Here is a 56964-nt window from a genome sequence, read left to right as displayed (position 1 = left end):
CCTTCCTGCTCGCCGCGACGCCCGACGTCCAGGCCCCCGGCCCCGAGTGCCACCTCGAAGAGGTCTTCCTCCCCGGCCTGGACCGCGCCCACGCGGTCGAACTCCTGGAGACGGTCGTCGAACGCCGGCTCACCGAGGAGGAGAAGAACTGGGCCGGCGACCTCTGGTTCGAGTCCGAGGGCCTGCCGCTGCGCTTCGTCCAGGCCGGCGCCCTGCTCCGCCAGCGCGATCTGCTGAGCCCCGACCCCACCGCGTACGACGAGTTCGGCTACCGCGACGGCGCTCCGGCCGAGGCACCCGCACCGGAGGCGGGCGCGGAGGAGGCCGCCGACGTACCGCTGCCCAGCCTCGGCGAGGGCGCGGCGCCCGCCGCGCTGCTCGGCTCCCGGCTGAGCGAGGCGGCGCGCCAGACGCTGCGGTTCGCCGTGGCGCTCGGCGGCGAGGTGCCGCACCAGGCCCATCTTCCGGCGCTCGTGGGGGACACCCACGCCGACGCCGCCCTCGGCGAACTGGCCGGCTGCGGACTGCTGTCCCCGGCCGGTCCCCGCTACCGGCTGGCCGCCGGGGTGCTAGCCCAGCTGGAGGCCGCCGGATACGGCGACGGGGCAGGCGAGCACGCCCGCACCATGGCCCAGCACTACGCCTGGTGGACCGGCCACCCCTCCGTCACCCCGGTCCGGGTGGTGGCCGAGTCCGACGCGATCCTCGCCTCGATGGCACAGCTGGTGCCCGGCGACGGCGCGGGGCAGACCAGCGTGGCCGTCCTGCTGGCCCGCAGCGCCTCGCCCGCCTTCGCGGCAGGGCTGCACTGGAGCGCCTGGGAGCGTGCGCTGCGGATCGGCCAGGAGGCCGCCCGGATCGCCGGAGAGGTCGCCGAGGAGGCGTACTTCCACCACGAGCTGGGTGTGCTCGCGCTCTGCACCGGCAACCCCGACCGGGCCAGGACCGAGCTGGAGACCTCCGTCAGCATGCGCGGGGCGCTGGCCGACAAGCCCGGTGCGGTCGCCGGGCGGCGGGCCCTCGCCCTGGTCGCGGACCGGTCCCGGGCCACGGCGTCCGGCGGCCTTCCGGTCACCGACGCGCCGGTGCCGTCCGGTCCGGGGGAGCCGTCGCCGCCGCGCGGTCTGCCGGCCGTCATCCCCGTCTCCGTACCGAAGCCGCTGTCGGAGGAGACCGCCGTCATCGCCCGGCAGACCGCGCCGAAGGGCGGCGAGCAGGCTCCGGCCGGCCGCTTCCCGCTGCTCGGCGGCGCCCGGCGCAATCTGGTCGCGGCCGGAGCGGGCGTTCTGCTCGCCGGGGTGCTCGGCACCGTGGTGACCCTCGGACTCACCTCGAACAGCGACCCGGCGGGTGACCCCGGTGCCTCGACCGAGCAGTCGGTCACCGACGGAGGCGACACCGAGGACGATCTGCCCGCCGACGAGACCACGGACGGCACCACCCCGTCGGCCAGGACCTCGGGTTCGGCCTCGGCCTCCACGACCCCCGGACCCTCCGGGAGCGCGTCGGCGTCCGCCCCCGGGGCCGGACCCTCCGCCACCGGGACGGCGTCGGCGTCGTCGCCGTCCTCGCCGGGGGAAAGCCCCTCGTCGCCGGGGCCCACGCCGTCGCACACGAAGTCCATGAGCCCGAAGCCGACGCCCAGCGGTGTCACGCCGTCGAGCTCACCGACGGACGAGAGCCCCGATCCGTCACCGTCCACGTCCACGGACGACCCGGACCCGGAGGAGCCGACGGCTCCCGACTCCTCGGACACCGCGGCCATCGGCCCGACCGGCCCCACGCCCGCGAGCCCCTCGACGACCTGAGCCCGTGGGAGCGCCCGTCGGGCGCCCCCACGGCCCGTCAGAACAGCCGGAGCTTGTCGTCCTCGATGCCGCGCAGCGCGTCGTAGTCGAGGACCACGCAGCCGATGCCCCGGTCCGCCGCCAGCACCCGGGCCTGGGGCTTGATCTCCTGGGCGGCGAAGATGCCCTTCACGGGGGCCAGATGCGGATCGCGGTTCAGCAGCTCCAGATAGCGGGTCAGCTGCTCCACACCGTCGATGTCGCCGCGCCGCTTGAGCTCGACGGCCACGGTCCGGCCGTCGGCGTCCCGGCAGAGGATGTCGACGGGGCCGATGGCGGTGAAGTACTCGCGGCGGATGAGGGTGTAGCCCTCGCCGAGCGTCTCGATCCGGTCCGCCAGCAGTTCCTGGAGGTGCGCCTCCACGCCGTCCTTGATCAGCCCGGGGTCCACGCCCAGCTCGTGCGACGAGTCGTGGAGGATCTCCTCCATCGTGATGATCAATTTTTCGCCCGCCTTGTTCACGACGGTCCAGGTGCCCTCGGCGTCGCCCGTCCCCTCCTTCAGGGTGCAGGGCGGGGACATCCAGTTGAGCGGTTTGTAGGCCCGGTCGTCGGCGTGGATCGACACGCTCCCGTCCGCCTTCACCAGGATCAGACGGGGAGCGGAGGGCAGGTGGGCCGTGAGCCGGCCCGCGTAGTCCACGGAGCAGCGGGCGATGACGAGACGCATGGTCGGCAACGCTACTCGACGACGGGTGCCCGGCGCGATTCACCCGTCTGACCCGCCCCGCCTGTTCGCACGTGACGCTTTCTGGCTTGCCCGCCTTTGAACCCCTTCGTTATTGGCCGGTTGTGTTCCCAATCTCCTGGTGCGGCCCGGACTGCGCCCTTACCGTGGATGCAGGAGGTCGCCGCGCGTGCACGCTGCGTCGTCGTCGCCCTCCGTCCCTGCCCGTAAGACCTCGGCGCACGGTCGGGGTCGCGAGAGGAGAACCCATGTCGCTCGACGTCTCACCGGCTCTGTTGGAACAGGCCGAGCGAGGCGAGGTCGACGAAGCCGACTTCGTCGACTGCGTCCGGACCTCCCTGCCCTACGCGTGGGAGATGATCAGCTCATTGGTGGCTCAGCTGAAGGTCGACGGCGGGGAGTTCGCCGACAACCAGACGCCGCCCCCCAATGAGCAGGCACGTGGTCAGCTGCTGCGCGCGCTCGCGAGTGATGCCATTCGCGGTGCGCTGCAGCGGCACTTCGGGGTGCGTCTGGCATTCCAGAACTGCCACCGCGTCGCGGTGTTCCCGATGGACGCCTCGGTCGACGACCGACTGGCCAAATTCACCTCGGTGAGGGGTCAGTTGCTCAACCAGTCGCCCGAACTGCGGGACTGCTGACGGTCTGGCCGCCGCTCCGGGTCGCGGGAGGTGCGACTGGTCCGGGGCGGCGGCTCCCGTCGTCAAGGGGGAGCACCCGGTGCGGGTGGTTCATGCGAGGAGCGGCAGCACTTCGGTGCCCAGCCGCGCTACGTTCTCCTCCGTGGCCGCCAGATCCCCCGAACCCTCCACCAGGAGCGCGAAACGGGTGATGCCCGTGCGCTCCGCCGTGGCCGCCAGCCGGTCCGCCGCGAGCCGGGGCGGCCCCACCGGATGAAGACGGCAGAGCAGCTCCGTGTAGTCGACCGGATCGCGCATCACCCGGTGCCGGTGGTCGACCGTGACATGGGCGCCGAGCCCCTGCCGCAGCCAGCCCGGCATCGCCTTCACCAGGGTCTCGGTGGCGTCCTCGGCACGGTCCGCGATCTGCGCCACCCCCGCCGACACATGCCCCGCCGCCCGCACCCTCTCCGGGGAGTGCCCCGCCGCGAGCGCGCGGGACCGCCACAGCGCGACCATCTCCGCCTTCTCCTCGTCGCCGCAGTGCATCCCGAGGAGCATCGGCAGCCCCTGCTCGGCGGCGAGGCCCACGCTCCCGGGCGAGGTGCACGCGACGACCACCTCGGGCCCGCCCGCGCTCTCCCCGGTCTCCGGGTCCAGCAGCTCATCGGCCCGGGGGACGACCGCGACCTCGCGGAAGCCGTACCGCTCGCCGCGTCCGGCCACCCGCGTCCCGCGCAGCCAGTCGAGCAGCAGCCCCAGCGACTCCGGGAACTCCTTCTCGTACGCCGCCAGACCGCCGCCGAACACCTCCAGATCGACCCAGGGGCCGCCCCGGCCCACGCCCAGGGTGAAGCGGCCGCCGCTGGTGAGGTGGAGCAGCGCGGCCTGCTCGCCGAGCGCGACCGGATGGTGGTTGGGCAGCACGCTCACCGCCGTGCCCACCCGGATCCTGCGGGTGCGGCCCAGCAGGTGCGCCGCCAGCGTCACCGCGGACGGACAGACCCCGTACGGCACGAAGTGGTGCTCGGCCAGCCAGACCGAGTCGAGACCGGACTCCTCCGCGACCTCGGCGGACCGGATCGCGCGGTGCAGCGCTTCCCCCGGCCCCTGCCCGGGAAACTGGGCGGCCAGTACGAACGTTCCCACACGCATCGCCAATTACCTCCTTGCGGCCGACGCGGCTCTCCCCTACTGGCACCAACGCCTGACACGTGCCAAAGGCACGGTCCGCGGGGAAGTTGTTGCGATTTTCCGGTAACCGGCCCCGCCCGGGGCCGCCCGCCGGGCGGTGCGGGACGCCCGTCCCCACCGGATGGCCCTACGCTTGACGGGACCTGCCCAGCGCGATCTGTGAGGTGTTTTCCGTGTCCCCGCGCCGCAACCGCCCCCGAGGCGGCGAGAGTCCCAGCGACAGCTCCGGCGACGTGGGGGACCGGTACGGGGGCGGCGGACGCGCGGAGGAGTGGCAGGGCGAGCAGTGGTCGGTCCGCCCGGTCAGCGGGGCGAGCGCGATGGGCAAGCGCTACCGCTGCCCCGGCTGCGACCAGGAGATCCCCTCCGGCGTTCCGCATCTGGTGGCCTGGTCCGAGTACGGCGGCGTCGACGACCGCCGGCACTGGCACAAGGCCTGCTGGAACGCGAAGGACCGCCGCACCACACGGGTGCAGCGGTCCAGGAACGCCCCTCGGCACTGACCGGCCGGGCGGCCGCTCGGGTCAGACGTCGCGGTTGTTCATCGCCAGGAAGGCGCCGCCGAGCGCCACGGCCGTCACCCCGAGCATGATCCACAGCGGGTCCCAGCCGGACGGGCCGGAGGTGCTGACGGAGTTGTCGTAGAAGATGCTGAGCTGGTTGGGGATCGAGTACTCCAGCAGCCACTTCTGGAGCGAGGACAGCGACTCGGCGAACATGAAGATCGCCAGCACCAGCGGCAGCAGCACCACGCCGATCATGATCGTGATCGCCCCGGCCGAGTGCCGGATCAGTGCCCCGACGGCCAGCGAGAGCAGTCCCAGCGTCGCGATGTAGAGGCCGACGCCGACCGTGCTGCTCAGCCACTCCTTGCCGCTGGGCGCCCCTGCGTCCAGGATCGCGGTCTGGAGCAGTGCGACGATCGTCGTCATCACCGTCGTCAGCACGAAGGTGAGCAGGAAGAAGACGACCGCCTTCGCCGCGAGCACCCGGCCCCGGCTCGGGCACGCCGTCAGCGTCGTACGGATCATGCCCGTGCCGTACTCCGAGGCGATCGTCATCACGCCCAGCGTGATCACGCAGATGGAGCCCAGCAGCACCCCGAAGAAGCCCAGGCTGAGCACCGGGGTGCTGCCCATGTCCGAGTCGGAGGCGCTGACCGCGACGGCCGAGAGCACCCCGATGAGGAGCAGCAGCACGATCATCACGCCGAGCGTCCACATCGTGGACCGCACCGAGCGGATCTTGGTCCACTCGGAGGCGATCGCGTCGGCGAGGGTGGCCGGGCGCACCGGGATCGGCGAGGCGTAGAAACCGGTCTGCGGCCCCTGGGCGTACGGCTGCGGGGCGACGGGCTGCTGGGGCGCCTGCTGCGGGTACGCCGCCTGCGGCGTCGGCGGCGTGGACGGCGTGGTCATCGGGGGTCCTCGCTGGAGTCGCGCTTGGTCAGGTCTGCGGGGGCGGCGGCCGGGGGAGCCGCCGGCACCGGAGCGGCCGGCGCGGGCTGTGCCGGTGCCGCGGCGGGAGCGGGTGCCTGGGCCTGTACGGGGGCCGGGGCCGCCGGGGCCGCCGGGGCCTGGGCCGGGGGCTGTGCGGCGGGAGCGCCCGCGTACGGGTTCTGGCCGGGCGGCGGCGGGGCGTACCAGCCCTGCTGCGGCACGTCCGGAACGCTCGGCTGCGGCGGGGCGTACCCCGGGTGCTGCCCGTAGGCGCCCGGCGGCGGTGCCTGGAGGTGGGCCACCTGGTCCGCCGTCGAGCGGTAGTCCACGGCGCCCTGCGTCATCCGCATGTACGCCTCCTCCAGCGAGGCCTGGTGCGGCGAGAGCTCCCACAGCCGGACGTCCGCCTCATGGGCCAGATCGCTGATCCGGGGCAGCCGCAGACCGGTGACGCGCAGCGCCCCGTCCGGCTCCGGCATGACCTGGCCGCCCGCCTCCGTGAGGGTGGTGGTGAGCTTCTCCCGCTGCTCAGCGCCCTCGTCCGGGACCCGGACCCGGGCGAAGTCGGCCGAATTGGCCGAGATGAAGTCCTTGACGCTCATATCGGCCATGAGCTGGCCCCGGCCGATCACGATCAGATGGTCGGCCGTGAGGGCCATCTCGCTCATCAGATGGCTGGAGACGAAGACCGTGCGCCCCTCGGACGCCAGCATCTTCATCAGGTTCCTGACCCAGAGGATGCCCTCCGGGTCCAGACCGTTGACCGGCTCGTCGAAGAGCAGCACCTGCGGGTCGCCCAGCAGCGCCGCCGCGATGCCCAGACGCTGCCCCATGCCCAGCGAGAAGCCCTTGGACCGCTTCCGCGCGACCTGCTGGAGGCCGACGACCCCGAGCACCTCGTCGACCCGGGCGGCCGGGATGCCGGCCAGCTGGGCCAGCGAGAGGAGATGGTTGCGGGCGCTGCGGCCGCCGTGCACGGCCTTGGCGTCGAGCAGCGCGCCCACCTGGCGCGGCGCGTTCGGCAGATTGCGGAACTCGTGGCCGCCGATGGTCACCCGGCCCGCCGTCGGCCGGTCGAGGCCGAGGATCATCCGCATCGTCGTCGACTTGCCCGACCCGTTGGGACCGAGGAATCCGGTGACGGCGCCCGGCCGCACCTGGAAGGAAAGGTTGTACACGGCCGTCTTCGCGCCGTAGCGCTTGGTCAGGCCGACTGCCTCGATCATGCTCCAGCCCCATCGACTTATCTGTCGTCGGGGCACAGGCCGTCCGGCCGTACGCCCCCCGTATGAGTGAGGAGGATATCCACGCCTTTACGGTTCCGGCCAAGTCGGGCGCGCGGCGCGGCGGGGGCCGGGAACCGGTCCGCACCGGTCCCCGGCCCCGTCGTACCGCCTCTCAGGCGTCGCGCTTCTTCAGCACCAGATAGCCGCCGAGCACCGCGGCCACCACCCAGGCGACCATGATCAGCAGACCGGCCCACGGCCCGTACGGCGCCGGATCGCTGTCCATCGCGTCCGGAACCACCTGCATGATCTTGGAACCGGCCTGGTCGGGGAAGTACCGCGCGACCTCCTTCGCGCCCGGCACCGCCGACAGGATCTGCGAGACCAGGAAGAAGAACGGCATCAGGATGCCGAGCGACAGCATCGAGCTGCGCAGCATCGCCGCGACCCCCATGGAGAAGACCGCGATCAGCCCCATGTAGAGCCCGGCGCCGAAGACCGCCCGCAGGACGTTGTCCGCGCCGAGCGTCGTCTTGTGGTCGCCCAGCAGCGCCTGGCCCAGGAAGAACGAGACGAAGCTGGTCACCAGCCCCACCACCAGGGCCAGCACCCCGGCCACCAGGATCTTGCTGAAGAGGAAGGTCGCCCGCTGCGGCACGGCCGCCAGCGAGGTGCGGATCATGCCGGAGCTGTACTCGGTGCCGACGACCAGGACGCCGAACACCACCATCGCCAGCTGGCCGAGGATCATCCCCGAGAAGCTGACGAACGTGGGGTCGAACGTCGCCTTCTCCGCGTCGGAGAGGCCGTCGAACTGCGAGTTCATCACCGCGCACAGCGCCGCGCTCATCGCGACGGTGACGCCGAAGGCGCAGATCAGCGTCCAGGTCGTCGAGGAGACCGTACGGATCTTGGTCCATTCGGAGGTCAGGACCGCGGGAACCGAAGCCATCGCCGTCACACCCCCGTTCCGGTGCCGGGTCCGGACTGCCCCGGGGTCTCGCCCGGTGGCTGGTTCCAGGTGTCGCCCCAGTGCGGTCCGACGGGCGGCGGCTCGGCCCCCCGCTCGGAATGCGCGTGGTACTCCACCGAGTCCGCCGTCATCTGCATGAACGCCTCCTCCAGCGAGGCCCGCTGGGCGCTCAGCTCGTGCAGCACGATCTGGTGCCGGCCGGCCAGCTCACCCAGGGACTCCGTGGTGCCGCCGTCGATCTCCAGCGTGCCGTTCCCCGCCTCCACCGCGACGATGCCCTCCGCGTGCAGGACATCGCGCAACCGCTCCTGCTGGGGCGAGCGCAGGCGCACATAACTACGGGAGTTCTGATGGATGAAATCGGCCATCGAGGTGTCGGCGAGCAGCCGGCCCTGGCCGATCACGATCAGATGATCGGCGGTCAGCGCCATTTCGCTCATCAGATGGGAGGAGACGAAGATCGTCCGTCCTTCCGCGGCGAGCGCCTTCATCAGATTGCGGATCCAGTGAATTCCCTCGGGGTCCAGACCATTGACGGGTTCGTCGAACATCAGGATCTGGGGATCACCCAGCAATGCCGAGGCGATCCCCAGCCGCTGGCCCATACCGAGGGAGAAGCCCTTCGATTTGCGTTTCGCCACCGCCGTCAGCCCGACCGTGTCGAGGACTTCGGCCACCCGGCTCTCCGGGATCCGGTTGCTCTGGGCGAGGCAGAGCAGATTGTTGTACGCGCTGCGGCCGCCGTGCATCGACTTGGCGTCCAGCAGCGCGCCGATGTACTTGAGGGGTTCCGACAGCTCGTGGTAGTGCTTGCCGTCGATGCGGACCGATCCGCTGGTCGGGTTGTCGAGATCGAGCATCATCCGCATCGTGGTGGATTTGCCCGCCCCGTTGGGCCCCAGAAAGCCCGTCACCATCCCCGGTCTGATCCGGCACGTCAAGTGGTCGACGGCAACCTTGTTGCCGAAGCGCTTGGTAAGCCCATCGAGCTCGATCATGCGTTCACGCTAGAACGGCCGCGCGCCCGGCGCCACCACAAAGGCGGAACCGGGCGCGCGGACGAAACGGACCGATACGCTCCGGGCGTCAGCGGGTCTGCTGGGCCGGAACGCCGCGGGAGACGGGCTCCTCGTCGGCCGGGGTGCCGGCCGCGGCCACGGCCGCACCGGTCAGCGTCGCCAGCATCTCGCGGACGTTGGTCAGCTGCGCGTTGATCGAGTCGCGGCGGTTGGTGAGCGCCGCCAGCTCGCGCTCCGATTCGCTGCGGATCCGGTCGGCCTTCGCGTTGGCGTCGGCGACGATGTCCTCGGCCTGGCGCTGGGCGGTCTCCACCGTCTGACGGGCACGGCGCTCGGCGTCGGTCCGCAGCTTCTCGGCCTCCAGCCGCAGCTGCTCGGCGCGGTGCTCGATCTCGGCCAGCCGCTTCTCCGCCTTGGCCTGACGGGACGCGAGGTCGCGCTCCGACTGGTCGCGGCGCTTGGCCAGGTTGGTCTCGAAGTCCGCGGCGGCCTGGGCGGCCTTGGCGCGGGTCTCCTCGAAGAGGGCGTCCGCCTCCTCGCGCTTCTGCGCCGCGTCCTTCTGCGCGTCCGCACGCAGCGCGGAGGCCTCACCCTGGGCCTTCTCGACGATGCGGACACCGTCGTCCTCGGCCTTCGCCTTGCGCTCGGAGGCGAAGGTCTCGGCGTCGTTGCGCACCTGCTGAGCGGCCGACTCGGCCAGCTCGCGGTGCTGCTCGGCGGCGCGACGGGCCTCCTCGCGCAGGTCCTTGGCCTCCTCCTCGGCCAGCCGGAGGATCTTCTCCACACGCGCGCCGAGACCCGCGTACGACGGCTCCGCGTCGTTCACCTGGGCCTGGGCGTTCTGCGTTTCGAGGTGAAGCTCCTCGATGCGCTTTTCCAGAGACGTGATGCGGGAGAGAGCACTATCACGGTCGGCTACGAGCTTGGTAATGCGGTCATCCACCTGACCGCGGTCGTAACCACGCCGCACGAGTTCGAAGCCGAAGGGGGAGGAAGGGTCACTCATGGGGTTCCTGTCGAAGTGAGACCGGTGAGGTGATAGAGGGAATCCTAGGGGCCAGGACGGCGTGTCATCGAGCAGATGCCCTTTTGATCTGGAGAATGACACCCCTTTTGAGTGGCTGGCCCCCGTAACCCTTGCCACTCGGAGGGCTGAACGTCCTTGCCGCACCACGTAAGACCGTCGGGAGACTACCCTTCCGACGGCTTGCCACTCGAACGAGTGCCCGCCGCGGCCGCCGTCTTGACGCCGCCCGGCGGACCGGCACCGGCGCCCTTACCGCCGGCCCCGGGTGTCTCGAAAGACTCCAACGCCTCCAGGACGTCCTGGACACGGGAGATCTCGGTGTTGATGTCCTCGCGCCGGCGCACCAGCACATCCAGCTCGCGCCGGCCCTCGTCCACCGTCCGCTTGGCCTCCGCCTCGGCGTCGGCCCGCAGCTTCTCGGCCTCGCGCACCAGGGTGGCCTTCTTCTGCTCGGCCTCCTTCAGCAGCGACTCGGCCCGCTTCACGGCGGCGATCCGGACCTTGCTGGCCTCGGAATTGGCGTCCGCGAGCAGCTCCTTGGCCTTCGCCGCGGCCTCCTCGCGCTGCTCGGTGGCCGCCTTCATCAGGTTGTCCACCCGCTCGCCGACCGCCTTGACCTGCTCGGCCGTCTCCCGCCGCGCCCGGTCGTGCAGCTCCTGGACCTCGGCGTCCGCCCGGGTCCGCAGCTCCTCGGCCCGCTCCCGGATCTGGGTCGCGTCCCGCCGCGCCCCGACCAGCAGCTCGTCCGCGTCCGCACGGGCCCGCTCCACCAGGGAGTTGCCCTCGACGGTCGCCTCCGAGGTGATCCGCACGGCCTCCTTGCGGGCCGCGCCGACCATCGTGTCGGCCTGCTCCTCGGCCTCCGTGGCGGCGCGCAGCGCCTCCTCCTGGGCCTTGCCGACCAGCTGGTCCGCCTGCTCGGCCGCGTCCGCCCGCCGCTTCGCGGCCGCCTCGCGCGCCTCGTCCAGCAGCCGGTCCGCCTCCGCACGGGCCTCGGCCCGCATCTGCTCGGCCGCGGTCTCGGCGTCGGCGCGCAGCCGCTCCGCCTCCTCGCGGGTCCGGGCCGCGTGCTCCTGCGCGGACCCGACGGTCGCCGCCGCCTCCGCCCGCACCCGCTCGGCCTCGCCGGCCGCCTCGTCGCCGAGCCGGGCCGCCTGCTGGGCCGCCTCGGTACGGAGCCGCTCGGACTCCGCGGTCGCCTCGGAGACCAGCAGATCGGCCTGGGCCGCGGCCTCGGTCCGCATCCGGTTGGCGTCCTCCCGGGCCTCCGCCCGGGACCGCGCCGCGTCCTGCTCGGCCGAGGCCAGCGCGTCGGACGCCTCGGTCCGCATCCGCTGGCTGTACTCGGCGGTGTCGGCGCGCACCCGCTCCGACTCCGTGATCGCGTCGGAGACGGTCCGCTCGGCCATCGCCTTCGCGGCCTCGGTCTCCTCCTGCGCCACCCGCCGGATCCGGGCCGCGTCCTCGCCGGCCCGCTCCCGCTCCTCGTACGCGTCCGAGCGGACCCGGTCCGCCTCCTCCTGCGCCTCCGCCTTCGTCCGCTCCGCGACGTGCTCGGCTGCCGACCGCAGCCCGGCGATCTCCGCCTCGGCCTGCTCCTGGAGCCCGCTCACGGTATCGCGCACCTGCTGGGCGGTCTGCTCGGCGGCGGCGACCATCTCGGTGGCCCGCGCGTCCGCCTCCTCGACCAGGCGCTGCGCCTCGGCCTGGGCCTCCTCGACCCGCTTGCGGGCGGAGGCCAGCAGCTCCTCGCTCTGCTCCCGGGCCCGCTCGCGCTCCTGGCCGGCCTCGGTACGGGCCGCGTCCAGCGTCTCCTCGGCCTCCCGGCGGCGCCGGTTCGCCTCCTCCTGGGCGGCGGCCAGGGCCTCGGCGGCCTCCGTGCCCACCCGCTCGGCGGCGGCGGCCGCCTCCGACCGCACCCGGTCGGCGCTCTCCTGCGCCTCCGTCTTCAGCCGCTCCGCCTCGGTGGCGGCCTCGGTCCGCAGCCGTACGGCGACGGCCTCGCCCTCCGCACGCGACTGCGAGGCATCGGCGGCGGCCTCGTCGCGCAGCCGCTGGGCCTCGGCCTCCGCCTGCTCCTGGAGGGTGCGCAGCCGCTCGGCGGCCTCGGTGCGCAGCCGCTCGGCCTCCTCGGCGGTCTCCCGCCGGATCCGCTCCGCGTCGTCACGGGCCTCGCCCAGCGCCTGCTCGGCCGAGGCGACCCGGGTCTCGGCCTCGGTGTGCAGCCGGGTCAGCTCCTCGGCGGCCTCCGCCTGCCGGGCCGCGACCGTCCGCTCGGTCTCCTCGCGCAGCCGCTCCGCGGCCTCCTCGGCCGCGGCCGTCACCGACCCCGCCAGCTCCTCGGCCTCGCCGCGCAGCTGGTCCGCCTCGGCGCGGGCCCGCTCCAGGACCTCGTCCGCCTGCTTCTTCAGCGCCGCCGCGCGCTCGGCCGCCTCGCCCCGGAGCCGCTCACTGTCGGTGTTCGCGGTGGAGCGGACCTCCTCGGCGTCGGCCTTGGCCTTGGCCAGCAGCTCCTCGGCGGTCTTCGCGCCCTCCTCGATCTGCTGGAGGGCCTCGCGCCGGGCCTCGCCGCGGATCCGCTCGCCCTCGGCGACCGCCTCGGAACGCAGCTGCTCGGCCTCGCCGCGCAGCCGGCGGGCCTCCTCCTGGAGCTCGACCGTCTTGGCCCGGTACTCCTTGGTGTCGTCCTTGGCCGCGCCCTTGAGCTGGTCGGCCTGCTCGGCGGCCTCGCCGCGCAGCCGGTCCGCCTCGGCCTCCGCCTCGCGGCGGATCCGCTCGGCCTCCTCGCCCGCGGTCCGGGTGGTGGACCGGGCGTCCTCGGAGGCCTTGGACAGCACCTCCTCGGCGGCGCGGGCCGCCTTGGCGAGCTGGGCCGCCGCGTCCTCGGCCGCCGCGGTGCGCGCGGAGTCCGCCGCCTCGGAGCGGATCCGCTCCGACTCGGCGCGGGCGTCGGCGAGCGCCTGCTCGGCCTCCGACCTGAGGGTCTCGGCCTCCTTGGTGGCCTCGCCGACCAGCCGGGCGATCTCCGACTTGGCCGTACGGGTGCGCTGCTCGTTCTGCGACTCGGCGCCGGCCAGCCGCTTGACCGCGGCCTCCTTCGCCTCGTTCAGCACCTTCTCGGCCTCGACGCGCGCCTCGCGCAGCTGCGTCTCGGCCTCCTGCACCCGCTGCTCGGCGGCCCGGTTCAGCTCCGCGGTCCGCTGCCGGGTCTGCTCGGTCTCGGCCGTCGTCGAGGAGCGCAGCTGCTCGGCGTGGGTGGTGGCCTCCTGGGCCTGGGTCGACGCGGCGCCCAGCATCCGCTCGGCGTCCTTGCGGGCGCGGAGGAGGATCGCCTCGGCCTCGGTCCGGGCGGCCTCCGCCTCGGTGCCGACCCGCTGTCGCGTCTCCTCGGCCACCCGCGCGGCCTCGGCCCTGGCGGTGGCCAGCGCCTGTTCGGCCTCGGCGCGTGACTCCTCCAGGAGCCGGCGGGCCTGCGATTCGGTGCGGGCGCGCAACTGCTCGGCCCAGGCCACGTTCTCGTTGACGTGCGACTCGACGGTCCGGCGGCGCTCGGCCAGCTCCTGGTCGAGCTGCTGGCGCCGCTGCACGGCCTCGTTGTGCAGTTCGGCCTGGAGCCGCGCCTGGTGCTCGGCGTGCTCCTGGAGGATCCGCTGCGTCTGGGCACGGGCGTCGCGCAGCTCGCGCTCGGCGTCGTTGCGCAGCTGGTCGGCCTGGATCTGGGCGTTGCGGAGCATCTGCTCCGCCTGGTAGCCGATGTCCGCGCCGTCGTACGCGGGACGGGACGCCAGACTGCGCCGCGCCTCGTGCAGCTTGGCGCGCAAGACCTCGACCTGATAGCCGAGGTCCTCGGCGTGCTGGACGGCCTTCTCCCGGTCGGTCTTCAGCCGGTCCATCTCGGCCTCGAACCGCGAGAGATGGTCGTCTTCAGCCCGGTGGCTCTCCTGGCGTTCGTAGCCCCGCACTGCGCGGTCCCATCCGTCCCCTGGTCGCAAACTCCAAACGAGTACCGTTCGCCGGCGAACGGTCCCCCGGGGAATGGTGACAGATCAACGGCTGGGGACGCGGCGCGGCCCCGACCCGGCCCCGGCCCGGAACGGCCCACTCTACCGGGCCGGGTCTGCCCCGGGTCAGTGCTCCTTCCGGGACGTGACCAGTTCGGTGAGCACCCCGTGGCAGTCCTTGGGGTGCAGGAACGTGATCCGCGATCCCATCGAACCCGTCCTGGGCTCGTCGTACAACACCCTGACGCCCTTTTCCCGGATGTCCGCGGCATCGGCGTCCACGTCCGCGGTGCCGAAGGCGATGTGGTGCACGCCTTCCCCGTTCTTGGCCAGCCATTTGCCCACGGCGGAGTCGTCGCGGGTCGGTTCCAGGAGCTGGAGGTACGAGGCGCCGCCGTCGGACGTATCGTTGATCTTGAGCATGGCCTCCCGGACGCCCTGCTCCTCGTTGGTCTCGGAATGGAAGACCTCGAACCCGTAGGTCGAGCGGTAGAACTCGACGGTGGCGTCGAGGTCGAAACAGGCGATCCCGATGTGGTCGATTCGCGTCAGCATGGATCCAGTGCAGCGCCCGCCGGATGGTTACGCAACGTGCGCGCGATCACACCCGTAGCCGGATGACGCGTCGGGTACCGCTCAGTACATTCGAGTAAACCCTCGTTCACCACCACATCAAGGGGCTGTGCCGCATGTCAGGAACGACCGGTACCACGTCCGTGATCGTCGCGGGCGCCCGTACGCCCATGGGCCGCCTTCTGGGCTCCCTCAAGAGTTTCTCCGGCGCGGACCTCGGCGGCATCGCCATCAAGGCCGCGCTGGACCGGGCCGGCATCGGCGGCGACCAGGTCGAGTACGTGATCATGGGCCAGGTGCTCCAGGCCGGCGCGGGCCAGATCCCGGCCCGCCAGGCGGCCGTCAAGGCCGGCATCCCCATGAACGTCCCGGCGCTCACCGTCAACAAGGTCTGCCTCTCCGGGCTCGACGCCATCGCCCTGGCCGACCAGCTGATCCGCGCCGGTGAGTTCGACGTCGTCGTGGCCGGCGGCCAGGAGTCCATGACGAACGCCCCGCACCTGCTCCCCAAGTCCCGCGAGGGCCACAAGTACGGCGCGATCGAGATGCTCGACTCGATGGCGTACGACGGTCTGACCGACGCCTACGAGAACATCCCGATGGGCGAGTCCACCGAGAAGCACAACACCCGCCTCGGCCTGGACCGCGCCGCCCAGGACGAGATCGGCGCCCTCTCCCACCAGCGCGCCGCCGCCGCCCAGAAGAACGGTCTCTTCGAGGCCGAGATCACCCCGGTCGAGATCCCGCAGCGCAAGGGCGACCCGGTCCTCTTCTCCAAGGACGAGGGCATCCGCGCCGAGACGACCGTCGAATCCCTCGGCAAGCTGCGCCCGGCCTTCGCCAAGGACGGCACGATCACCGCCGGTACCTCCTCGCAGATCTCCGACGGCGCCGCCGCCGTCGTCGTCATGAGCAAGGCCAAGGCCCAGGAGCTGGGCCTGGACTGGATCGCCGAGATCGGCGCCCACGGCAATGTGGCCGGGCCGGACAACTCGCTCCAGTCGCAGCCCTCCAACGCCATTCGCCACGCCCTGAAGAAGGAGGGCATCGGCGTCGAGGACCTGGACCTCATCGAGATCAACGAGGCCTTCGCCGCGGTCGCCGTCCAGTCCATGAAGGACCTCGGTGTCACCCCGGACAAGGTGAACGTCAACGGCGGCGCGATCGCGCTCGGCCACCCGATCGGCATGTCCGGCGCCCGGGTCGTCCTGCACCTGGCGCTGGAGCTCAAGCGGCGCGGCGGCGGCACCGGCGCCGCGGCCCTGTGCGGCGGCGGCGGCCAGGGCGACGCGCTGATCATCCGCGTGCCGGGCAAGTAGCACACGCGGGACACGGAGAGCGGCGAGGAAACGGAGCGGTCATGGTGGACGTCCCCACACTGGTGGAGCAGGCCCGTGCGGGCGGGCCGCGGGCGGTGGCCCGGCTGATCTCCCTGGTGGAGGGGGCGTCACCGCATCTGCGCGAGGTGATGGCGGCCCTGGCGCCGCTGGCCGGCGGGGCGTACGTCGTCGGCCTGACCGGATCACCGGGCGTCGGCAAGTCGACCTCGACCTCGGCGCTCGTCTCCGCCTACCGGCGGCAGGGCAAGCGGGTCGCCGTGCTCGCCGTCGACCCCTCGTCGCCGTTCTCCGGCGGCGCGCTGCTCGGGGACCGGGTCCGGATGTCGGACCACGCCTCCGACCCCGGCGTCTACATCCGCTCCATGGCCACCCGCGGCCATCTGGGCGGGCTCGCCTGGGCGGCCCCACAGGCCGTGCGGGTGCTGGACGCCGCCGGTTTCGACGTGATCCTGGTGGAGACCGTCGGCGTCGGCCAGTCGGAGGTGGAGATCGCCTCCCAGGCCGACACCTCCGTGGTGCTGCTCGCCCCGGGCATGGGCGACGGCATCCAGGCGGCCAAGGCCGGGATCCTGGAGATCGGCGACGTGTACGTGGTGAACAAGGCCGACCGGGACGGCGCGGACGCCACCGCCCGCGAGCTCAACCACATGCTGGGCCTCGGGGAGTCCCGGGGGCCCGGCGACTGGCGCCCGCCGATCGTGAAGACGGTCGCGGCGCGCGGCGAGGGCGTCGACGAGGTCGTCGAGGCCCTGGAGAAGCACCGGGCGTGGATGGAGGAGCACGGCGTCCTCGCCGAGCGGCGCACCGCCCGCGCCGCCCGCGAGGTCGAGACGATCGCCGTCACCCGGCTCCGCGAACGCATCGGCGACCTGCACGGCGACCGCCGCCTCGACGCTCTCGCGGAGCGCATCGTGACCGGCCGCCTCGACCCGTACGCGGCGGCGGACGAACTGGTGGCGGGCCTCACCGGCGAGGTCTGACCGGCCCCGGTGTCCGGCGCGGCGTGCGGGCCGCGCCGGACACCGGGAACCGCCGGGGCGTGCGGCCCCGGCGGTCCGTGCGCGGTGTGCCCCGTGCCGGGCGACCGCGCCCCGGCTCAGTCGTCGTCGCCCGCGTCGTCCCGGCCGTCGTGGTGCGCGCCCCGGTCGTCGTCCTTGCCGTCGTCCGAGTCCTTCCCGCGGTCGTCGCCGGAGCGGTGCTCCGCGGCCTTGCCCGTGCTCGTGTCCACCGTCACGTGGTGCCACGCCTTGTCGGTGCCGTAGACGTCGACGTCCCAGACGGGCCCGCCGTGCTCGTCCTCCAGTTCCACCTCCGTCACGGTGCCCGGCACCGCCTTCAGCGCGGCGGTGGCGGCCTCGGCCGCCGTGACGCGGGTGGCGGCGGGCGCGCCGGCGCGGGAGCCGTGGTCGCGGCCGCCGTCGTCCGCGAAGGCGACGGCGGTGGCGGTGCCGCCGGCGAGTACGGCGACGGCGACGGCGGCGACGGTGAACTTGCGCTTCATGAGGGTTCCTCCCCGTTCGGTCGGGTGTGGTGCGATGTGCGGTGACCTCAGCCTGCCGGGACGATGCTGAAGGCAGCCTGAAGCCGCCTGAAGCGTTCTTCAGCTTCGGTTTGGGACCCTGAGGCACATGCGCCTGTTGATCGTGGAGGACGAGAAGCGGCTGGCGAACTCCCTGGCCCGGGGGCTCACCGCCGAGGGGTTCGCCGTCGACGTCGTGCACGACGGGCCCGAGGGGCTGCGCCGGGCCGGTGAGGGCGGCTACGACCTGGTGGTCCTCGACATCATGCTGCCCGGGATGAACGGCTACCGGGTCTGCGCCGCCCTGCGCGCCGCCGGTCACGAGGTGCCCATCCTGATGCTGACCGCGAAGGACGGCGAGTACGACGAGGCGGAGGGGCTGGACACCGGCGCCGACGACTATCTGACCAAGCCCTTCAGCTATGTGGTGCTGGTCGCCCGGATCAGGGCGCTGCTGCGGCGCCGCGCCGGTTCCGCCTCCCCGGTGGTGGTGGCCGGCGCCCTGCGGGTGGACACCGCCGCCCGCCGGGTGCTGCTCGACGGGGACGAGATCGCCCTCACCGCCAAGGAGTTCGCCGTCCTGGAGCACCTGGTGCTGCGGGCCGGGCAGGTGGTCGGCAAGGCGGACATCCTGGAGCACGTCTGGGACTTCGCCTACGACGGCGACCCGAACATCGTCGAGGTGTACGTCAGCGCCCTGCGCCGCAAACTCGGCGCGGGCACCATCCGCACGGTGCGCGGCGCCGGTTACGTACTGGAGGCGCCATGAGGTCCGTACGTGCCAGGGCCGCCCTCGGGGCCACGGTGGTGGTCGCGTGCGCGCTCGCCGCCGCCGGGCTCGCCGTCCTCCTCGTGCTGCGCGCCAACCTCACCGACCAGGCGGGGCTCCAGGCCGAGGTGACCGCCCGCGAGGTCGCCGGACAGCTCGCCCTGGACGTGCCGTACGACCGGCTGGACGTCCGCGACGAGGAGGACCGCCCGGTCCAGGTGACCGACGAGGACGGCCGGGTGGTCGCCGTCTCCAAGAACCTGGAGGCGGTCTCGGGCACCGGCACCGACCGCGTCACCCCCGTCCCGGCGGCCTCCCCCTCCCCGTCCGCCACGGACGGCAACGGCGACGACTCCGCCGGCGCCGACCGCGACGACTCCGGCAGCGGCGACAGCGACGACGACGGCGACGACCGCCACGGCGACGGCGGCAGCGACGACGACGGTGCGACCGCGAGCGCCGATCCGGGCCGGGGCGAGGTCTCCACCGACGACCCGGACTTCGTCAACGGCACCGCCACCATCGACGGCGAGCGGGCCGACTACCGGTTCGCCACCGTCGAGGCCACCAACGGCGCCGGACGGACGCTGACGGTCCACGCGGGCGCCCCGCTCGCCGCCGAGCAGCGCGCCGTCGCCAGTGTGCGCGGCGCGATGCTGGCCGGGCTGCCCGTCGTGTTGCTGGTCGTCGCCGGGGTGACCTGGCTGGTGACCCGGCGGGCGCTGCGCCCGGTGGAGGGCATCCGGAGCGAGCTGGCCGCGATCACCGCCTCGCGGGACCTGAGCAGACGGGTGCCGGAGCCCGCCTCGCGCGACGAGGTCGCGCGCCTGGCCCGGACGACCAACGAGACCCTCACCGCGCTGGAGGACTCGGTCGAACGGCAGCGGCGCTTCGTCGCCGACGCCTCGCACGAACTGCGCAGCCCCATCGCCTCGTTGCGCACCCAGCTGGAGGTCGGGGCCGCCCATCCGGAGCTGCTGGACGTGCCGGGCGCGGTCGCCGACACCGTACGGCTCCAGGCGCTCGCCGCCGATCTGCTGCTGCTGGCGCGGCTGGACGCGGGGGAGCGGCCGGGCACCGCCCGGACCGATCTCGGCGCCCTGGTGCACGAGGAGGTCTCGCAGCGCACCGGCGACCGGATCCCGGTGGCGGTGTCCGTGCCGGAGGGCGGGGGCTTCGAGGTGACCGGTTCACGGGCGCAGCTGGCCCGGGTGCTCGGCAATCTGCTGGACAACGCGGAGCGGCACGCGCGGGGCTCGGTGGCCGTCGCGGTGCGCGCGGAGCGCGGCGGGGTGGCGGTCGAGGTCACCGACGACGGCGACGGGGTCCCGGAGACGGAACGGGAGCGGGTCTTCGCGCGCTTCGTACGGCTGGACGACGCCCGCACCCGGGACGAGGGCGGTGCGGGGCTGGGTCTGGCCATCGCCCGTGATGTGGCCGAGCGGCACGGCGGCCGGCTGACGGTGGCGGACGCGCGGGAGGGCGGCGCCCGGTTCACCCTGTGGCTGCCGGGCGCCGGCTGAGCGCGGGGCGGGGCGGCCGGTCGGACCCGCCGCCGCGCCCGTGCCCGGCACGGTCCGCGGGACGGGCCCGGGGGTCAGCCCCGGCCGCTCTTGCCGCGCAGATGCTCGGCGACCGGGGTGAGCGCGGCGTGCAGCTGGGCCAGCGCTTCGGGGGGCAGCAGGTCGATGAAGTGCTTGCGCACCGACGCCACATGGTGCGGCGCGACCTTGCGCATCGTCTCGGAGCCGGCCTCGGTGAGGACCGCGTAGAGTCCGCGCCGGTCGGACTCGCAGTTCTCGCGGCGCACCAGACCGGCGTTCTCCATGCGGGTGATCTGGTGCGAGAGCCGGCTCTTGGACTGGAGCGTGGCGCCGGCGAGATCGCTCATGCGCATGCGCTGCTCGTCCGACTCCGAGAGATTGACGAGGATCTCGTAGTCGTTGTAGGTCAGGCCGAACGGCTGGAGGTCCTTCTCCAGCTGGTGCGTCAGCAGCCTGCTGACGTCCAGGTGGGTGCGCCAGGCGCACTGCTCCGCGTCGCTCAGCCAGCGGGTGGCCGTCTCGGTCTCCATATATGGATTCTACCTAAGAAGTTGAAAGCCGGACGAAGTGGGGTGGAGTGACGCCCCGCACGTACGCGATGTCCCCTGCGTGCGAGGCGTCTGGGCGCAGGCGTTCGACGTCACACTCCGCAGACTACCGCTCACCAACCGAAGCGACGCTGGAGATCCCCCAGCTGACCGGGCATGCGGGGGGTGGAGCCGGGTTGACCCCCGCCCGGAACGCCCGCCTGCGGGGGCACCGCCCCCGTCGGCTGCTCGGCCATCAGCTGCTCGGTGGACTGGAGGAGCACCGTACCCGCGCCGACGAACTCGAACTGGTGCTCCTCGCCCGAGGTGCCCCCGATCCCGGTCATGGCCCGGACCCCGCCCAGCAGCCCCCGCATGTAGCCGTGGTCGTAGTGGTGGCAGGGCGAGGGACAGTCCGCCCAGCCGACCAGCGCCTGTGGATCCACCCGCAGCGGCGGCTCCATGAAGACCACCGGACCGTTGGACGCGGCGACGAACTTCCCCGTGCCGATCAGCGTCAGGAACCCCGGCACGATCGACTGCTTCAGCGCCAGCGTCGGCTGGTAGGCCAGCAGGTTCCCGGACCGGATCGTGAGGTTCCCGTCGTCCAGGTCGTAACTGTTCACATCGAAGGCCCGGTCCGCGAGCAGCATCTTCCCGCTGCCCTCGGCCACCACCCAGTCGCCCGCGTGCAGCGGTGAGTGGAAGCTCGTGCGCACCAGCCGCTCGAAGCGGCCGTGCCCGATGCCGTCGAACTCGATCCGCCCGTAGTAGGCGATCATCTTGCCCTTCTGCAGGAACCACTGGCTCCCCTTGAGCTCCACACAGAAGGTGTACGCGTTGACGTTGTCGTCCGACGGCAGCGTCATCGGGTCGAAGACCACGGGCGAACTCACAGCTTCTCCTCCGACGCCTGGACGTACACCGCACCGTTGCCGCTCAGCTCCAGCTGGAAGGCCTCGCCCGAGCCCCGCCCCACCATGTCGCGCCAGCCGAGCGCGGTGGAGAGCTTGTTGCGCACCTCGCCGTGGTGCGCCACGTACGCCTGGGGGTCCACATGGACCGGACGGCCCGGGGCGATCGGCAGTTCGATCACCCCGCCGTGCGCCATCACCGCCACCGCGCCGTGGCCCTTGAGCGTCGTGGTGAACAGCCCCTGTCCGGTGACCTGGCCGCGCACCATCCCCATCACCCCGCCCTGCGAGCCCATGAACATGGTGCCCTGCTGGAGCGTGCCGTCGAAGGCGAGCAGCCGGTCGGCCTCCACGTAGAGGGTGTCCCCGGACAGGGTGATCACCTGGATGTGGTGGCCGCCGTGGCCGAACATCACCGTGCCGCTTCCCTCGACGGTCATCAGCGGCGTCGCCTCGTTCGCCAGCCGGCGGCCGATCATCGACATCATCCCGCCCTGGCCGCCCTGGATGTTCGGGGTGAAGGAGACCTCGCCGCGGTAGGCCAGCATCGCCCCGCGCTGGCTGAACATCTTCTGGCCGGGGACCACCGTCGCCTCGACCATCTTCGAGTTGATCTCGCGGAACGGCATCAGACATCGCCCCCGACCGTGTTCCGCTCGCTGGGCTGGACGTACACCAGGCCCTCGCCCTCGAACCGGATCTGGAAGGACTCGCCGGAGCCCTCGCCCATCAGCGTCCGGAAGCTCACCCCGGACTGGAGGTGCTGACGCAGATCGCCCTGGTGGGCGATGTAGGCGCCCGGGTCGACGAAGAGCGGGTACTGCGCGGAGACCCGCAGCACCACCGCCGAGCCGTCCGACATGATCGCCGCCTGGCCCGTCCCCTCCAGGGTGGTGGTGAACAGCCCGTTGCCCGCCGCGCTGCCGCGCAGCCCGGTGAAGCTGGTGCCGGTGCGCAGCGAGGCGTCCACGCAGAGGAGGTTGCTCGCCTCCACGAACATCTTCTCGCCCCGCAGCTGCACGAGGTTGATCTCGCTCGCCCGGTCCGCGAAGTAGCAGGTGCCCTGGCCGGACACCTCCATCACGGTCATCTGCTCACCGGTGAGCCGGCGGGTGACCATGCCGCGCAGGCCCTCCCCGCCACCGGTCATCTTCTTGAACGTCATCCGGCCGTCGTACGCGACCATCGAGCCGTTCTTCGCCTTGACGGCGTCGCCGGTCAGATCGACGGCGAGCGTCTTGCTGCCTTGGAGTCGGAACATCGCCACCCGGCGAAGGTAGCGGCAGCGCCCGCCGCCGGAACAGGGCGAACGGCACGCTCCGGCCCCGTGAACCGCCCCTGATACGCATTCGGTACCGGATACGCATGGAACCCGGACGTATCCGGTACGGAACGCCCGCGCCCCGGGCCGCCCCCCGCCGCCGGGACACCGGAGCGCCGATGCCACAATGGGGGCCGCTTGTGCTCGCGTTCACAAGCAGTCACCGTCCTCCCACCGAAGGTGCCCCCGTGGACATCAAGACCGCCACCGCCCTGCACCGGCTGCGCCTCATCTCGATTCCCGAGGCGCTGTCCTTCCCGGCGCTGATCCTCTTCGGCTCGGTGCTCAGCCGGGTCTCCGACATCGACTTCCTGATGATGCCGCTCGGCATGCTGCACGGCGTCCTCTTCGTGATCTACGTCGTCCTGCTGCTGGACGTCTGGAACAAGACCAAGTGGCCGCTGAAGCGCGTCGCGTTCTTCTTCCTGCTCTGTGTGCTGCCCTTCGGCGGTCTGTACGGCGACAAGGTGCTCAAGCGCTACGAGGCCGACGGCGTGATCGCCGCCCGTGCCCGCCGGGAAGGCACGGTCAACGCGTGATCGTCGCCTTCTCCGTCAGCCCGCTGGGGGTCGGCGAGGACGTCGGCTCGTACGTCGCCGACGCGGTCCGCGTCGTCCGCGAGTCCGGGCTGCCCAACCGCACCGACGCGATGTTCACCTCGATCGAGGGGGAGTGGGACGAGGTGATGGACGTCGTCAAGCGCGCCGTCGCCGCCGTCGAGGCCCGTGCCGGACGCGTCTCCCTGGTGCTCAAGGCCGATATCCGCCCCGGGGTCACCGACGGACTGACCTCCAAGGTCGAGACGGTCGAGCGCTACCTGGCGCAGTGACCCCCGCCCGCACCGCGAGCCCCCGCCCCCGTGGCGGGGGCTCGCGTCATTGCGGGGCGGCCAGCGCGATGCCGAGCGGGGTGCGTTCGTAAAGCACCTGGTGGCCGTAGCGCCGCGAGGTCAGCAGCCCGGCCGCCCGCAGCACCGACAGATGCGCCGACACGGACGAGGGGGCGAGGCCCAGCCGGTGCGCGAGCGCGCTCGTCCCGGCCGGTTCGTCCAGCGCGCACAGCACATCGGCCCTGGCCCGGCCGAGCAGCCGGGCGAGGGTGTCGGGGGTCGTGGTGCCCGGGTCCGTCCACAGGCCGCCGATCCCGCGCGCGGGATAGATCACGGCGGGCGGCCAGGGCGGCTCGTAGCCGCTGACCACGTCCGGCCAGGCGAACACGCTCGGGACCAGCACGAGCCCCTGTCCGCCCAGGACCCGGGAATGCCGGCCCCGCATCCCCTTCAGCGTCAGCGTGGAGTCCGTCCAGGTGAGCTGCGGGCTCAACTCCCCGAGAAGACGTGCGAATCCCACCTCGGCCAGCCGGCGCGAGTGGTACGCGACATCGGCCTCCAGCAGGGCGCGCAGCCTCGGCCAGTCCGGTTCGACCAGCGTCCGCCACGCCAGGTCGAGCAGATCGGCCAGCTCCCGCAGCGTCCGCGCCGGATCGGCGAGCAGCGCCCGTCCGGCGGGGGAGTCCAGGGCGCCCGGCTGATCGGCCAGCGTCAGCTCCAGATCCTTGGCCACCAGCTCCGGACCCGTGGCGCGGACGGCCGCGATCTCGGCCTCGAACGTGGCGTACGGCCCCGTCGGGGGCGGGCAGAGGAAGTCCGGATTGTGCCCCCCGTCCGTCATCAGCGACCAGAGCGGCCGCAGATCGAGCCCCGAGGCCGCGTCCTTGATCCGCCGCAGCCAGGGCTGGTGGTACCCGTGCCGCTGCGGGCGCAGCAGCGTCCGCACGGCGGCCTGGGTCTCCCAGAGCGGGGAGAGCGCGAACCGGCAGCGCAGCAGGTCGTTCTCGTCGAGATGGAGATGGAACGGCATGGGTGGCCTCACGAAGATTCGGCGTCAGCCGAAAGTCTACGGAGCGGGGTGCCCGCTCCTCCAAGCTGCCGCCATGCCGAGCGACCACTCCTCTCCCGCGGACACCCCGTCCGCCCCCCGCGGCTACCGCGCGGTCTTCGCCGTACGCGAGTTCCGCGCGGTCTTCGCCGCCCATCTGCTCTCCCTGCTCGGGGTCGTCGTCAGCGAACTCGCGCTGACCGTCCTCGTCTACGACCTCACCGGATCGCCGCTGCTGAGCGCCCTGACCTTCGCGCTCGGCTTCCTGCCCTACCTCGTCGGCGGCACGCTCTTCGCCGGGGTCGCCGACCGCTACCCGGCCCGCCGGGTGCTCGTCACCTGCGATCTGGTCTGCGCGTCCTGCGTCGCCCTCATGGTGCTGCCGGGCACCCCGGTCGGCGCGCTCCTCGCCCTGCGCTGCCTGGTCGCCGCCGTCTCCCCGGTCTTCACCGGGACGCGGATGGCCGCGCTCACCGACATCCTCGGCGAGGGCGACCTCTACGTCCTCGGCCGCTCGCTGCTGCGCATCGTCTCGCAGAGCGCCCTGCTCACCGGCTTCGGCGTCGGCGGCCTGCTGCTGGCCGCGCTCTCCGCGCGCGGGGCGATCACGATCACCGTCGTGACCTTCCTCTGCTCGGCCGCCCTGCTGCGCTTCGGGACCCGCGACCGGCCCGCCCGGTCCGGACGCGAGGGCGGCGGCGCCCTGCTCGGGGAATCACTGGCCGGGGCGCGCGCGGTCTTCGCCGACCGCCGGGTCCGCACGCTGATGCTGCTCTTCTGGGTGCCCGCGCTGTTCGTCGTCGCGCCGGAGGCGCTGGCCGCCCCGTACGCGGACGAGGCCGGCCTCGGGCCCGCCGCCCTCGGCCTGCTGATGTGCGCCATGCCGGTCGGCCACATCGCCGCCGAACTGTACGTGGGCTCGGTGCTGAGCCCCCGGCTGCGCTCCCGGATCGTGCTCCCGGTCGCCGCCCTCGGCCTGCTGCCGCTCCTGCTGTACGCGCTGCGCCCCGGCATGGCGCTGACCCTGGCGGCCCTCGCGCTCGCCGGGGTGGGCGCCGCCTACAACATCGGCCTCGACCAGTGGTTCGTCGACGCCGTCCCCGAGTCCCTGCGCGGCCGGGCGATGACCCTGCTCACCGCCGGACTGATGACGCTCCAGGGCGTCGGCATGGCCCTGGCGGGCCTCGCCGCCGAGTTCTTCCCGGTGCACGTGGTCGTCGCGGGATCCGGGGCGCTGGGCACCCTGTGCGTGCTGCCGCTGGTGATCGGGATACGCCGTACGACGCCGCGGAACGACACCGGGAAGGGCACGGGCGACGGTGCCGGGACCGTACCCGGGAGCGAGGAGCGGACCGAAGTTCGAGACGGTGAGGACCGGCAAGTTCCCCATGGGTAAGGTCGGGGCCGTGCCCAAGCCGCTCAGTCTTCCCTTCGATCCCATCGCGCGCGCCGACGAACTCTGGCAGCAGCGCTGGGGCCCGGTCCCGTCCATGGGGGCGATCACCTCGATCATGCGGGCGCAGCAGATCCTGCTCGCCGAGGTGGACGCGGTCGTCAAGCCGTACGGACTGACGTTCGCGCGGTACGAGGCACTGGTGCTGCTGACCTTCTCCAAGGCCGGCGAACTGCCGATGTCCAAGATCGGTGAGCGGCTGATGGTCCACCCGACCTCCGTCACCAACACCGTCGACCGGCTGGTCCGCTCCGGCCTGGTCGACAAGCGCCCCAACCCGAACGACGGCCGCGGCACGCTCGCCTCCATCACCGACAAGGGCCGCGAGGTCGTCGAGTCCGCCACCCGCGATCTGGTCGCGATGGAGTTCGGCCTCGGGGTGTACGACGCCGAGGAGTGCGCCGAGATCTTCGCGCTGCTGCGCCCGCTGCGCATCGCGGCCCAGGATTTCGAGGAGAACTGAGAGAGGCCGTTCCGCGTCCGGGGGCGCTGCAAGATCGCCCCCGGAGGGCGGTTACGCTCGATGGCATGAAACGCAGTGTGCTGACCCGCTATCGGGTGATGGCCTACGTCACCGCCGTCATGTTGCTGATCCTCTGCGTGTGCATGATCTTCAAATACGGCTTCGACAAGGGCGAGGGCCTGACGCTCGTCGTCTCCCAGATCCACGGCGTGCTGTACATCATCTATCTGATCTTCGCCTTCGACCTGGGCTCCAAGGCGAAGTGGCCGATGGGCAAGCTCGCCTGGGTGCTGCTCTCCGGCACGATCCCGACGGCCGCGTTCTTCGTCGAGCGCAAGGTCGTCCGCGAGGTCGAGCCGCTGCTCGCGGACGCGACGCCCGCGGCCCCCGCGAACGCCTGACCTTCCCCCCGCCGCCCCGTGCCGAGCACCGGGCGGTGGGTCATCGACATTTACTAGGACGTCCTAGTAAATTGGGGGTATGGACGCAGACGCGATCGAGGAAGGCCGCCGCCGCTGGCAGGCCCGTTACGACAAGGCCCGCAAGCGTGACGCGGACTTCACCACGCTCTCCGGGGACCCGGTCGAGCCCGTGTACGGCCCCCGCCCCGGGGACGCGTACGAGGGGTTCGAACGGATCGGCTGGCCCGGTGAGTACCCCTTCACCCGGGGCCTGCACCCGACCGGCTACCGCGGCCGGACCTGGACCATCCGCCAGTTCGCCGGCTTCGGCAACGCCGAGCAGACCAACGAGCGCTACAAGATGATCCTGGCCGCCGGCGGCGGCGGGCTCAGCGTGGCCTTCGACATGCCGACCCTGATGGGCCGCGACTCCGACGACCCGCGCGCCCTCGGCGAGGTCGGCCACTGCGGTGTCGCCATCGACTCCGCCGCCGACATGGAGGTCCTCTTCAAGGACATCCCCCTCGGCGACGTCACGACGTCGATGACGATCAGCGGCCCCGCCGTCCCCGTCTTCTGCATGTACCTGGTCGCCGCCGAGCGCCAGGGCGTCGACCCCGCCGTCCTCAACGGCACGCTCCAGACGGACATCTTCAAGGAGTACATCGCGCAGAAGGAGTGGCTCTTCCAGCCCGAGCCCCATCTGCGCCTCATCGGCGACCTGATGGAGCACTGCGCGAGCTCCATCCCCGCCTACAAGCCGCTCTCCGTCTCCGGCTACCACATCCGCGAGGCCGGGGCGACGGCCGCGCAGGAGCTGGCGTACACCCTGGCCGACGGCTTCGGCTACGTGGAACTGGGCCTCTCGCGCGGGCTCGACGTCGACACCTTCGCCCCCGGTCTCTCGTTCTTCTTCGACGCGCACCTCGACTTCTTCGAGGAGATCGCCAAGTTCCGCGCCGCCCGCCGGATCTGGGCCCGCTGGATGAAGGAGACGTACGGCGCGAAGACCGACAAGGCGCAGTGGCTCCGCTTCCACACCCAGACCGCCGGGGTCTCCCTCACCGCCCAGCAGCCGTACAACAACGTCGTGCGCACCGCGGTCGAGGCCCTCTCCGCCGTCCTCGGCGGCACCAACTCGCTGCACACCAACGCCCTCGACGAGACCCTGGCGCTCCCCTCCGCGCAGGCCGCCGAGATCGCCCTGCGCACCCAGCAGGTGCTGATGGAGGAGACCGGCGTCGCCAACGTCGCAGACCCGCTGGGCGGCTCCTGGTACGTCGAGCAGCTCACCGACCGCATCGAGGCCGACGCCGAGAAGATCTTCGAGCAGATCAAGGAGCGCGGCACCCGCGCCCACCCCGACGGGCAGCACCCCGTCGGACCGATCACCTCCGGCATCCTGCGCGGCATCGAGGACGGCTGGTTCACCGGCGAGATCGCCGAATCCGCCTTCCGCTACCAGCAGTCCCTGGAGAAGGGCGAGAAGCGGGTCGTCGGCGTCAACGTCGCGCACGGCTCCGTCACCGGTGACCTGGAGATCCTCCGGGTCAGCCACGAGGTCGAGCGCGAGCAGGTCCGCGTGCTGGCCGGCCGCAAGGAGGGCCGCGACGACGCCCGGGTGACGTCCGCGCTCGACGCGATGCTCGCCGCCGCCCGCGACGGCTCCAACATGATCGGCCCGATGCTCGACGCGGTGCGCGCCGAGGCCACGCTGGGCGAGATCTGCGGGGTCCTGCGCGAGGAGTGGGGCACGTACACGGAGCCGCCGGGGTTCTGAGGGCCGCGGCGGGTCCTATCCCGCGGCGGCCGCGCCCAGCCCCGCCAGCAGCAGCAGCGTGAAGCGCCGGGCCCAGTCCTCGTCGACGGGCTCGGCGCTCACCAGCACCCGGTGCACCACCGCGCCGGCGATCACATCGAAGATCAGGTCGGCGGTCAGCGCCGCCGACGCCTCGTCCTGCTCCCGGGGCAGTTCGCCGCGCTCCTGCGCCCGCCGGCGCCCCTGGAGGACCAGACGCTTCTGCCGGTCCACGATCGAGTCCCGGATCCGGGTCCGCAGGGCCTCGTCGCGTGTCGACTCCGCGACCACGGCCATCAGCGCCGTACGGGTCTCCGGCCGGTCCAGCAGTCCGGCGAACTGCAGCACGACCGACTGCACATCGGCGGAGAGGCTGCCCAGATCCGGCAGCTCCAGCTCGTCGAAGAGGACCGCCACGGCGTCCACGACCAGCTCGTTCTTTCCCGCCCAGCGCCGGTACAGCGTGGTCTTGGCGACCCCGGCCCGCGTCGCCACGTCGCCCATCGTCAGCTTCGACCAGCCGAGGTCGACCAGCGAGGCACGGGTGGCCTCCAGGATCGCCTCGTCGGCCGCGGCGCTGCGCGGGCGTCCCGTTCGTGAGGGTTTGGGGTGGCTGCGGCTCAGCATCCCGCGACCATACCCGCCAGTAGCCAGAACCGAGCGGGCGCACGGGGCGTGAGACAGATCACCGGGCTCTCTTGTGCGCCCGGGGTGGGGGACAGTTACGCTACGACCCGTAGCGTAAGGACGGATGTTCGACCGTTCATACGCCACGAATGAGTGACAGCCATAGGCGCCGGGTGGGGACCGGGTGCCGCACCGGGTCTTTCAGGGGCCCAAGGGCCGTGTCTGTCCGTGCGTCTCGCATGCCGGCGAGGGCTGCGGACGGACGCGGTTCCCGTATCGCTTTCCGGATCAGTGCGCCGAGGGGGGAGGATGTACGTATGCAGCCTAGGAACATGTCCATGAGCGGCGTCGTCGACCTCGCCGCGGTGAAGGCGGCCGGTGAGGCCAAGGCGAAGGCCGAGCAGGCCCGCGCCGATGCCGCCCGGCAGGGCGGCGCCGGGGCCGTGCCCCCGTCCTCCCTCGTGATCGACGTCGACGAGGCAGGCTTCGAGAACGACGTCCTGCAGCGCTCCGCCGAAGTCCCCGTCGTCATCGACTTCTGGGCCGAGTGGTGCCAGCCGTGCAAGCAGCTGGGCCCGCTCCTGGAGCGGCTGGCCGTCGAGTACAACGGCCGCTTCCTGCTGGCCAAGGTCGACGTCGACGCCAACCAGATGCTGATGCAGCAGTTCGGGATCCAGGGCATCCCGGCCGTCTTCGGCATCGTCGCCGGACAGGCGCTGCGCCTCTTCGAGGGCGCGATGGCCGAACCGCAGATCCGTCAGCTGCTGGACCAGCTGATCCAGGTCGGCGAGGAGCGCTTCGGGCTCACCGGCATCGCCGTCGACGGCGACGCGGCCGGCCCCGAGACCGCCGCCGAGGCCCCGGTGCCCGCCGGTCCGTACGACGCGCTGCTGGAGGCGGCGGCCCGCGCCCTGGACGGCAACGACTTCGCCGGTGCGGTCCAGGCGTACAAGAACGTGCTCTCCGACGACCCCGCCAACGCCGAGGCCAAGCTCGGCCTCGCCCAGGCGGAACTGCTCGGCCGGGTCCAGGACATGGACCCGCAGCAGGTCCGCAAGGACGCCGCCGAGAAGCCGGCCGACGTCGACGCGCAGATCGCCGCGGCCGATCTCGATCTGGTCGGCGGCCATGTCGAGGACGCCTTCGGCCGGCTCGTCGAGACCGTGCGGCGCACGTTCGGTGACGACCGGGACCGCGTACGGGTCCGGCTGCTGGAGCTGTTCGAGGTGATCGGCCCCGACGATCCGCGCGTCGGCGCCGCGCGCACCGCGCTCGCCCGCGTCTTGTTCTGATCTGACAAGGCGGCCGCACCCCCGGACCGGGGGTGCGGCCGTTTTCGCGTTCCGGCGCTAAGAGAGCCGTTCGCTTTACCAAATCTTGATAAAACAACGCCCTGTTACTGGCAGTAAATCGATCATTGCGATCTGTCCGTTTTCGATCACGAATGGCAGCTTTCGTCGGCGAGGGCGGGGCAACCCTCTGTGGCCGCCCGGTATCCCCCGGTCGCGGGCCGATGAGCGGGCCATTACCAGTGAGTAACGAACCCCTTGTGCCACGGCCGTGAATGGACCACGATCGGCCACGCTCGGTCCAATGACGCCCGCCCCGGCCGCCAGTCGGCGCGGCGGCTCCGTTGGGTCCCCGCCGAGTGGGCCGGTGGCAGTGGCACCGGTCGCGGACAGGGGGGTTCCTGCTGACCGGCAGGGCCTGTCCGATCAGGCCACGCCCACGCGTGGCCAGTGGTTGTCGCTCGGGGGTGATCGCCGGTGGAACGGGCGCGTTCGTCGCCCCGTTCGCGGGCGCTCTCCTTTCCGAGGACGTAGCACTTCTCCCATCCCGGGTCGGGCAGGATGCCAGGCCGGAGATGTACGTCCGAGAAGGAGGAAAAGTATGAGTTCCCAGGTTCGCGGTGGCACGAGATGGAAGCGTTTCGCCGTCGTCATGGTGCCGAGCGTCATAGCCACCGCCGCGGTGGGTGTGGGCCTGGCCCAGGGTGCGCTGGCCGCGTCGTTCAGCGTGTCCGGCCAGGAGTTCAAGGTCAGCGCGGATGAGCTGGTCGGCCACGACTTCGTCCAGTACGGCAGCGTCGCGGTGGGCAAGGACCTCAAGGGCAAGGACCAGGCGGCCCCGGTCGCCGTGTCCGGGTTCCACGACGCGACCATCACCAACATGTGCCAGTCGGTCGTGACTCCGGACCTGCCGTTCGGTCTGGGCAATGTCACGCTCCAGCTCCGTGCCGGCACCGGCAAGGAGAAGGTCTACGCCGAGGGCCTGTACCTCGACGTCTCGCAGCTCAACGCCGATGCCACGTTCAAGGAGATGGACATCGGCCTGGCGGCGGGCGGGCTCACCGACTACCCCGGTGGCGTGAAGGGGACCACGGGCATCCAGCCCAACACCCAGGCCAACCCGTACGGGTTCGCGCAGCGGTCCAAGGAGGCCACGCTGACGAACGTCCGTCAGCAGGCGTGGGCCACCACGGCAGGAACGTTCAAGCTTCCGGGTCTGTCCCTGAGGCTGCACAAGGGCGTCAAGGAGTGCTACTAAGCACCCGCCCGGGTGGCCGGGGCCCTCGTCCGGGTCCCGGCCGCCCACCCCCTCTTTCTCACAGCAGTACCGGTTCCAGGGAGCTGTTTTCCATGAGCCCCGAATCCCAAGGGCAGAACGAGCACTACCTCACGGTCTTCCGGCGGACCTTCCGCACCTGGCGGGGTAACCGGCCGTTCTGGGCGGGCCTGTTCACCATGCTGGGCGGTGTACCCATCGCGTACTTCCCGTACGCGAACATGCACCTCGGCAACATGACGCTGGCCATGTCCACCACCGCGGGCGCCGGGTCGCTCATCATCGGAGTCCTGCTGATCACGCTGGGCCTGACGATGTGGTTCCACCACATCGTGCGGGTGTTCGCCGGCGTCGCGGCGATTCTGCTGGCGCTCATCTCGATACCCGTCGCGAACATCGGCGGCTTCCTGATCGGCTTCCTGTTCGCCCTGCTCGGCGGCGCGCTCTCCGTGTCGTGGGCGCCCGGCGAGGAGGAGCCGGAGGAGGAGTCCGCTCCCGAGGAGGGGCTCCTCGGCGAGAGCGGGCCGGAAGCGCTCGACGCGGCGACGGCACAGGACGTCTCGTTCACCAAGGGCGAGCCCGCGGGCGCGTACCAGGGGACGGGTGTTCCCGGACAGGCGTCCGCGCAGTACGACACGACGGTCGAGGTCGACGGCGGGGGGCACCGTGCGGGGTGACGAGAACCGGACGAACGCCCTCGACGAGGGCGGGCTGCCCGAGCGCAGGGGACCGCGGCACGCCGCCCCCAAGAAGTCGCTCATGACGAAGCTCCACATGCCCAGCGGCAAGAAGGCGTTCGCGCTCGCCGCGATGCCCACGGCCGTGTTCGTCGGCATGGGGCTCACGCCCCGGCTCGCGATGGCCGACGACAACACGGACATCCCCTTCGCCCCCGGTCCCTGTGTGACCCGCTCCGACGAGCCGAGCGAGTCCGCCGAGCCCACGCCGTCGGCGTCGAAGACGCCGTCGCCGTCCCCGTCGGCCGGCGAGAGCGAGAAGCCGGAGCCCGCCGAGACCGGCACGGCGAGCCCGAAGCCCACCGCCACTCCGTCGGCGGAGACCACGGAGACCGCGGACACGGCGAAGGCCGCCACGGAGGACAAGAGCGCCGAGGCACCGGCCGCGTCCGCGAGCCCGTCCCCGACGCCCACGAAGACCACCAATCCGCTCGACCCGCTGGGCTGGGGCGAGAAGATCAAGGACTTCTTCGACGGACCGGACGAGGAGGAGACGGCGAGCCCGTCCCCGAGCGCCACCACGGCGGCCCCGGAGCCCTCGAAGGCGCCCACCGCGGCGCCGGAGACGGACGAGCCGGCCGAGAAGCCCGTCGAGAAGACCACCGAGAAGGTCACGGACGCGGCGAAGGAGACGGCCGACAAGACCGCCGACGCCATCCGGGGCGCGGCCGACAAGGCCGGCAAGCAGGTCGAGGAGCTGGACGAGGACGTCAAGGGGCTCGACCCCAAGGCGGACGAGGACATCCCCGACGGCGCCAAGCCCGCCTTCCCGTGCCCCACCGCCGACCCGGAGGCCCTGGCCGACGCGAAGCTGGAGCCGGGCATCCCGCGCCTGGCCAACGAACCGTGGGTCCTGGAGAGTTCGCTCCTCACCCTGGTGGGGCTCGACTACAAGGGCATCGTCGAGGTGGAGAAGGGCGACGGGACCACCAAGAAGGTCCTCAAGTTCACCGCCACCTCCATCGACATCAAGGACCTGCACCAGATGACCGTGGGCCCGCAGCCGGGTGTGACGGGCCATGTGAAGGCCCGTTCCGGCTCGACGTCCACCATCCGGGACGGCGTGGTCACCATGTACACGGACGAGCTGAAGGGCAACCTCTTCGGCCTCATCCCCATCACGTTCAGCCCCGAGACCCCGCCCCCGCTGAACGTCCCCTTCGCCTTCTTCACCAAGGTGAAGCTGAAGCAGGCCGGCCAGTTCGGCGGCACGCTGACGGTCCCCGGCCTCCAGAACTACTTCACCCGGGACGGCGGCTGAGCTGCCGCCCCCTCCGGACCCGTCCGGGAGCCGCACAACGGCCGTGGGCCGCATCCCCTTCGCAGGGGGTGCGGCCCACGGTCGTGTCCGGTGCGGAGGGGGTCAGTCGCGCTCGCCGCCGCCCAGGTGGTGGACGCGGACCATGTTGGTGGTGCCGGGGATGCCGGGGGGCGAGCCGGCGGTGATGACCATGGTGTCGCCGGCGTTGTAGCGGTTGAGCTTGAGGAGCTCGGCGTCGACGAGGTCGACCATGGCGTCGGTGTTGTCGACGTGCGGGACGACGTGGGCCTCGACGCCCCAGCTGAGGGCCAGCTGGTTGCGGGTGGACTCGTCGGTGGTGAAGGCCAGGATGGGCTGGGCCGCGCGGTAGCGGGAGAGACGGCGGGCCGTGTCGCCGGACTTGGTGAAGGCGACGAGGGCCTCACCGTTGAGGAAGTCGGCGATCTCGCAGGCCGCGCGGGCGACGGAACCGCCCTGGGTGCGGGGCTTCTTGCCCGGGACCAGGGGCTGGAGGCCCTTGGAGAGCAGCTCCTCCTCGGCGGCGACGACGATCTTCGACATCGTCTTGACCGTCTCGATCGGATACGCGCCGACCGAGGACTCCGCGGAGAGCATGACCGCGTCCGCGCCGTCCAGGATCGCGTTGGCGACGTCGGACGCCTCGGCGCGGGTCGGACGGGAGTTGGTGATCATCGACTCCATCATCTGGGTCGCCACGATCACCGGCTTGGCGTTGCGCCGGCAGAGCTCCACCAGGCGCTTCTGCACCATCGGGACCTTCTCCAGCGGGTACTCGACGGCCAGGTCGCCACGGGCGACCATCACACCGTCGAACGCCATGACGACGCCCTCCATGTGCTCGACGGCCTGCGGCTTCTCCACCTTGGCGATGACGGGGACCCGGCGGCCCTCCTCGTCCATCACCTTGTGGACGTCCTTGACGTCGTTGGCGTCGCGCACGAAGGAGAGGGCGACCATGTCCGCGCCCATCCGCAGGGCGAAGCGCAGGTCCTCGACGTCCTTCTCGGACAGGGCCGGGACGTTGACCGCCGCACCCGGCAGGTTGATCCCCTTGTGGTCGGAGATCACCCCGCCCTCGATGACGATGGTGTGGACCCGCGGGCCCTCCACGGAGACGACCTTCAGCTCGACGTTGCCGTCGTTGATCAGGATCGGGTCGCCCTTGGCGACGTCGCCCGGCAGACCCTTGTAGGTCGTCCCGCAGATCGACTTGTCCCCGGGGACGTCCTCGACGGTGATGACGAACTCGTCCCCGCGGACCAGCTCGACCGGGCCCTCGGCGAACTTCGCCAGGCGGATCTTCGGCCCCTGGAGGTCGGCGAGCACGCCCACCGCCCGGCCGGTCTCGGCGGCGGCCTTGCGGACCCGGTCGTAACGACCCTGGTGCTCCGCGTGGGAACCGTGACTGAAGTTGAAGCGGGCCACGCTCATGCCGGCCTCGATCAGAGCGACGAGCTGCTCATGGGAGTCGACGGCGGGGCCGAGGGTGCAGACGATTTTGGAACGGCGCATGAGGCGGATCCTATCGGTTTGTTTCGCTGCGGAATATTCCGTCTGGCGGAAGGTACAAAGGGGCGCGGGGCCGCTCAGTTGTCGACCAGTGCGAAGGTCTGGACGGCGATCTCCAGCTCCTCGTCCGTCGGCACCACGGCGACCGCCACCCGGGCGTAGTCCGGCGAGATCAGCCGGGGCTCGCCGGACCGTACGGCGTTGAGATCCGCGTCCACCGCGAGACCGAGTTCCTCCAGGCCGGCGATGGCGGCCTCGCGTACCGGGGCCGAGTTCTCGCCCACCCCCGCCGTGAACACCACCGCGTCCACCCTGCCCAGCACGGCCGAGTAGGCGCCGATGTACTTCTTCAGCCGGTGGACGTAGATGTCGAAGGCGAGCGCGGCCCGTTCGTCGCCCTCGTCGATCCGGCGCCGGATCTCCCGCATGTCGTTGTCGCCGCAGAGGCCCACCAGACCGCTCTTCTTGTTCAGAAGTTCATCGATCGCGTCGGCCGACATGCCCGCCACCCGCTTGAGGTGGAAGGTGACCGCCGGGTCGATGTCCCCGGAGCGCGTCCCCATGACGAGCCCCTCCAGGGGAGTGAGGCCCATCGAGGTCTCCACGCACCGGCCGCCCGCCACCGCCGAGGCGGAGGCCCCGTTGCCCAGGTGCAGCACGATGACGTTGACCTCCTGCGGGGTCCGGCCCAGCAGTGCGGCGGCCCGCCGCGAGACGTACGCGTGCGAGGTGCCGTGGAAGCCGTAGCGGCGGATCCGGTGCGCGTCGGCCGTCTCCACGTTGATCGCGTACCGCGCCGCGTACTCCGGCATCGTCGTGTGGAACGCCGTGTCGAAGACCGCGACCTGCGCCAGGTCCGGGCGCAGCGCCTGCGCCGTGCGGATGCCCGTGATGTTGGCCGGGTTGTGCAGCGGCGCCACCGGGACCAGCCGTTCGATCTCGGCCAGCACCTCGTCGGTGACGACGGTCGGCTCGGTGAACCGCAGCCCGCCGTGCACCACCCGGTGGCCGATCGCGGCCAGTTCGGGGGAGTCCAGGCCCAGCCCGTCCGCGGCCAGCTCCTCGGCGGCGGCCTTGAGCGCCGCGTCGTGGTCGGCGATCCGGCCCAGCCGCTCCCGGGTCTCGCCCCCGCCGCCGGCCAGCGGGGTGTGGACGAGCCGCGAGGTCGTCTCGCCGATCCGCTCGACCAGGCCCGTCGCGAGCCGGGAGCGGTCCCGCATGTCGAGCAGCTGGTACTTCACGGAGGAGGAGCCGGAGTTCAGGACGAGCACCCGGCTCGCCCCGGTGCCGGCCGGGGCACCTTCGGTGGTGGTCATGCGGGTCACTCCTCGCCCTGCGCCTGGATCGCCGTAATGGCCACGGTATTGACGATGTCCTGGACGAGCGCGCCCCGGGACAGGTCGTTGACGGGCTTGCGCAGCCCCTGGAGCACCGGGCCGACGGCCACGGCGCCGGCCGAGCGCTGCACGGCCTTGTAGGTGTTGTTGCCGGTGTTCAGGTCGGGGAAGATCAGCACCGTCGCCTGGCCCGCCACCTCCGAACCGGGCAGCTTCGTCGCCGCGACGCTCGGCTCGACCGCCGCGTCGTACTGGATCGGCCCCTCGATCCTGAGGTCCGGCCGGCTCCCGCGCACCTTCTCCGTCGCCTCGCGGACCTTGTCCACGTCCGCGCCCGAGCCCGAGGTCCCGGTGGAGTACGAGAGCATCGCGATCCGCGGCTCCACACCGAAGCGGGCCGCGGTGGCCGCCGACTGCACCGCGATGTCCGCGAGCTGCGCGGCGTCCGGGTCCGGATTGACCGCGCAGTCGCCGTACACCAGCACCCTGTCGGCCAGGCACATGAAGAAGACCGAGGAGACGATCGACGCATCCGGCTTGGTCTTGATGATCTCGAAGGCCGGCCGGATCGTCGCCGCCGTGGAGTGCACGGCCCCGGAGACCATGCCGTCGGCCAGGCCCTCCTGGACCATCAGGGTGCCGAAGTAGTTGACGTCCGCGACGACGTCGTACGCCAGCTCGACCGTGACCCCGCGGTGCGCGCGCAGTTCCGCGTACCGTTCGGCGAAGGTCTGGCGCAGCTCCGAGGTCTGCGGGTCGACGATCCGGGTGGCGGCCAGGTCGATGCCGAGGTCCGCGGCCTTCTTGCGGATCGCGTCGGGGTCGCCCAGCAGAGTGAGGTCGCAGACGTCCCGCCGGGTCAGCACGTCGGCGGCGCGCAGCACCCGTTCCTCGGTGCCCTCCGGCAGCACCACCCGGCGGCGGTCCGCGCGGGCCTGCTCCAGCAGCTCGTGCTCGAACATCATCGGGGTGACCCGGCCGCTGCGGGCCACCGAGATCCCGTCCAGGAGCGCGGCCGTGTCGACATGGCGCTCGAAGAGCCCGAGCGCGGTCTCGGCCTTGCGCGGGGTGGCCGCGTTCAGCTTGCCCTCCAGGGCGAACAGCTCCCCGGCCGTGGGGAAGGAACCGCCGGCCACCGAGACGACCGGGGTGCCCGGTGCCAGTCGTGCGGCCAGCGTGAGTATCTCCTCGCCGGGCCGCTCGTCCAGGGTCAGCAGCACCCCCGCGATGGGCGGGGTGCCCGCGCTGTGCGCGGCCAGCGAGCCGATCACCAGGTCCGAGCGGTCCCCGGGCGTCACCACCAGGCACCCCGGTGTCAGCGCCTTCAGCAGGTTCGGCAGCATCGCGCCGCCGAAGACGAAGTCCAGCGCGTCGCGGGCGAGCCCGGAGTCGTCGCCCAGCAGCACCGTGCCGTCCAGCGCCGCGGTGATCTGGGCGACCGTCGGGGCGGAGAGCGCGGGATCGTCGGGCAGCACCGAGCACGGCACCGGCAGCGTGGCCGTCAGCCGCTCGGCGATCTCCTCGCGGTCCGCGGCGGCCACCCGGTTCACGACCATCGCGACGACCTCGCAGCCGAGCCCGGTGTAGGCCCGGTAGGCGTTGCGGGTCTCGGCCCGCACCGAGGAGGCGTTCTGGTCCTGGCCGCCGACGACGGCGATCACCGAGGCGCCGAACTCGTTGGCCAGCCGGGCGTTCAGCGCCAGCTCGTCGGGGAGCTGGGTGGCGGCGAAGTCGGTGCCGAGGACGAGCACCACCTCGTAGTCGGCGGCCACCCGGTGGAAGCGGTCGACGAGCCGCGAGACGAGTTCGTCGGTGCCCTGTTCCGCCTGGATCGCGGAGGCGTCGTGGTAGTCGAGTCCGTAGACGCTCGCCGGGTCCTGGGAGAGCCGGTAGCGGGCCCGCAGCAGCTCGAACAGCCGGTCGGGGTCGTCGTGGACCAGCGGCCGGAACACCCCGACCCGGTCCACCTGACGCGTCAGGAGCTCCATGACGCCCAGATCGACGACCTGGCGGCCGTCTCCCCGGTCGATCCCGGTCACGTACACGCTGCGCGTCACGCGTGCTCTCCCGTCGTCTCTCGTCCGGAACGATGTCCGGTTCATCGGATATCGCCCGTTTGACGATACCCGCGGGGGCGGAGGGGCCGCCCCCCGACGAAAGCCCCGGGAACCGGCCCCGGAGCCCGTTCCCGCGGCCCCTCCGCGGGCCCCCGGAGCAGCCGGAAGCGCGGGGTGCGGGCCCGGCGTGGAACAATCGTCCCGACTTACGGTACGGGGGAGCATGCCGTTGACCCCGGCCCGTACGGCATCCGGGCAGGCCCCGGGGCCTGCCCGGAGGTAGCGAACAGGAGATACAGCACGATGCGCATCGGAGTTCTCACCGCAGGCGGCGACTGCCCAGGGCTGAACGCCGTGATCCGCTCGGTCGTGCACCGTGCCGTCGTCGGGCACGGGGACGAGGTCATCGGTTTCGAGGACGGTTTCAAGGGCCTCCTCGACGGTCACTTCCGCCCCCTCGACCTCAACGCGGTCAGCGGCATCCTCGCCCGCGGCGGCACCATCCTCGGCTCCGCCCGGCTGGAGCGCGACCGGTTGCGCGAGGCCGCGGAGAACTGCGCCGAGCTGAGCCGCCGCTACGGCATGGACGCGCTGATCCCGATCGGCGGCGAGGGCACCCTGACGGCCGCCCGGATGCTCTCGGACGCGGGCATGCCCGTCGTCGGCGTCCCGAAGACCATCGACAACGACATCTCCGCCACCGACCGCACCTTCGGCTTCGACACCGCGGTGGGCGTCGCCACCGAGGCCATAGACCGCCTGAAGACGACCGCCGAATCGCACCAGCGCGTCATGGTCGTCGAGGTGATGGGCCGCCACGCGGGCTGGATCGCGCTGGAGTCCGGCATGGCCGGCGGCGCCCACGGCATCTGCCTGCCCGAGCGGCGCTTCCAGGTCGAGGACCTGGTCAAGATGGTCGAGGAGCGCTTCGCCCGGGGCAAGAAGTTCGCCGTCATCTGCGTCGCCGAGGGCGCGCACCCGGCCGAGGGCTCCATGCCGTACGCCAAGGGCGAGATCGACCAGTACGGCCACGAGCGCTTCCAGGGCATCGGCAACCGGCTGGCCGTCGAGCTGGAGGCCCGGCTCGGCAAGGAGGCCCGCCCGGTCATCCTCGGCCACGTCCAGCGCGGCGGCACCCCCACCGCGTACGACCGCGTCCTCGCCACCCGCTTCGGCTGGCACGCGGTGGAGGCCGCCCACCGGGGCGACTTCGGCAACATGACCGCGCTGCGCGGCAACGACATCGAGATGGTCCCGCTGGCCCACGCGGTCACCCAGCTCAAGACCGTCCCCGTGGACCGGATGCACGAGGCCGAGTCGGTCTTCTAGGGCGTGCCGGGAGGGGCCGGCCGCCGCGCGGCCGGCCCTCAGCCCCGGCTCTCCGCCGCCTCCCAGAACCGCCGCACTATGCCCGCCAGGAACGCCCGGCCGGCGTCGCCCGTCGCGGCCGTTCCCTCGGCGGAGGAACCGCCCCAGCTCAGCGTGGACACCATCAGCGCCTGGTAGTCGGTGTGCAGCCGCTCCAGCGCGGTCTGGATCCTGGCCCGGTCCAGCGGGACCGCCTTGGCCGCCGGACGGACGTACGCCTGCCAGCGGGTCGTCACCGCGCTCCGCAGCAGCTCGGCCAGCTCCTCGTCCCGGCCGCACGCCGTCACGAACTCCGCCGCCGTCAGCCCCAGTGCCTCGGTCAGCGCGGCGGACTGGCGCTCGTTGCCCCGCCAGCGCCCCGCCTCCTCCATCTTCCGGTACGCGGCGGTGGACATCCCCACCCGGGCGGCCAGTTCGTCCGCCGTCAGCTCACGGGCCAGCCGGTGCTCGCGCAGGGTCCGGGCGGCGGTGAGGAGTTCGCCCGGGGCGCACCACAACACCCCGGCCAGCGCGGTGAGTTCGTAGTCGGTCGGCAGGGCGAGGCCCCGCTCCCAGGCGGCGACCGTCTCGGCGCTGATCCGCAGACCGTACTGGGCGGCGAGTCCGTAGGCGACATGGCCCGGAGCCATCCCCAGGGCCTCGCGCAGACGGCGCGCGGCGGGGGCGTTGAAAGGCGGGGTGGGGTGCACGGCCCCAATGTAGGAGGTCACGGGCGGTATGACTACGGTGTGTTCGCACCGGTTTACGGCTCGTAGGAACGTCCAGACGACCGGCCGTACGGCCGCCGGGCCTCCGCGGCCGGCTCAGCGCTCCTCGGCCAGCCAGCGGTAGTGCAGCTCCGGACGCCCCACCTGACCGTACTGCGGACTGCGCACCGCCCGGCCCGCCGTCACCAGATGCTCCAGATAACGGCGCGCGGTGATCCGCGAGATGCCCAGCTCCGCGCCCGCGGCCGCCGCCGTCACCCCGTCCGGGGCCGCGCGCAGCGCCCGGGTCACCGCCTGGAGCGTCGGGGCGCTGAGCCCCTTGGGCAGATGGGCGGGGTGCGGGGCGCGCAGCGAGGCCAGCGCCCGGTCCACCTCGTCCTGCCCGCTCGCCTCACCGGCCGCCGCCCGGAACTCGGCGTAGCGCACCAGCCGGTCCCGCAGGGTGGCGAAGGTGAACGGCTTCAGCACGTACTGCACCACCCCCAGCGAGACCCCCTCGCGGACCACCGCCAGATCCCGGGCCGAGGTCACCGCGATGACATCGGCCCCGTGCCCGGCCGCCCGCAGCGTGCGCAGCAGGTGCAGCCCGTGGCCGTCCGGCAGATACAGGTCCAGCAGCAGCAGATCGACCGGCATCCGGTCCAGCGCCCGCACCGCCTCCGCCCGCGACCGCGCCACGGCCGCCACGGTGAAGCCCGGCACCCGGTTCACGTACAGCTCATGGGCGTCCGCCGCCACCGGGTCGTCCTCCACGACCAGCACCCGGATCACCGGACCCGCTCCTTCCGCACGTCCCCGTCACGGTCCAGCGGCAGCCGCACGGTGAACTCCGCGCCGCCGTCGGGACCCCGTTCCAGGGTGACGGAGCCGCCGTTGCGGTGCACGGCCTGCCGCACGAGCGCCAGCCCCAGACCGCGGCCCGCTCCGTGCGTCGACCAGCCCCGGCGGAACACCTCGTCCGCGTCGCCCGGCTCCACACCCGCGCCGTTGTCCGCGACGCGCAGCAGCAGTTCCCCGTCGTCGGCCAGCGCGGTCACCGTGACCCGGGCGCGGGCCGGACGCCGGGCGGTGCGCTGCTCCGGGACGGAGCCGGGGGCCGCCGGAGCGGCCACCGCCTCGGACGCCGCGTCCACCGCGTTGTCGATCAGATTGCCCAGCACCGTCACCAGATCCCGCCCCGGCAGCGTCCCGGGCAGCGCCCCGTCGTCGATCAGGCTGTCGTCCGCCAGCACCAGCTCCACACCCCGCTCGTTGGCCTGGGCGGCCTTGCCCAGCAGCAGCGCGGCGAGCACCGGTTCGGCGACCGCGCCGACGACCCGGTCGGTCAGCGCCTGGGCCAGCTCCAGCTCCGCCGTGGCGAAGCCGACGGCCTCCTCCGCCCGGCCCAGTTCGATCAGCGAGACGACGGTGTGCAGCCGGTTCGCCGCCTCGTGCGCCTGCGAGCGCAGCGCCTGGGTGAAACCGCGCTCGGAGTCCAGCTCGCCGGAGAGCGCCTGGAGTTCCGTGTGGTCCCGCAGCGTCACCACCGTGCCGCGCCGTTCCCCGCCCACCACCGGACGGGTGTTGACCACGATCACCCGGTCCGCCGTCAGATGCACCTCGTCCACCCGCTCCTCGGAGGCCAGCAGCGCCCCGGTCAGCGGGGCCGGCAGATCGAGATCGGCCACCCGGCGGCCCACGCTCCCCGGGGCCAGCCCCAGCAGCTCCCGCCCCGCGTCGTTGACCAGCGCGATCCTGCGCTGCCCGTCCAGCATCAGCAGCCCCTCGCGCACCGCGTGCAGGGTCGCCTCGTGGTAGTCGTGCATCCGGCTCAGCTCGGCGGCGTTCATCCCGTGGGTGTGCCGCCGCAGCCGGGCGTTGACCACGTACGTGCCGAGACCGCCGAGCACCAGCGCCGCCCCGGCCGCCAGCCCCAGCGCCCGCAACTGCGCCCGCACCTGCGAGGAGACCCGGTCCACGGTGATGCCGGCGCTGACCAGCCCGACGATCCGGCCGCCGTCGCGGACCGGGGTGACCACCCGGATCGACGGACCGAGCGTGCCCGTGTACGTCTCCGAGAAGGTCTCGCCGCGCAGCGCCCGCGCGGTGTGCCCGAGGAACGGCTCCCCGATCCGGTCGGCCACCGGATGCGTCCACCGGATCCGGTGCGGATCCATGATGGTGACGAACGCGATCCGGGTGTCCTCGCGGACCCGTTCCGCGTACGGCTGGAGCACGGCCGACGGATCCGGGGTGCGGATCGCCTCCCGGACCGACGGCGCGTCCGCGATCGCCACCGCGACGGCCCGCACCTGCCGGGCCGCCGTCTCCTCGGCCTGGTCCCGCCCGGAGACGTACGCGAAGAAGGCGCACCCCGCCACCACGGCCGCCACCAGCACCACCTGCATGGCGAAGAGCTGCCCGGCGAGACTGCGCGGGCGGGTACGGGGGAAGCGCATCCCTTCAGTCTGCCTGGCCGAAAGTGTGTGAACGAAATGCACGTAAGGGTGACCGGCGTCACAGGCGGCGGGATAGTCGCCGGGACCCCCGGGGGACGGGGGAGGGACAAGGACGACCCGAGGAGATCCCGTGGCACAGGCCGCCACCGAGCCGGACCGCACCAGGCCGGACCGCACCAAGTATCTGTATCTTGCCGTGATCGTGGCGGTGGGCCTCGGCATCCTCGTCGGCTTCGCCGCGCCGGACGCCGCCGTGGAGCTCAAGCCCATCGGCACCGGCTTCGTGAACCTGATCAAGATGATGATCTCGCCGATCATCTTCTGCACGATCGTGCTCGGCGTCGGCTCGGTCCGCAAGGCCGCCAAGGTCGGCGCCGTCGGCGGACTGGCCCTCGGCTACTTCCTGGTGATGTCGACCGTCGCCCTGGCCATCGGCCTGGTCGTCGGCAACATCCTGGAGCCCGGCTCCAGCCTCCACCTCACCGAGGCGGCCCGCGCCGCCGGCGAGAAGCAGGCCTCCGGCGCCGGCGAGTCCACGGTGGACTTCCTGCTCGGCATCATCCCGACCACGATCGTCTCCGCCTTCACCGAGGGCGAGGTGCTCCAGACCCTGCTGATCGCCCTGCTCGCGGGCTTCGCCCTCCAGGCCCTCGGCACGGCCGGCGAACCGGTGCTGCGCGGCATCGGCCACATCCAGCGCCTCGTCTTCCGCATCCTCGCCATGATCATGTGGGCGGCCCCGGTCGGCGCCTTCGGCGCGATGGCGGCCGTGGTGGGCGAGACCGGCGCGGACGCGCTGAAGTCCCTCGCGGTGATCATGATCGGCTTCTACGTCACCTGCGCGCTCTTCGTCTTCCTGGTGCTGGGCACGATCCTGCGCCTGGTGGCCGGGGTGAACATCTTCGCCCTGCTGAAGTACCTGGGCCGCGAGTTCCTGCTGATCCTCTCCACCTCCTCGTCCGAATCGGCCCTTCCCCGGCTGATCGCGAAGATGGAGCACATGGGCGTCAGCAAGCCCGTCGTCGGCATCACCGTGCCGACCGGCTACTCCTTCAACCTCGACGGCACCGCCATCTACCTCACGATGGCCTCGCTCTTCATCGCCAACGCGACCGGCGACCCGCTGAGCATCGGCGAGCAGATCTCGCTGCTGGCCTTCATGGTGATCGCCTCCAAGGGCGCGGCGGGCGTCACCGGCGCCGGTCTCGCCACCCTCGCCGGCGGCCTCCAGTCGCACCGCCCCGAACTGGTCGACGGCGTCGGTCTGATCGTCGGCATCGACCGTTTCATGAGCGAGGCCCGCGCCCTCACCAACTTCGCGGGCAACGCGGTCGCCACGGTGCTCGTCGGCACCTGGACCAAGGAGATCGACCGGGCCAGGGTGGACCAGGTCCTCTCCGGGGCGCTGCCCTTCGACGAGAAGATGATCACGGACGAGGGTCCCTCGGAGCCGTACGTCCCCGAGGCCCGCGACGGCGGCGGGGAGCAGCCCTCGCTCGCCAAGGCGTAGCGGCACCGGGGCAGGGGCAGGGGCCGGGGTACGGGACGTCCGTACCCCGGCCCCTGCCGTCATGCGGGCGGGTCCACGTCGATCCGGAGCTGTGCTCGGGCGGTCGCGAACATCCGCTGCTGCTCGGCCCGGCCGCCGGGTCCGGCGGCGGAGTCCAGGAGCAGCTGGTAGACCTGGCCCGCCCGGCCCGCGACGAAGACCTCGACGCGTCTGCGGGGCTCGCTCTGCTTCACGTAGTGGTAGTCGATCTCCAGCCAGAGGGCGTCCCGGCCGTTCTGCCGGGTGGTGTGCCTGCTCACCTCGATACCGGCCATCGACGACTCCTCGGACTTCCGGTACCAGGCGAGCTGTCCCTCGGCGGCCTCGCGCGGCGTCGAACCGTAGGACGTGTCCCGCTTGACGCTCAGATCGCGGGCCCTGTCCGGGGAGTGCCAGGTGTTCTGGATGTCGCTGTCCACCTTCTGGACCCACCCGTCCGGGACGGCGAAGGCGACGGTGAGCCCGGGGTCGTTCACCCGCTGCCAGCCGCGGGGGAGCGCGGGCGGCGGGGGATCGGACGGCGCGGAGTCCGCGGCACCGGACCCGGCGCTCCCGGACGCCGTCGCGGACGGGGAACCGGGCAGGGCGGGGGCCGGCGTGTCCCGAGCGCGGTCGGCGATGTTCCGGTTCACCGCGGAGCCGCCCACCTGCGGAAAACCGAAGACCGCCAGAAGGATGCCGGCGACGGCGGCGACGGCCGAGACCAGCGCGGCCAGCTCACCGATCCGGCGGGGCGGTGGTGCTCCCTGTCCCGGACTGCTCACCTGCTGATCCCCCTCCGTGGCCGGCCGCCGGGTGGCGCCCGTAGGAGGTATTCAACTGGACGACAACCGCTGCCAGAAAGGGCACGGGGGCAGTGCGGCCGGGAAGGTCCGGCCGCTCCGCCCCCGTCCGGTCAGACCGGCCGCAGCCACACCGTCGCCAGCGGCGGCAGCGTCAGGGTGACGCTGGTGTCCCTGCCGTGCGCGCCCACCGCTTCGGGCTTCAGCGGCTCCTCGTTGCCGACGCCGCCGCCCCCGTACCGGGCCTCGTCCGTGTTCAGGACCTCAGCCCAGGACTCGGGGCCGTCCGGCACCCCGATCCGGTAGTCGTGCCGCACCACCGGCGAGAAGTTGCAGACCGCCAGCAGCGGGGCCCCGTGCGCGTCGAAGCGCAGGAAGGCGAAGACGTTGTCCTCGGCGGCGTCCCCGTCCACCCAGGCGAAGCCCTCCGGCTCGGTGTCCCGCTGCCAGAGCGCGGGCGTCCGCGCGTACACCGCGTTCAGCTCGCCGACCAGGGTCCGCACGCCCCGGTGGTCGCTCTCCGCCGCGTACGACGGGTCCAGCAGCCACCAGTCGGGGCCGTGGCCCTCCGACCACTCGGCGCCCTGGGCGAACTCCTGGCCCATGAAGAGCAGTTGCTTGCCGGGGTGGGCCCACATGAAGCCGAGGTAGGCGCGGTGGTTGGCGCGCTGCTGCCACCAGTCGCCGGGCATCTTGCCGACGAGCGAGCGCTTCCCGTGCACCACCTCGTCGTGCGAGATCGGCAGCACGTAGTTCTCGCTGTACGCGTACACCATGGAGAAGGTCATCTCGTGGTGGTGGTACTTGCGGTGCACCGGCTCCTTGGACACGTACTCCAGCGAGTCGTGCATCCAGCCCATGTTCCACTTCAGCCCGAAACCGAGGCCGCCGAAGCCGCCCGGACCGGTGTGGTGGGTGGCGCGGGTGACCCCGTCCCAGGCGGTGGACTCCTCCGCGATCGTGACGACCCCGGGGTTGCGCCGGTAGACGGTCGCGTTCATCTCCTGGAGGAAGGCGACCGCGTCCAGGTTCTCCCGGCCGCCGTACTCGTTCGGCGCCCACTGGCCCTCCTCGCGGGAGTAGTCCAGGTAGAGCATCGAGGCCACGGCGTCCACCCGCAGCCCGTCGATGTGGAACTCCTCGCACCAGTACGTGGCGTTGGCGACCAGGAAGTTGCGCACCTCGGTGCGCCCGTAGTCGAACTCCAGCGTGCCCCAGTCCGGATGCGCGGCCCGGCGCGGATCCGCGTGCTCGTACAGCGGCCGTCCGTCGAACTCGGCGAGGGCCCAGTCGTCGCGCGGGAAGTGCGCGGGCACCCAGTCAGCGATCACCCCGATCCCGGCCCGGTGCAGCGCGTCCACCAGGAAGCGGAAGTCGTCGGGGGAGCCCATCCGGGAGGTCGGGGCGTAGAAACCGGTCACCTGATAGCCCCAGGAACCGCCGAAGGGATGCTCCGCGACCGGCATCAGCTCCACATGTGTGAACCCCAGGTCCCGTACGTACGCGGGCAGTTGCTCGGCAAGCTGGCGGTAGGTCAGGCCGGGCCTCCAGGACGGCAGATGCACCTCGTAGACCGAGAGCGGTGCCTCGTGCACCGGTACGTCGCCCCGGTGGGCCATCCATTCCTGGTCCTGCCAGACGTGGTGCGAGGCCGTCACGACGGAGGCGTTGCGCGGCGGGACCTCGGTGTGCCGGGCCATCGGGTCGGCGCGCAGCGTGTGCGAACCGTCCGGGCGGCAGACGTCGAACTTGTACAGCGCGCCCTCCCCGATCCCGGGCAGGAACAGCTCCCACACCCCGCTGGAGCCCAGCGAACGCATCGGGAAGCCGGTGCCGTCCCAGTAGTTGAAGTCACCGCTGACCCGCACGCCCCGCGCGTTCGGCGCCCAGAGGGTGAACCGGGTCCCGGCGACGCCCTGGTGCTCCATGGTCCGGGCGCCCAGCGCCGTCCACAGCTCCTCGTGGCGGCCCTCGCCGATCAGATGCAGATCGAGTTCTCCCAGCGCGGGCAGGAAGCGGTACGGGTCGTGGATCTCGATCTCGTTGTCGTCGTACGCCACCAGCAGCTGGTACTCGGGGAGCACGGGCATCGGCAGCAGCCCGGAGAACAGCCCGTCCCCGTCGTCGTGCAGCTCGGTCCGCAGCCCCTTGGCGAGCACGGTCACCGTCCGGGCGAAGGGGCGCAGCACCCGGAGGACGGCCCCGCCGCGGATCTGGTGGGCGCCGAGCAGATCGTGCGGTGCGTGGTGCTCGCCGGCCAGCAGCCGGGCCCGGTCCCCGGCGTCGAGCGCCGGGGCGCGGCGGACCCCCTGCCCGCCGGCCCGGCGCGGCCGGGGCGGTGCGGCCCGCTTCCCCCGCCGGGCCGGTGCGGCGGGAGTCTTCGTCGCGACGGCCTCCGCCGCCGGGACGGGCGCGGCGGGCTCCGCCGGAAGCGGGGCCTCGGGGGTGGGCGGAACGGGCTCGGGCACGTTGCGGGACGGCTTGCGGGCGGTCACGGGGACGGCCTCCTCGGGGGTGAGGGCGAAGAAACACGTGGGTGGGGCTGGGTGGGAAGGCGGACGCCGGGCTGGGTGGGAAGGCGGACGCCGGGCGGTGCGGGGGAGCGGGCGCCGGGTGGCTCAGTCGGTTTCCGTATCCGCTTTGGAGGGTTCGACGAGTTTGGCGGCTTCCGCGGGTTCGGCGTCCGCTCCGGCCAGGCGCCGGATCGCGGCCATCGGCACCGGCAGCCAGTCGGGCCGGTGCCGTGCCTCGTACACCACCTCGTAGACCGCCTTGTCGGTCTCGTGGGCGCGCAGCAGCTCGGGTTCGCCGCGGGGGTCGACGCCCGCGGACGCGGCGTAGCCGTCGCAGTACGCGGTCCGGCAGCGGGCCGCCCACGCGGGGTTCCAGGGCCGGTGCGAGCGGGCCGCGTAGTCGAAGGAGCGGAGCATTCCGGCGATGTCGCGCACCGGCGGCTGCGGGGTGCGGCGTTCGGTGAGCGGCCGGGAGGGCTCGCCCTCGAAGTCGATCAGTGACCAGAAACCGTCGGTCCCGCGCAGGGTCTGGCCCAGATGGAGATCGCCGTGCACCCGCTGGGCGGGCCGGCCGGTCCCCGCACCGCCCGGCGCCGCCAGGGCGTCGAAGGCGGCGCGCAGCCCGGGGACGTACGGCGCCAGTTCGGGCACCGCGTGCGCGGCGCTTTCCAGCCGGTGGACCATCGCCGCCGCCAGCCGGCCGGTCTGCGCGCGCCGCAGCGCCGGGGCGGGCAGCGCCGCCGCCAGCGCGGTGTGCACCTCGGCGGTGGCCCGGCCCAGGGCGTACGCCTCGGCGGTGAAGTCGTCCCCGGCGGCCAGTGCGCGCAGGGCGAGCTGCCAGCCGTCCTCGGCGTCCCGCAGGAAGGGCTGGAGCACCCCCAGCGTCAGCCGCTCCGGCCCGGCCGCCTCGAACCAGGCGACCGGGGCGGGGACGCGTCCGCACCCCTCGCGGGCGAGCGCGAGGGGCAGTTCGAGATCCGGGTTGGTGCCGGGGAAGACCCGGCGGAACACCTTGAGGATGTAGGCGTCGCCGTACACCAGCGAGGAGTTGGACTGCTCGGTGTCCAGCACCCGGGGGGCCAGGCCCGCGGGGACGGCGGCCGCCCGCGCGAAGCTGAGGGAGCCGAGGCCGCCCGGGGTGCGCAGCCGCTCCAGCAGCAGCGCGGCCAGCCGGGGATCGTGCAGCCCCTCGTAGACGGTGAGTCCGGCCAGCGGGCCGTGGTCGGGGCGGCCGATCAGGGCGGGCGCCAGCAGCGGGGGCAGTGCGGGGCGCACCCCGAGCAGCAGCTGGTAGCAGTCGGCCGGGGGCTGGGCCGGCATCGTGGGCTGGTGGGCCCGCACCAGCAGGTGCAGGAGCCCCGGACCGCCGTCCGCCGCCACGGGCAGCAGTTCGGTCGCCGAGACCAGCGAGAAGGCGGTGATCGGGTGCCCCTTGCCCGCGAACCACCGCTGCCTGGGCAGCCATGAGTGCAGCAGAGGCCCCAGGGAGGGGAGCAGGGCTGTGCTGTTCGCCAGGGTGACCTGAGCGGATGCAGCCTCCGACATGGCATCGCGTCCTTTCCCCGGGCACACCACAGGATGCGAAGAGTGTCCCGGATTGCGGCATGGGCTGTCCGGCTGTGCGGGACGTGTCGGGTCAGGATGGTCCGTACGGACTCGACGCGGAGTGATCGAAACGCCGGGAAGATCCAGGAAGGGTGCGGAAGCGCTCGATATGAGGGGAAGGGTGCCCCGTGCGGGACGGCGGAAACCGCCCCGCCCGTGGCCTGGGAGGTGTCGTGCGGATCAGCTCGGCGGCGCGTCCTTGCGCAGCCGGAACCAGTAGAAGCCGTGTCCCGCGAGCGTCAGCAGATAGGGCCACTGACCGATGGCGGGGAAGCGCACCCCGCCGATCAGCTCCACCGGATGACGCCCGTTGAAGGACCTGAGGTCCAGCTCCGTCGGCTGCGCGAACCGCGAGAAGTTGTGCACGCACAGCACCAGGTCGTCCCCGTGCTCCCGGGTGAAGGCGAGCACGGCCGGGTTGCTGGAGGGCAGTTCGTTGTACGTGCCGAGACCGAACGCCGGGTTCTGCTTGCGGATCTCGATCATCCGCCGGGTCCAGTGCAGCAGGGAGGACGGCGAGGCCATCGACGCCTCGACGTTGGCGACCTGGTAGCCGTAGACCGGATCCATGATCGTGGGGAGGTAGAGCCGCCCCGGATCGCTGGAGGAGAAGCCGGCGTTGCGGTCGGGCGTCCACTGCATCGGGGTGCGTACGGCGTCCCGGTCGCCCAGCCAGATGTTGTCGCCCATCCCGATCTCGTCCCCGTAGTAGAGGATCGGGGAGCCGGGCAGCGACAGGAGCAGCGCGGTGAACAGCTCGATCTGGTTGCGGTCGTTGTCCAGCAGCGGCGCCAGCCGGCGGCGGATGCCGATGTTGGCCCGCATCCGCGGATCCTTGGCGTACTCCGCGTACATGTAGTCGCGTTCTTCGTCCGTGACCATTTCGAGGGTCAGCTCGTCGTGGTTGCGCAGGAAGATGCCCCACTGGCAGTTCTTGGGGATGGCCGGGGTCTTGGCCAGGATTTCCGAGACCGGGTAGCGGCTCTCCCGGCGCACCGCCATGAAGATGCGCGGCATCACCGGGAAGTGGAAGGCCATGTGGCACTCGTCGCCGCCGGTGCGGTAGTCGCCGAAGTAGTCGACGACGTCCTCGGGCCACTGGTTGGCCTCGGCGAGCAGCACGGTGTCCGGGTAGTTGGCGTCGATCTCCTTGCGGACCCGCTTGAGGAAGCCGTGGGTCTCGGGCAGGTTCTCGCAGTTGGTGCCCTCGCGCTGGTACAGGTACGGCACGGCGTCGACCCGGAAGCCGTCGATGCCGAGGTCCAGCCAGAAGCGCAGCGCGGAGATGATCTCCTCCTGCACCGCCGGGTTCTCGTAGTTGAGATCGGGCTGGTGGGAGAAGAACCGGTGCCAGTAGTACTGCTTGCGCACCGGGTCGAAGGTCCAGTTGGACGTCTCCGTGTCCACGAAGATGATCCGGGCGTCCTGGAACTGCTTGTCGTCGTCGGCCCAGACGTAGTAGTCGCCGTACGGACCGTCGGGGTCGGTCCGGGACTGCTGGAACCAGTCGTGCTGGTCGCTGGTGTGATTCATGACGAAGTCGATGATCACGCGCATCCCGCGCTGGTGCGCGGCGTCGACGAACTCGACGAAGTCGGCGAGGTCGCCGAACTCCGGCAGGACCGCGGTGTAGTCGGAGACGTCGTAACCGCCGTCGCGCAGCGGCGACTTGAAGAACGGCGGCAGCCAGAGGCAGTCGACGCCCAGCCACTGGAGATAGTCCAGCTTGGCGGTGAGTCCCTTCAGGTCTCCGATGCCGTCGCCGTTGGAGTCCTGGAAGGACCGGACGAGGACTTCGTAGAACACGGCGCGCTTGAACCAGTCGGGATCGCGGTCCTTGGCCGGGGTGTCCTCGAACGTGTCGTGGACGGGCTCGTTGACGATCATGGTGTGGGTGACCCTCCGGTCGGCGGGGACGGTCGCAGGACGGCGATGTGCGCGGGCGTCACGCCCGGCTCGAGGCGCACATAGAAGGTCCTGCCCCAGTGGTAGGAAATGCCGGTCAGCTCGTCGCGCACCGGCACGCTCTCGTGCCGTTCGAGGCCGAGTCGCGGCATGTCCAACGAGACGGTCGCCTCCTGGGTGTGGTGCGGGTCGAGGTTGACGACCGTCAGAACGGTGTTCGAACCGGAGCGCTTGCTGTACACGATCAGCGCGTCGTTGTCCGAGGCGTGGAAGTGCACGTCGCGCAGTTGCTGGAGCGCCGGATTGCGGCGCCTGATCCGGTTCAGTGAGGTGAGGAGCGGGGCCAGCGAACGGCCCTCCCGCTCGGCGGCTTCCCAGTCCCTGGGCCGGATCTCGTACTTCTCCGAATCGAGGTACTCCTCACTGCCGCTGCGGAGCGGGGTGTTCTCGCACAGCTCGAACCCCGCGTACACCCCCCAGGACGGGGAGAGTGTCGCCGCGAGCACCGCCCGTGCCTCGAAGGCCGGCCTGCCGCCCTCCTGGAGATGTCCGGGAAGGATGTCGGGGGTGTTCACGAAGAAATTGGGCCTCATGTACGAGGCGGATTCACCGGCCAGTTCCGTGACGTACTCGGTGAGTTCGTGCCGGGTGTTGCGCCAGGTGAAATACGTGTACGACTGCTGGAATCCGATGGCGCCGAGCGTCCGCATCATCGCGGGGCGGGTGAACGCCTCGGCCAGGAAGACGACATCCGGGTCGGTGCCGTTGATGTCGGCGATGACCTTCTCCCAGAAGACCACCGGCTTGGTGTGCGGATTGTCGACGCGGAAGATCCGCACCCCGCGGTCCATCCAGAAACGCAGGATGCGCACGGTCTCCGCGACAATGCCCGGCATATCCGTGTCGAAGGCGATCGGATAGATGTCCTGGTACTTCTTCGGGGGATTCTCCGCATAGGCGATCGTGCCGTCCGGCCGGTGGTGGAACCACTCCGGATGCTTCTCCACCCAGGGATGGTCGGGGGAGCACTGGAGCGCGAAGTCCAGCGCGATCTCCATCCGCAGGGTGCGGGCCGTCGCGACGAAGTGGTCGAAGTCCTCCAGCGTGCCGAGATCCGGGTGGACCGCGTCGTGCCCGCCCTCGGGCGAGCCGATCGCCCACGGCACGCCCACGTCGTGCGGCCCGGCGGAGAGCGCGTTGTTGGGGCCCTTGCGGTGCGTGGTGCCGATGGGGTGGATGGGCGGCAGATAGACCACGTCGAAGCCCATGGCGGCGACCGCGGGCAGCCGTTCGGCCGCCGTGCGGAAGGTGCCGCTGATGATCCGGGGCCGCGGGGCGGCGCTCGTGCCCCTGCGGCCCTTGCGGGCGGGCGCGGCCGGCTCGGTCCTGGCCCCCTCCGAGCGCGGGAACAGCTCGTACCAGGAGCCGTACAGCGCGCGCCGGCGCTCCACGGTCAGCGGATGCGGGCGGGAGCGGGTGACCAGATCGCGCAGCGGATGGCGGGAGAGCGCCGCGTCCGCCTCGGGGGTCAGTGCGGCGGCCAGTCGGGCGGCGGCCGGGCGGGAGGTGTCGCGCAGCGCGTCCGCGGCGGCCAGCACGGCCTCCCGGCCGTCGCGCTTGGGGACGGACGCGGCGGCCCGCTCGTACAGCGCGGCGCCCTCCTCCAGGACGAGCGCGGTGTCGATCCCGGCCGGCACCTTGATCCGTGCCGTGTGGAGCCAGGTGGCGACCGGATCGCTCCAGGCCTCCACGGTGTACGTCCAGCGGCCCTCCGCGTCCGGTGTCACCTCGGCACCCCAGCGGTCGGTGCCCGGGGCCAGTTCGCGCATCGGGGTCCAGGGCCCGGGACGCCCGTTCGGGCCGCGCAGCACCACATTGGCCGCGACCGCGTCATGGCCCTCGCGGAAGACGGTCGCCGTGACCTCGAAGGTCTCGCCGCAGACGGCCTTGGCGGGCCTTCTGCCGCAGTCGACGAGCGGACGGACATCGAGGACGGGAATGCGACCGATCATGGAATCACCTGGGGACGGGGGCACGGGCTCGGCAGGGCGCACGACCGGCGCGGAATGCGGATTGCGCGCGCCGCGACGAGGGGTTTCGGTCCTTTCTAGCCGCTCCGCCGATGACTGATGGGGTGTGGGCATGGCCGCTCCTGTCCGCGTTCACTCGAATAGCACTCGAATGGCCGCGGTGGGGTGTGGTGCACGGGCAGGGACGAATGCGCACGGGGTCCGCGCGGATTGCATACGAAACCGCCGGGCGGACCACCGGACGGCCGCGGCCGAATCGCGTACGAGACGGGGGCGGAACGTTCTCGGCAGGGGTCGGGAGGCATTCGTTCCGGGTACCGGAGAAGCCTTCCCACGGAACTCGGTGGGCCAATCCGGTGAGGTGTTAACTACTCGGGCGTAGGTGTTTCGGTCTGAATGCGCCGGGCTCCGCCGCGCATGCGCGGGACTGCGTGGAACCGGCACACGCGGGTGGGCCGGGCGCCACACGGCAGCTTTCCTTGTGGCGCGAAGGCCCACAAGGCCGCACGAGGGGAAGGAATCGGCCATAACGCCTGTGCCGGATGTGTCTGGATCCGCGAGGGGGACGGACGGGGCCGGAGGGTTCCGGGTTCCCCGCCCGCCGGGTCGCACGCCCGCAGCGGCCGCGCGCCGTGGCCGGTGCGCCCCGCGCGCCACTACCGTCGAGGGTGACGGAGCGGTGCACACCGTGGTGCGTCCGCTCGGATCCGTACGTGCCCTGTAAAGGTGGGATACGTGAAGGCCATTCGTCGTTTCACCGTGCGTCCCGTCCTCCCCGATCCCCTTCGACCGCTCAGCGACCTGGCACGCAATCTGCGCTGGTCCTGGCACACCGAGACCCGTGAGCTGTTCCAGTCCGTCGACCCGGTGGCCGGCCGGAGCGCGGAGTGCGACCCCGTGCGGCTGCTCGGTGCCGTCTCCGCCGCGCGCCTGGCCGAACTGGCCGGGGACGAGCCGTTCCTGCACCGGCTGGCCGAGGCCTCCGCGGACCTCGCGGCCTATCTGGAAGGCCCCCGCTGGTACCAGGAGCGGCAGGAGGCCGGCGAGCGGCTGCCCGCCGCCGTCGCCTACTTCTCGCCCGAGTTCGGTGTGACCGCGGCCCTGCCGCAGTACTCCGGCGGCCTCGGCATCCTCGCCGGCGACCACCTCAAGGCCGCCAGCGACCTCGGCGTCCCGCTGATCGGCGTCGGTCTGCTCTACCGGCACGGCTACTTCCGCCAGAGCCTGACCCGGGACGGCTGGCAGCAGGAGCACTATCCCGTGCTCGACCCCAACGAACTCCCCGTCACGCTGGTGCGCGAGGCCGACGGGACCCCGAGCCAGGTGGTGCTCTCGCTGCCCGGCGGCCGGACCCTGCACGCCCAGATCTGGCAGGCCCAGGTCGGCCGGGTGCCGCTGCTGATGCTCGACTCCGACGTCGAGGACAACGCCCCCGGCGAACGCGAGGTCACCGACCGGCTCTACGGCGGCGGCAGCGAGCACCGGCTGCTCCAGGAGATACTGCTGGGCATCGGCGGGGTGCGCGCGGTGCGGACCTACTGCCGGCTCACCGGCCACCCCGGACCCGAGGTCTTCCACACCAACGAGGGCCACGCCGGCTTCCTCGGCCTCGAACGGATCCGCGAGCTGTCCGGCGAGGGCCTGGACTTCGACTCCGCCGTGGAGTCCGTCCGGGCGGGCACCGTCTTCACCACCCACACCCCGGTCCCGGCCGGCATCGACCGCTTCGACCGCGAGCTGGTCGCCCGGCACTTCGGCGACGACGGCGAACTCCCCGGCGTCCCCGCCGACCGGGTGCTCCGGCTGGGCACCGAGACCTACGAGGGCGGCGACCCCGGCGTCTTCAACATGGCGGTGATGGGACTGCGGCTCGCCCAGCGCGCCAACGGCGTCTCCACCCTGCACGGCGAGGTGAGCCGTGAGATGTTCGCCGGGCTGTGGCCGGGATTCGACCCCCCGGAGGTGCCGATCACCTCCGTGACCAACGGGGTCCACGCACCCACCTGGGTCGCCCCCGAGGTCTACCGGCTGCGCGCCGAGTCCGGGGCCGCCCCCGGCCGCTGGGACGCCGTCGAGGAGGTCCCGGACCGGCGGCTGTGGGAGCTGCGCCGCACCCTGCGCGAGCAGCTGGTCGCCGAGGTCCGGCAGCGGCTGCACGCCTCCTGGCGCAGCCGCGGCGCCCAGCCCGCCGAACTCGGCTGGATCGACGGGGTCCTGGACCCCGGCGTCCTCACCATCGGCTTCGCCCGTCGGGTGCCCTCGTACAAGCGGCTGACGCTGATGCTGCGCGACCGGGACCGGCTGCGCGGGCTGCTCCTGCACCCGCAGCGGCCGATCCAGATCGTCGTGGCCGGAAAGGCGCACCCCGCCGACGACGGCGGCAAGCGTCTGGTCCAGGAGCTGGTCCGGTTCGCCGACGACCCCCGGGTGCGGCACCGGATCGTCTTCCTGCCCGACTACGGGATGGCGATGGCCCAGAAGCTCTACCCGGGCTGCGACGTCTGGCTGAACAACCCGCTGCGCCCGCTGGAGGCCTGCGGGACGAGCGGGATGAAGGCGGCCCTCAACGGCTGCCTCAACCTCTCGGTCCTGGACGGCTGGTGGGACGAGTGGTTCGAGCCGGACTTCGGCTGGGCCATCCCCACGGCCGACGGCGCCGCGCTGGACGAGGACCGGCGCGACGACCTGGAGGCCGGCGCGCTCTACGAGCTGATCGAGGACCGGGTCGCCCCGCGCTTCTACGACCGGGACGGCGACGGGCTGCCCGGACGCTGGATCGAGATGGTCCGCCGCACCCTGGGCACCCTGGGCCCCAAGGTGCTGGCCGACCGCATGGTCCGGGAGTACGTGGAGCGGCTGTACACCCCGGCCGCGCTGGCCCGGCGCTCGCTGGACGAGAAGGCCGCGCGCGAACTGGCCGGCTGGAAGGCCCGGGTCAGGGCGGCCTGGCCGGGAGTGGCCGTCGACCACGTCGAGGCGGTGACCCCGCACGCCTCCTCCGGCGGCACCGCCGAGCTGGGCTCCACCCTGGCCCTGCGGGTGCGGATCAGCCTGGGCCTGCTGGAGCCGGACGAGGTCGAGGTGCAGGCGGTGGCCGGCCGGGTCGACTCCGCCGACGCGATCGTCGACAGCCAGGTCTTCCCGCTGAAGCCGGCGGGCGGTCAGGACCTGGAGGGCCGCTGGCTGTACGAGGGGCCGCTCACCCTGGACCGCACCGGTCCGTACGGCTACACCGTGCGGGTGCTGCCCGCCCACCGGCTGCTGGCCGACGGGGCGGAGCTGGGGCTGGTGGCCCAGCCGACGGCGGCCGCGGCGGAGGGCGCGGGGGTGCTGATGCGCTGAGGCGCGCACGCCCCGCGGGGCCCGGTTCCGGAACAGCCGTCCGGTACCGGGCCCTTCGCTTTCCGAACACAGAAGCTT

At 72.2% G+C, this 56964-nt stretch carries 47 protein-coding genes (1 of these 47 running past the window's edge); 20 read left to right on the top strand and 27 right to left on the bottom strand.

Annotation, left to right across the window (positions count from 1 at the left end):
* A protein-coding gene (locus ACZ4FH_RS04375) for an ATP-binding protein (protein WP_467302154.1) crosses the window boundary here: on the top strand, positions 1–1808 show its 3' portion. 673 nt of this gene lie to the left of the window's left edge; 1808 of the gene's 2481 nt are visible here — the last part of the coding sequence; its start codon lies off the left edge, out of view; its stop codon occupies positions 1806–1808.
* A 37-nt stretch (positions 1809–1845) separates the two neighbouring features.
* Here ACZ4FH_RS04375 and nucS read toward each other — a convergent pair whose 3' ends face one another.
* Positions 1846–2517: an endonuclease NucS gene (gene nucS, locus ACZ4FH_RS04370; protein ID WP_467302153.1), complete on the bottom strand. Its 672-nt coding sequence runs from the start codon at positions 2515–2517 to the stop codon at positions 1846–1848.
* 266 nt (positions 2518–2783) lie between these two features.
* Here nucS and ACZ4FH_RS04365 point away from each other — a divergent pair, with 266 nt between their 5' ends.
* On the top strand, positions 2784–3176 hold the full coding sequence (locus tag ACZ4FH_RS04365) for an SCO5389 family protein (protein WP_383635095.1): 393 nt from the start codon (positions 2784–2786) through the stop codon (positions 3174–3176).
* Between the two features lie 90 nt (positions 3177–3266).
* Here the strand turns inward: ACZ4FH_RS04365 and ACZ4FH_RS04360 are convergent, their stop codons facing one another.
* The gene (locus tag ACZ4FH_RS04360; protein ID WP_467302150.1) at positions 3267–4310 is read right to left on the bottom strand and encodes an LLM class flavin-dependent oxidoreductase; all 1044 of its coding nucleotides are present in this window, start codon (positions 4308–4310) and stop codon (positions 3267–3269) included.
* Between the two features lie 212 nt (positions 4311–4522).
* Here ACZ4FH_RS04360 and ACZ4FH_RS04355 point away from each other — a divergent pair, with 212 nt between their 5' ends.
* Complete coding sequence (locus ACZ4FH_RS04355) at positions 4523–4852, top strand: ATP/GTP-binding protein (protein WP_467302148.1); 330 nt, start codon at positions 4523–4525, stop codon at positions 4850–4852.
* Between the two features lie 21 nt (positions 4853–4873).
* Here ACZ4FH_RS04355 and ACZ4FH_RS04350 read toward each other — a convergent pair whose 3' ends face one another.
* The 7 genes from ACZ4FH_RS04350 to mce form a co-directional block, all read right to left on the bottom strand.
* Entirely contained in the window at positions 4874–5767 is an 894-nt protein-coding gene (locus tag ACZ4FH_RS04350) for an ABC transporter permease (protein ID WP_467302147.1), read from the bottom strand.
* Positions 5764–7014, bottom strand: coding sequence for an ATP-binding cassette domain-containing protein (locus ACZ4FH_RS04345; RefSeq protein WP_467302145.1), 1251 nt, complete (start codon positions 7012–7014; stop codon positions 5764–5766). The genes ACZ4FH_RS04350 and ACZ4FH_RS04345 overlap by 4 nt, the downstream gene beginning before the upstream one ends.
* Positions 7015–7186: 172 nt before the next feature.
* On the bottom strand, positions 7187–7966 hold the full coding sequence (locus ACZ4FH_RS04340; protein WP_467302144.1) for an ABC transporter permease: 780 nt from the start codon (positions 7964–7966) through the stop codon (positions 7187–7189).
* A 5-nt stretch (positions 7967–7971) separates the two neighbouring features.
* Entirely contained in the window at positions 7972–8985 is a 1014-nt protein-coding gene (locus tag ACZ4FH_RS04335; RefSeq protein ID WP_467302142.1) for an ABC transporter ATP-binding protein, read from the bottom strand.
* 88 nt (positions 8986–9073) lie between these two features.
* The gene (locus tag ACZ4FH_RS04330) at positions 9074–10012 is read right to left on the bottom strand and encodes a coiled-coil domain-containing protein (protein WP_383635116.1); all 939 of its coding nucleotides are present in this window, start codon (positions 10010–10012) and stop codon (positions 9074–9076) included.
* A gap of 185 nt (positions 10013–10197) precedes the next feature.
* The gene (gene scy, locus ACZ4FH_RS04325) at positions 10198–13995 is read right to left on the bottom strand and encodes a polarized growth protein Scy (RefSeq protein ID WP_467302141.1); all 3798 of its coding nucleotides are present in this window, start codon (positions 13993–13995) and stop codon (positions 10198–10200) included.
* Positions 13996–14160: 165 nt separating this feature from the next.
* Positions 14161–14589: a methylmalonyl-CoA epimerase gene (mce, locus tag ACZ4FH_RS04320; RefSeq protein ID WP_467302140.1), complete on the bottom strand. Its 429-nt coding sequence runs from the start codon at positions 14587–14589 to the stop codon at positions 14161–14163.
* Positions 14590–14723: 134 nt separating this feature from the next.
* Here mce and ACZ4FH_RS04315 point away from each other — a divergent pair, with 134 nt between their 5' ends.
* Together ACZ4FH_RS04315 and meaB are read left to right on the top strand one after the other, a co-directional pair.
* A complete protein-coding gene (locus ACZ4FH_RS04315) occupies positions 14724–15926 on the top strand; it encodes an acetyl-CoA C-acetyltransferase (protein WP_467302139.1) in 1203 nt (400 codons plus the stop codon).
* A 41-nt stretch (positions 15927–15967) separates the two neighbouring features.
* Positions 15968–16927 (top strand): methylmalonyl Co-A mutase-associated GTPase MeaB, encoded by a 960-nt coding sequence (meaB, locus tag ACZ4FH_RS04310; RefSeq protein WP_383635129.1) that lies wholly within the window; start codon positions 15968–15970, stop codon positions 16925–16927.
* Positions 16928–17043: 116 nt separating this feature from the next.
* Here the strand turns inward: meaB and ACZ4FH_RS04305 are convergent, their stop codons facing one another.
* On the bottom strand, positions 17044–17448 hold the full coding sequence (locus ACZ4FH_RS04305; protein ID WP_467302136.1) for a PepSY domain-containing protein: 405 nt from the start codon (positions 17446–17448) through the stop codon (positions 17044–17046).
* A 127-nt stretch (positions 17449–17575) separates the two neighbouring features.
* On the opposite strand from ACZ4FH_RS04305, the gene ACZ4FH_RS04300 reads away from it, so the two are divergent.
* Positions 17576–18235: a response regulator transcription factor gene (locus tag ACZ4FH_RS04300; RefSeq protein WP_467302134.1), complete on the top strand. Its 660-nt coding sequence runs from the start codon at positions 17576–17578 to the stop codon at positions 18233–18235.
* On the top strand, positions 18232–19758 hold the full coding sequence (locus ACZ4FH_RS04295; protein WP_467302132.1) for a sensor histidine kinase: 1527 nt from the start codon (positions 18232–18234) through the stop codon (positions 19756–19758). The genes ACZ4FH_RS04300 and ACZ4FH_RS04295 overlap by 4 nt, the downstream gene beginning before the upstream one ends.
* Before the next feature lie 74 nt (positions 19759–19832).
* On the opposite strand, the gene ACZ4FH_RS04290 is transcribed toward ACZ4FH_RS04295, so the two are convergent.
* From ACZ4FH_RS04290 to ACZ4FH_RS04275, 4 genes are all read right to left on the bottom strand, one after another.
* Positions 19833–20309: a MarR family winged helix-turn-helix transcriptional regulator gene (locus ACZ4FH_RS04290; RefSeq protein WP_467302130.1), complete on the bottom strand. Its 477-nt coding sequence runs from the start codon at positions 20307–20309 to the stop codon at positions 19833–19835.
* A gap of 131 nt (positions 20310–20440) precedes the next feature.
* Positions 20441–21202 carry an AIM24 family protein gene (locus ACZ4FH_RS04285; protein WP_383635144.1) on the bottom strand — a complete coding sequence of 254 codons (762 nt, stop codon included), beginning with the start codon at positions 21200–21202 and terminating at the stop codon, positions 20441–20443.
* Positions 21199–21849 (bottom strand): AIM24 family protein, encoded by a 651-nt coding sequence (locus ACZ4FH_RS04280; protein WP_467302128.1) that lies wholly within the window; start codon positions 21847–21849, stop codon positions 21199–21201. Before ACZ4FH_RS04280 ends, ACZ4FH_RS04285 begins: the two co-directional genes overlap by 4 nt.
* Entirely contained in the window at positions 21849–22481 is a 633-nt protein-coding gene (locus ACZ4FH_RS04275) for an AIM24 family protein (RefSeq protein ID WP_467302435.1), read from the bottom strand. Before ACZ4FH_RS04275 ends, ACZ4FH_RS04280 begins: the two co-directional genes overlap by 1 nt.
* Positions 22482–22729: 248 nt before the next feature.
* On the opposite strand from ACZ4FH_RS04275, the gene ACZ4FH_RS04270 reads away from it, so the two are divergent.
* Both ACZ4FH_RS04270 and ACZ4FH_RS04265 read left to right on the top strand, forming a co-directional pair.
* Positions 22730–23080 (top strand): DUF3817 domain-containing protein, encoded by a 351-nt coding sequence (locus ACZ4FH_RS04270; RefSeq protein ID WP_383635150.1) that lies wholly within the window; start codon positions 22730–22732, stop codon positions 23078–23080.
* A complete protein-coding gene (locus tag ACZ4FH_RS04265; RefSeq protein WP_467302126.1) occupies positions 23077–23370 on the top strand; it encodes an MTH1187 family thiamine-binding protein in 294 nt (97 codons plus the stop codon). The genes ACZ4FH_RS04270 and ACZ4FH_RS04265 overlap by 4 nt, the downstream gene beginning before the upstream one ends.
* Positions 23371–23416: 46 nt before the next feature.
* Here the strand turns inward: ACZ4FH_RS04265 and ACZ4FH_RS04260 are convergent, their stop codons facing one another.
* Complete coding sequence (locus ACZ4FH_RS04260) at positions 23417–24400, bottom strand: ArsR/SmtB family transcription factor (protein ID WP_467302125.1); 984 nt, start codon at positions 24398–24400, stop codon at positions 23417–23419.
* Positions 24401–24473: 73 nt separating this feature from the next.
* Here ACZ4FH_RS04260 and ACZ4FH_RS04255 point away from each other — a divergent pair, with 73 nt between their 5' ends.
* From ACZ4FH_RS04255 to ACZ4FH_RS04240, 4 genes are all read left to right on the top strand, one after another.
* A complete protein-coding gene (locus tag ACZ4FH_RS04255) occupies positions 24474–25814 on the top strand; it encodes an MFS transporter (protein WP_467302124.1) in 1341 nt (446 codons plus the stop codon).
* A gap of 10 nt (positions 25815–25824) precedes the next feature.
* Complete coding sequence (locus ACZ4FH_RS04250) at positions 25825–26334, top strand: MarR family winged helix-turn-helix transcriptional regulator (protein WP_383635162.1); 510 nt, start codon at positions 25825–25827, stop codon at positions 26332–26334.
* A gap of 65 nt (positions 26335–26399) precedes the next feature.
* Positions 26400–26735: a DUF3817 domain-containing protein gene (locus ACZ4FH_RS04245; protein ID WP_383635165.1), complete on the top strand. Its 336-nt coding sequence runs from the start codon at positions 26400–26402 to the stop codon at positions 26733–26735.
* Between the two features lie 79 nt (positions 26736–26814).
* Complete coding sequence (locus ACZ4FH_RS04240) at positions 26815–28515, top strand: acyl-CoA mutase large subunit family protein (RefSeq protein WP_467302122.1); 1701 nt, start codon at positions 26815–26817, stop codon at positions 28513–28515.
* 15 nt (positions 28516–28530) lie between these two features.
* Here ACZ4FH_RS04240 and ACZ4FH_RS04235 read toward each other — a convergent pair whose 3' ends face one another.
* Positions 28531–29160 carry a TetR/AcrR family transcriptional regulator gene (locus tag ACZ4FH_RS04235; protein ID WP_467302120.1) on the bottom strand — a complete coding sequence of 210 codons (630 nt, stop codon included), beginning with the start codon at positions 29158–29160 and terminating at the stop codon, positions 28531–28533.
* Positions 29161–29477: 317 nt separating this feature from the next.
* Between ACZ4FH_RS04235 and ACZ4FH_RS04230 the strand changes: the two genes are divergently transcribed.
* From ACZ4FH_RS04230 to ACZ4FH_RS04215, 4 genes are all read left to right on the top strand, one after another.
* The gene (locus tag ACZ4FH_RS04230; protein WP_467302119.1) at positions 29478–30452 is read left to right on the top strand and encodes a tetratricopeptide repeat protein; all 975 of its coding nucleotides are present in this window, start codon (positions 29478–29480) and stop codon (positions 30450–30452) included.
* 598 nt (positions 30453–31050) lie between these two features.
* Entirely contained in the window at positions 31051–31707 is a 657-nt protein-coding gene (locus ACZ4FH_RS04225; protein ID WP_467302116.1) for a DUF6230 family protein, read from the top strand.
* Positions 31708–31799: 92 nt separating this feature from the next.
* Entirely contained in the window at positions 31800–32402 is a 603-nt protein-coding gene (locus ACZ4FH_RS04220) for a DUF6114 domain-containing protein (protein WP_467302115.1), read from the top strand.
* Positions 32392–33723 carry a hypothetical protein gene (locus ACZ4FH_RS04215; protein WP_467302114.1) on the top strand — a complete coding sequence of 444 codons (1332 nt, stop codon included), beginning with the start codon at positions 32392–32394 and terminating at the stop codon, positions 33721–33723. The genes ACZ4FH_RS04220 and ACZ4FH_RS04215 overlap by 11 nt, the downstream gene beginning before the upstream one ends.
* 102 nt (positions 33724–33825) lie before the next feature.
* Here the strand turns inward: ACZ4FH_RS04215 and pyk are convergent, their stop codons facing one another.
* The 3 genes from pyk to pta all read right to left on the bottom strand — a co-directional run bounded on the left by pyk (position 33826) and on the right by pta (position 38647).
* Entirely contained in the window at positions 33826–35256 is a 1431-nt protein-coding gene (gene pyk / locus ACZ4FH_RS04210) for a pyruvate kinase (protein WP_467302112.1), read from the bottom strand.
* A gap of 74 nt (positions 35257–35330) precedes the next feature.
* Entirely contained in the window at positions 35331–36569 is a 1239-nt protein-coding gene (locus ACZ4FH_RS04205) for an acetate kinase (RefSeq protein WP_467302110.1), read from the bottom strand.
* A gap of 5 nt (positions 36570–36574) precedes the next feature.
* On the bottom strand, positions 36575–38647 hold the full coding sequence (gene pta / locus ACZ4FH_RS04200; protein WP_467302109.1) for a phosphate acetyltransferase: 2073 nt from the start codon (positions 38645–38647) through the stop codon (positions 36575–36577).
* 303 nt (positions 38648–38950) lie between these two features.
* Here pta and ACZ4FH_RS04195 point away from each other — a divergent pair, with 303 nt between their 5' ends.
* Complete coding sequence (locus ACZ4FH_RS04195) at positions 38951–39976, top strand: ATP-dependent 6-phosphofructokinase (RefSeq protein WP_383635195.1); 1026 nt, start codon at positions 38951–38953, stop codon at positions 39974–39976.
* A 38-nt stretch (positions 39977–40014) separates the two neighbouring features.
* Here ACZ4FH_RS04195 and ACZ4FH_RS04190 read toward each other — a convergent pair whose 3' ends face one another.
* The 3 genes from ACZ4FH_RS04190 to ACZ4FH_RS04180 form a co-directional block, all read right to left on the bottom strand.
* Positions 40015–40644 (bottom strand): helix-turn-helix domain-containing protein, encoded by a 630-nt coding sequence (locus ACZ4FH_RS04190; RefSeq protein ID WP_383635465.1) that lies wholly within the window; start codon positions 40642–40644, stop codon positions 40015–40017.
* Between the two features lie 174 nt (positions 40645–40818).
* Positions 40819–41493 (bottom strand): response regulator, encoded by a 675-nt coding sequence (locus tag ACZ4FH_RS04185; protein WP_467302106.1) that lies wholly within the window; start codon positions 41491–41493, stop codon positions 40819–40821.
* On the bottom strand, positions 41490–43160 hold the full coding sequence (locus ACZ4FH_RS04180) for a sensor histidine kinase (protein WP_467302105.1): 1671 nt from the start codon (positions 43158–43160) through the stop codon (positions 41490–41492). The genes ACZ4FH_RS04185 and ACZ4FH_RS04180 overlap by 4 nt, the downstream gene beginning before the upstream one ends.
* Positions 43161–43290: 130 nt before the next feature.
* Between ACZ4FH_RS04180 and ACZ4FH_RS04175 the strand changes: the two genes are divergently transcribed.
* Positions 43291–44670 (top strand): cation:dicarboxylate symporter family transporter, encoded by a 1380-nt coding sequence (locus ACZ4FH_RS04175; protein WP_467302103.1) that lies wholly within the window; start codon positions 43291–43293, stop codon positions 44668–44670.
* 59 nt (positions 44671–44729) lie between these two features.
* Here ACZ4FH_RS04175 and ACZ4FH_RS04170 read toward each other — a convergent pair whose 3' ends face one another.
* The 5 genes from ACZ4FH_RS04170 to ACZ4FH_RS04150 form a co-directional block, all read right to left on the bottom strand.
* On the bottom strand, positions 44730–45473 hold the full coding sequence (locus ACZ4FH_RS04170; protein ID WP_467302102.1) for a hypothetical protein: 744 nt from the start codon (positions 45471–45473) through the stop codon (positions 44730–44732).
* 131 nt (positions 45474–45604) lie between these two features.
* Complete coding sequence (gene glgB / locus ACZ4FH_RS04165; RefSeq protein WP_467302100.1) at positions 45605–47986, bottom strand: 1,4-alpha-glucan branching enzyme; 2382 nt, start codon at positions 47984–47986, stop codon at positions 45605–45607.
* 123 nt (positions 47987–48109) lie between these two features.
* The gene (locus ACZ4FH_RS04160) at positions 48110–49549 is read right to left on the bottom strand and encodes a maltokinase N-terminal cap-like domain-containing protein (protein ID WP_467302099.1); all 1440 of its coding nucleotides are present in this window, start codon (positions 49547–49549) and stop codon (positions 48110–48112) included.
* A 240-nt stretch (positions 49550–49789) separates the two neighbouring features.
* Positions 49790–51496: a maltose alpha-D-glucosyltransferase gene (gene treS / locus ACZ4FH_RS04155; protein WP_467302097.1), complete on the bottom strand. Its 1707-nt coding sequence runs from the start codon at positions 51494–51496 to the stop codon at positions 49790–49792.
* Positions 51493–53526: an alpha-1,4-glucan--maltose-1-phosphate maltosyltransferase gene (locus ACZ4FH_RS04150; protein WP_467302095.1), complete on the bottom strand. Its 2034-nt coding sequence runs from the start codon at positions 53524–53526 to the stop codon at positions 51493–51495. The genes treS and ACZ4FH_RS04150 overlap by 4 nt, the downstream gene beginning before the upstream one ends.
* Before the next feature lie 753 nt (positions 53527–54279).
* Here ACZ4FH_RS04150 and glgP point away from each other — a divergent pair.
* Complete coding sequence (gene glgP / locus ACZ4FH_RS04145; RefSeq protein ID WP_467302094.1) at positions 54280–56886, top strand: alpha-glucan family phosphorylase; 2607 nt, start codon at positions 54280–54282, stop codon at positions 56884–56886.
* The last annotated feature ends 78 nt before the right edge of the window (positions 56887–56964 follow it).

It is taken from the genome of Streptomyces sp. NPDC024555 (assembly GCF_055559335.1).
The sequence above is the reverse complement of the archived record's forward strand: the minus strand, read 5'-3'. Positions and strand labels throughout refer to the sequence as shown.

Excerpts from the sequence above, each read along its gene's own strand:
- nucS (WP_467302153.1), bottom strand. The coding sequence starts at position 2,517 with ATGCGTCTCGTCATCGCCCGCTGCTCCGTGGACTACGCGGGCCGGCTC.
- ACZ4FH_RS04365 (WP_383635095.1), top strand. The coding sequence starts at position 2,784 with ATGTCGCTCGACGTCTCACCGGCTCTGTTGGAACAGGCCGAGCGAGGC.
- ACZ4FH_RS04360 (WP_467302150.1), bottom strand. The coding sequence starts at position 4,310 with ATGCGTGTGGGAACGTTCGTACTGGCCGCCCAGTTTCCCGGGCAGGGG.
- ACZ4FH_RS04350 (WP_467302147.1), bottom strand. The coding sequence starts at position 5,767 with ATGACCACGCCGTCCACGCCGCCGACGCCGCAGGCGGCGTACCCGCAG.
- ACZ4FH_RS04345 (WP_467302145.1), bottom strand. The coding sequence starts at position 7,014 with ATGATCGAGGCAGTCGGCCTGACCAAGCGCTACGGCGCGAAGACGGCC.
- ACZ4FH_RS04340 (WP_467302144.1), bottom strand. The coding sequence starts at position 7,966 with ATGGCTTCGGTTCCCGCGGTCCTGACCTCCGAATGGACCAAGATCCGT.
- ACZ4FH_RS04335 (WP_467302142.1), bottom strand. The coding sequence starts at position 8,985 with ATGATCGAGCTCGATGGGCTTACCAAGCGCTTCGGCAACAAGGTTGCC.
- ACZ4FH_RS04330 (WP_383635116.1), bottom strand. The coding sequence starts at position 10,012 with ATGAGTGACCCTTCCTCCCCCTTCGGCTTCGAACTCGTGCGGCGTGGT.
- mce (WP_467302140.1), bottom strand. The coding sequence starts at position 14,589 with ATGCTGACGCGAATCGACCACATCGGGATCGCCTGTTTCGACCTCGAC.
- ACZ4FH_RS04315 (WP_467302139.1), top strand. The coding sequence starts at position 14,724 with ATGTCAGGAACGACCGGTACCACGTCCGTGATCGTCGCGGGCGCCCGT.
- meaB (WP_383635129.1), top strand. The coding sequence starts at position 15,968 with ATGGTGGACGTCCCCACACTGGTGGAGCAGGCCCGTGCGGGCGGGCCG.
- ACZ4FH_RS04305 (WP_467302136.1), bottom strand. The coding sequence starts at position 17,448 with ATGAAGCGCAAGTTCACCGTCGCCGCCGTCGCCGTCGCCGTACTCGCC.
- ACZ4FH_RS04300 (WP_467302134.1), top strand. The coding sequence starts at position 17,576 with ATGCGCCTGTTGATCGTGGAGGACGAGAAGCGGCTGGCGAACTCCCTG.
- ACZ4FH_RS04295 (WP_467302132.1), top strand. The coding sequence starts at position 18,232 with ATGAGGTCCGTACGTGCCAGGGCCGCCCTCGGGGCCACGGTGGTGGTC.
- ACZ4FH_RS04290 (WP_467302130.1), bottom strand. The coding sequence starts at position 20,309 with ATGGAGACCGAGACGGCCACCCGCTGGCTGAGCGACGCGGAGCAGTGC.
- ACZ4FH_RS04280 (WP_467302128.1), bottom strand. The coding sequence starts at position 21,849 with ATGCCGTTCCGCGAGATCAACTCGAAGATGGTCGAGGCGACGGTGGTC.
- ACZ4FH_RS04275 (WP_467302435.1), bottom strand. The coding sequence starts at position 22,481 with ATGTTCCGACTCCAAGGCAGCAAGACGCTCGCCGTCGATCTGACCGGC.
- ACZ4FH_RS04260 (WP_467302125.1), bottom strand. The coding sequence starts at position 24,400 with ATGCCGTTCCATCTCCATCTCGACGAGAACGACCTGCTGCGCTGCCGG.
- ACZ4FH_RS04255 (WP_467302124.1), top strand. The coding sequence starts at position 24,474 with ATGCCGAGCGACCACTCCTCTCCCGCGGACACCCCGTCCGCCCCCCGC.
- ACZ4FH_RS04245 (WP_383635165.1), top strand. The coding sequence starts at position 26,400 with ATGAAACGCAGTGTGCTGACCCGCTATCGGGTGATGGCCTACGTCACC.
- ACZ4FH_RS04240 (WP_467302122.1), top strand. The coding sequence starts at position 26,815 with ATGGACGCAGACGCGATCGAGGAAGGCCGCCGCCGCTGGCAGGCCCGT.
- ACZ4FH_RS04235 (WP_467302120.1), bottom strand. The coding sequence starts at position 29,160 with ATGCTGAGCCGCAGCCACCCCAAACCCTCACGAACGGGACGCCCGCGC.
- ACZ4FH_RS04230 (WP_467302119.1), top strand. The coding sequence starts at position 29,478 with ATGCAGCCTAGGAACATGTCCATGAGCGGCGTCGTCGACCTCGCCGCG.
- ACZ4FH_RS04225 (WP_467302116.1), top strand. The coding sequence starts at position 31,051 with ATGAGTTCCCAGGTTCGCGGTGGCACGAGATGGAAGCGTTTCGCCGTC.
- ACZ4FH_RS04220 (WP_467302115.1), top strand. The coding sequence starts at position 31,800 with ATGAGCCCCGAATCCCAAGGGCAGAACGAGCACTACCTCACGGTCTTC.
- pyk (WP_467302112.1), bottom strand. The coding sequence starts at position 35,256 with ATGCGCCGTTCCAAAATCGTCTGCACCCTCGGCCCCGCCGTCGACTCC.
- ACZ4FH_RS04205 (WP_467302110.1), bottom strand. The coding sequence starts at position 36,569 with ATGACCACCACCGAAGGTGCCCCGGCCGGCACCGGGGCGAGCCGGGTG.
- ACZ4FH_RS04195 (WP_383635195.1), top strand. The coding sequence starts at position 38,951 with ATGCGCATCGGAGTTCTCACCGCAGGCGGCGACTGCCCAGGGCTGAAC.
- ACZ4FH_RS04190 (WP_383635465.1), bottom strand. The coding sequence starts at position 40,644 with ATGGCTCCGGGCCATGTCGCCTACGGACTCGCCGCCCAGTACGGTCTG.
- ACZ4FH_RS04180 (WP_467302105.1), bottom strand. The coding sequence starts at position 43,160 with ATGCGCTTCCCCCGTACCCGCCCGCGCAGTCTCGCCGGGCAGCTCTTC.
- ACZ4FH_RS04160 (WP_467302099.1), bottom strand. The coding sequence starts at position 49,549 with ATGTCGGAGGCTGCATCCGCTCAGGTCACCCTGGCGAACAGCACAGCC.
- treS (WP_467302097.1), bottom strand. The coding sequence starts at position 51,496 with ATGATCGTCAACGAGCCCGTCCACGACACGTTCGAGGACACCCCGGCC.
- ACZ4FH_RS04150 (WP_467302095.1), bottom strand. The coding sequence starts at position 53,526 with ATGATCGGTCGCATTCCCGTCCTCGATGTCCGTCCGCTCGTCGACTGC.